Source organism: Streptomyces sp. 4F14, from assembly GCF_048159485.1.
Classification (GTDB): domain Bacteria; phylum Actinomycetota; class Actinomycetes; order Streptomycetales; family Streptomycetaceae; genus Streptomyces.
In genome coordinates this window covers 57,142-114,063 of the sequence record NZ_JBLRVY010000028.1, presented here as the reverse complement: position 1 = coordinate 114,063, position 56,922 = coordinate 57,142, and the positions used below count along the sequence as shown (strand labels likewise).

The 56,922-nt window shown below is 70.3% G+C and carries 46 protein-coding genes, 8 tRNA genes, 1 other RNA gene and 4 pseudogenes (2 of these 59 cut by a window edge); 30 read left to right on the top strand and 29 right to left on the bottom strand.

The annotated features are described in order from the left end of the window. On the top strand, positions 1-808 hold the end of the coding sequence (locus tag ACLZOT_RS37585; protein ID WP_416973634.1) for a copper resistance protein CopC. It extends 1,253 nt beyond the left edge of the window; only the last 808 of its 2,061 coding nucleotides appear in the window; its start codon lies beyond the left edge, outside the window; it ends in the stop codon at positions 806-808. 180 nt (positions 809-988) lie between these two features. Here ACLZOT_RS37585 and ACLZOT_RS37580 read toward each other — a convergent pair whose 3' ends face one another. The 4 genes from ACLZOT_RS37580 to ACLZOT_RS37565 form a co-directional block, all read right to left on the bottom strand. Further along, the gene (locus ACLZOT_RS37580; protein ID WP_416973633.1) at positions 989-1,861 is read right to left on the bottom strand and encodes a phosphorothioated DNA-binding restriction endonuclease; all 873 of its coding nucleotides are present in this window, start codon (positions 1,859-1,861) and stop codon (positions 989-991) included. A gap of 26 nt (positions 1,862-1,887) precedes the next feature. Beyond that, positions 1,888-2,367 carry a GtrA family protein gene (locus ACLZOT_RS37575; RefSeq protein ID WP_416973632.1) on the bottom strand — a complete coding sequence of 160 codons (480 nt, stop codon included), beginning with the start codon at positions 2,365-2,367 and terminating at the stop codon, positions 1,888-1,890. A 188-nt stretch (positions 2,368-2,555) separates the two neighbouring features. Further along, positions 2,556-4,034 carry an MFS transporter gene (locus ACLZOT_RS37570; protein ID WP_416973631.1) on the bottom strand — a complete coding sequence of 493 codons (1,479 nt, stop codon included), beginning with the start codon at positions 4,032-4,034 and terminating at the stop codon, positions 2,556-2,558. A gap of 124 nt (positions 4,035-4,158) precedes the next feature. After that, positions 4,159-5,352 carry a sensor histidine kinase gene (locus ACLZOT_RS37565; RefSeq protein WP_416973630.1) on the bottom strand — a complete coding sequence of 398 codons (1,194 nt, stop codon included), beginning with the start codon at positions 5,350-5,352 and terminating at the stop codon, positions 4,159-4,161. Between the two features lie 525 nt (positions 5,353-5,877). Between ACLZOT_RS37565 and ACLZOT_RS37560 the strand changes: the two genes are divergently transcribed. Beyond that, on the top strand, positions 5,878-6,417 hold the full coding sequence (locus tag ACLZOT_RS37560; RefSeq protein WP_416973629.1) for a MarR family winged helix-turn-helix transcriptional regulator: 540 nt from the start codon (positions 5,878-5,880) through the stop codon (positions 6,415-6,417). A 256-nt stretch (positions 6,418-6,673) separates the two neighbouring features. Beyond that, positions 6,674-7,822, top strand: coding sequence for a hypothetical protein (locus ACLZOT_RS37555; protein ID WP_416973628.1), 1,149 nt, complete (start codon positions 6,674-6,676; stop codon positions 7,820-7,822). A 333-nt stretch (positions 7,823-8,155) separates the two neighbouring features. On the opposite strand, the gene ACLZOT_RS37550 is transcribed toward ACLZOT_RS37555, so the two are convergent. Next, positions 8,156-9,139, bottom strand: coding sequence for a hypothetical protein (locus ACLZOT_RS37550; RefSeq protein ID WP_416973627.1), 984 nt, complete (start codon positions 9,137-9,139; stop codon positions 8,156-8,158). A gap of 147 nt (positions 9,140-9,286) precedes the next feature. Here ACLZOT_RS37550 and ACLZOT_RS37545 point away from each other — a divergent pair. Together ACLZOT_RS37545 and ACLZOT_RS37540 are read left to right on the top strand one after the other, a co-directional pair. Next, positions 9,287-9,394, top strand: a pseudogene (locus ACLZOT_RS37545) (IS5/IS1182 family transposase); the annotation flags it as partial. Between the two features lie 15 nt (positions 9,395-9,409). After that, positions 9,410-9,508: pseudogene (locus ACLZOT_RS37540) on the top strand (IS5/IS1182 family transposase); the annotation flags it as partial. A 296-nt stretch (positions 9,509-9,804) separates the two neighbouring features. Here the strand turns inward: ACLZOT_RS37540 and ACLZOT_RS37535 are convergent. Beyond that, a tRNA-Ser gene (locus ACLZOT_RS37535) sits at positions 9,805-9,892 on the bottom strand. Between the two features lie 98 nt (positions 9,893-9,990). Here ACLZOT_RS37535 and ffs point away from each other — a divergent pair. From ffs to ACLZOT_RS37505, 6 genes are all read left to right on the top strand, one after another. Then, positions 9,991-10,087: signal recognition particle sRNA small type (ffs, locus tag ACLZOT_RS37530), an RNA gene on the top strand. A 79-nt stretch (positions 10,088-10,166) separates the two neighbouring features. Next, positions 10,167-12,365, top strand: coding sequence for a DNA polymerase III subunit gamma and tau (locus ACLZOT_RS37525; RefSeq protein ID WP_416973626.1), 2,199 nt, complete (start codon positions 10,167-10,169; stop codon positions 12,363-12,365). A gap of 85 nt (positions 12,366-12,450) precedes the next feature. Beyond that, positions 12,451-13,704 carry a phosphoribosylamine--glycine ligase gene (purD, locus tag ACLZOT_RS37520; RefSeq protein WP_416973625.1) on the top strand — a complete coding sequence of 418 codons (1,254 nt, stop codon included), beginning with the start codon at positions 12,451-12,453 and terminating at the stop codon, positions 13,702-13,704. Between the two features lie 345 nt (positions 13,705-14,049). Further along, a complete protein-coding gene (locus ACLZOT_RS37515; protein ID WP_416973624.1) occupies positions 14,050-16,335 on the top strand; it encodes a hypothetical protein in 2,286 nt (761 codons plus the stop codon). 204 nt (positions 16,336-16,539) lie between these two features. Next, positions 16,540-18,258 carry a N,N-dimethylformamidase beta subunit family domain-containing protein gene (locus tag ACLZOT_RS37510; RefSeq protein WP_416973623.1) on the top strand — a complete coding sequence of 573 codons (1,719 nt, stop codon included), beginning with the start codon at positions 16,540-16,542 and terminating at the stop codon, positions 18,256-18,258. Between the two features lie 69 nt (positions 18,259-18,327). Then, on the top strand, positions 18,328-19,230 hold the full coding sequence (locus ACLZOT_RS37505; RefSeq protein ID WP_416973622.1) for a phosphoribosylaminoimidazolesuccinocarboxamide synthase: 903 nt from the start codon (positions 18,328-18,330) through the stop codon (positions 19,228-19,230). Positions 19,231-19,428: 198 nt separating this feature from the next. Here ACLZOT_RS37505 and ACLZOT_RS37500 read toward each other — a convergent pair. From ACLZOT_RS37500 to ACLZOT_RS37465, 8 genes are all read right to left on the bottom strand, one after another. Further along, positions 19,429-19,501, bottom strand: a tRNA-Gly gene (locus ACLZOT_RS37500). A 23-nt stretch (positions 19,502-19,524) separates the two neighbouring features. After that, positions 19,525-20,133: a response regulator gene (locus ACLZOT_RS37495; protein WP_416973621.1), complete on the bottom strand. Its 609-nt coding sequence runs from the start codon at positions 20,131-20,133 to the stop codon at positions 19,525-19,527. Then, on the bottom strand, positions 20,130-21,356 hold the full coding sequence (locus tag ACLZOT_RS37490; RefSeq protein WP_416973620.1) for a sensor histidine kinase: 1,227 nt from the start codon (positions 21,354-21,356) through the stop codon (positions 20,130-20,132). Before ACLZOT_RS37490 ends, ACLZOT_RS37495 begins: the two co-directional genes overlap by 4 nt. 13 nt (positions 21,357-21,369) lie before the next feature. Further along, entirely contained in the window at positions 21,370-22,149 is a 780-nt protein-coding gene (locus ACLZOT_RS37485; protein WP_416973619.1) for an ABC transporter permease, read from the bottom strand. Next, on the bottom strand, positions 22,146-23,093 hold the full coding sequence (locus ACLZOT_RS37480; RefSeq protein WP_416973618.1) for an ABC transporter ATP-binding protein: 948 nt from the start codon (positions 23,091-23,093) through the stop codon (positions 22,146-22,148). The genes ACLZOT_RS37485 and ACLZOT_RS37480 overlap by 4 nt, the downstream gene beginning before the upstream one ends. A 128-nt stretch (positions 23,094-23,221) precedes the next feature. Then, a tRNA-Gly gene (locus ACLZOT_RS37475) sits at positions 23,222-23,294 on the bottom strand. Positions 23,295-23,374: 80 nt separating this feature from the next. Further along, positions 23,375-23,446: transfer RNA gene (locus ACLZOT_RS37470), tRNA-Gly, on the bottom strand. A gap of 134 nt (positions 23,447-23,580) precedes the next feature. Next, complete coding sequence (locus ACLZOT_RS37465; RefSeq protein WP_055722735.1) at positions 23,581-23,898, bottom strand: histone-like nucleoid-structuring protein Lsr2; 318 nt, start codon at positions 23,896-23,898, stop codon at positions 23,581-23,583. 292 nt (positions 23,899-24,190) lie between these two features. Here ACLZOT_RS37465 and purS point away from each other — a divergent pair, with 292 nt between their 5' ends. The 3 genes from purS to purL are packed head-to-tail and all read left to right on the top strand — an operon-like array spanning position 24,191 to position 27,386. Then, the gene (gene purS, locus ACLZOT_RS37460; protein ID WP_015659417.1) at positions 24,191-24,454 is read left to right on the top strand and encodes a phosphoribosylformylglycinamidine synthase subunit PurS; all 264 of its coding nucleotides are present in this window, start codon (positions 24,191-24,193) and stop codon (positions 24,452-24,454) included. After that, positions 24,451-25,131, top strand: a complete 681-nt coding sequence (gene purQ, locus ACLZOT_RS37455) for a phosphoribosylformylglycinamidine synthase subunit PurQ (protein WP_416973617.1) — start codon at positions 24,451-24,453, stop codon at positions 25,129-25,131. Before purS ends, purQ begins: the two co-directional genes overlap by 4 nt. Further along, a complete protein-coding gene (gene purL / locus ACLZOT_RS37450) occupies positions 25,128-27,386 on the top strand; it encodes a phosphoribosylformylglycinamidine synthase subunit PurL (RefSeq protein ID WP_416973616.1) in 2,259 nt (752 codons plus the stop codon). The genes purQ and purL overlap by 4 nt, the downstream gene beginning before the upstream one ends. Positions 27,387-27,709: 323 nt before the next feature. On the opposite strand, the gene ACLZOT_RS37445 is transcribed toward purL, so the two are convergent. The 3 genes from ACLZOT_RS37445 to ACLZOT_RS37435 form a co-directional block, all read right to left on the bottom strand. After that, positions 27,710-28,162: a hypothetical protein gene (locus tag ACLZOT_RS37445; protein WP_416973615.1), complete on the bottom strand. Its 453-nt coding sequence runs from the start codon at positions 28,160-28,162 to the stop codon at positions 27,710-27,712. Between the two features lie 100 nt (positions 28,163-28,262). Further along, positions 28,263-28,595, bottom strand: coding sequence for a type II toxin-antitoxin system RelE family toxin (locus ACLZOT_RS37440; RefSeq protein ID WP_416973614.1), 333 nt, complete (start codon positions 28,593-28,595; stop codon positions 28,263-28,265). 5 nt (positions 28,596-28,600) lie between these two features. Further along, complete coding sequence (locus ACLZOT_RS37435) at positions 28,601-28,858, bottom strand: type II toxin-antitoxin system Phd/YefM family antitoxin (protein WP_416973613.1); 258 nt, start codon at positions 28,856-28,858, stop codon at positions 28,601-28,603. 182 nt (positions 28,859-29,040) lie between these two features. Between ACLZOT_RS37435 and ACLZOT_RS37430 the strand changes: the two genes are divergently transcribed. From ACLZOT_RS37430 to purM, 6 genes are all read left to right on the top strand, one after another. Further along, positions 29,041-30,183 (top strand): alpha/beta hydrolase family protein, encoded by a 1,143-nt coding sequence (locus ACLZOT_RS37430; RefSeq protein ID WP_416973612.1) that lies wholly within the window; start codon positions 29,041-29,043, stop codon positions 30,181-30,183. A 101-nt stretch (positions 30,184-30,284) separates the two neighbouring features. Continuing rightward, positions 30,285-31,226 (top strand): hypothetical protein, encoded by a 942-nt coding sequence (locus ACLZOT_RS37425; protein WP_416973611.1) that lies wholly within the window; start codon positions 30,285-30,287, stop codon positions 31,224-31,226. A 14-nt stretch (positions 31,227-31,240) separates the two neighbouring features. Then, the gene (locus tag ACLZOT_RS37420) at positions 31,241-31,528 is read left to right on the top strand and encodes a hypothetical protein (protein WP_416973610.1); all 288 of its coding nucleotides are present in this window, start codon (positions 31,241-31,243) and stop codon (positions 31,526-31,528) included. Between the two features lie 26 nt (positions 31,529-31,554). Further along, positions 31,555-32,337: a sterol carrier family protein gene (locus ACLZOT_RS37415; RefSeq protein ID WP_416973609.1), complete on the top strand. Its 783-nt coding sequence runs from the start codon at positions 31,555-31,557 to the stop codon at positions 32,335-32,337. 165 nt (positions 32,338-32,502) lie between these two features. Continuing rightward, on the top strand, positions 32,503-34,032 hold the full coding sequence (gene purF, locus ACLZOT_RS37410; protein WP_416973608.1) for an amidophosphoribosyltransferase: 1,530 nt from the start codon (positions 32,503-32,505) through the stop codon (positions 34,030-34,032). Positions 34,033-34,235: 203 nt separating this feature from the next. Beyond that, entirely contained in the window at positions 34,236-35,303 is a 1,068-nt protein-coding gene (purM, locus tag ACLZOT_RS37405; protein ID WP_416973607.1) for a phosphoribosylformylglycinamidine cyclo-ligase, read from the top strand. Between the two features lie 95 nt (positions 35,304-35,398). Here the strand turns inward: purM and ACLZOT_RS37400 are convergent, their stop codons facing one another. Next, the gene (locus tag ACLZOT_RS37400) at positions 35,399-35,662 is read right to left on the bottom strand and encodes a DUF3073 domain-containing protein (protein ID WP_416973606.1); all 264 of its coding nucleotides are present in this window, start codon (positions 35,660-35,662) and stop codon (positions 35,399-35,401) included. A gap of 293 nt (positions 35,663-35,955) precedes the next feature. Further along, complete coding sequence (locus tag ACLZOT_RS37395; protein ID WP_416973605.1) at positions 35,956-37,047, bottom strand: Leu/Phe/Val dehydrogenase; 1,092 nt, start codon at positions 37,045-37,047, stop codon at positions 35,956-35,958. A 219-nt stretch (positions 37,048-37,266) separates the two neighbouring features. Between ACLZOT_RS37395 and ACLZOT_RS37390 the strand changes: the two genes are divergently transcribed. Further along, on the top strand, positions 37,267-38,109 hold the full coding sequence (locus tag ACLZOT_RS37390) for a hypothetical protein (RefSeq protein WP_416973604.1): 843 nt from the start codon (positions 37,267-37,269) through the stop codon (positions 38,107-38,109). Between the two features lie 547 nt (positions 38,110-38,656). Continuing rightward, positions 38,657-38,863: a developmental transcriptional regulator BldC gene (bldC, locus tag ACLZOT_RS37385; RefSeq protein ID WP_003949541.1), complete on the top strand. Its 207-nt coding sequence runs from the start codon at positions 38,657-38,659 to the stop codon at positions 38,861-38,863. A 778-nt stretch (positions 38,864-39,641) separates the two neighbouring features. On the opposite strand, the gene ACLZOT_RS37380 is transcribed toward bldC, so the two are convergent. The 6 genes from ACLZOT_RS37380 to ACLZOT_RS37355 all read right to left on the bottom strand — a co-directional run bounded on the left by ACLZOT_RS37380 (position 39,642) and on the right by ACLZOT_RS37355 (position 45,952). Then, a tRNA-Asp gene (locus ACLZOT_RS37380) sits at positions 39,642-39,716 on the bottom strand. 99 nt (positions 39,717-39,815) lie between these two features. Then, positions 39,816-43,787, bottom strand: a complete 3,972-nt coding sequence (gene hrpA / locus ACLZOT_RS37375; protein ID WP_416973603.1) for an ATP-dependent RNA helicase HrpA — start codon at positions 43,785-43,787, stop codon at positions 39,816-39,818. A 321-nt stretch (positions 43,788-44,108) separates the two neighbouring features. Beyond that, positions 44,109-44,182: transfer RNA gene (locus ACLZOT_RS37370), tRNA-Phe, on the bottom strand. Between the two features lie 26 nt (positions 44,183-44,208). After that, positions 44,209-44,283, bottom strand: a tRNA-Asp gene (locus tag ACLZOT_RS37365). 36 nt (positions 44,284-44,319) lie between these two features. After that, a tRNA-Glu gene (locus tag ACLZOT_RS37360) sits at positions 44,320-44,392 on the bottom strand. Positions 44,393-44,473: 81 nt separating this feature from the next. Continuing rightward, entirely contained in the window at positions 44,474-45,952 is a 1,479-nt protein-coding gene (locus ACLZOT_RS37355; protein ID WP_416973694.1) for a metallophosphoesterase family protein, read from the bottom strand. 23 nt (positions 45,953-45,975) lie between these two features. On the opposite strand from ACLZOT_RS37355, the gene ACLZOT_RS37350 reads away from it, so the two are divergent. The 6 genes and pseudogenes from ACLZOT_RS37350 (at position 45,976) to ACLZOT_RS37325 (ending at position 51,005) form a co-directional block, all read left to right on the top strand. Further along, positions 45,976-46,326 (top strand): metallopeptidase family protein, encoded by a 351-nt coding sequence (locus ACLZOT_RS37350; RefSeq protein WP_416973602.1) that lies wholly within the window; start codon positions 45,976-45,978, stop codon positions 46,324-46,326. Between the two features lie 74 nt (positions 46,327-46,400). Then, entirely contained in the window at positions 46,401-46,877 is a 477-nt protein-coding gene (locus tag ACLZOT_RS37345; protein WP_416973601.1) for a hypothetical protein, read from the top strand. A 201-nt stretch (positions 46,878-47,078) separates the two neighbouring features. After that, entirely contained in the window at positions 47,079-49,163 is a 2,085-nt protein-coding gene (locus ACLZOT_RS37340) for a DEAD/DEAH box helicase (protein WP_416973600.1), read from the top strand. A gap of 185 nt (positions 49,164-49,348) precedes the next feature. Next, positions 49,349-49,654 (top strand): annotated as a pseudogene (locus ACLZOT_RS37335) (transcriptional regulator); the annotation flags it as partial. Next, complete coding sequence (locus ACLZOT_RS37330; protein WP_416973599.1) at positions 49,651-50,196, top strand: flavoprotein; 546 nt, start codon at positions 49,651-49,653, stop codon at positions 50,194-50,196. The pseudogene ACLZOT_RS37335 and the gene ACLZOT_RS37330, both read left to right, overlap by 4 nt. A gap of 251 nt (positions 50,197-50,447) precedes the next feature. Next, complete coding sequence (locus ACLZOT_RS37325; protein WP_416973598.1) at positions 50,448-51,005, top strand: DUF4232 domain-containing protein; 558 nt, start codon at positions 50,448-50,450, stop codon at positions 51,003-51,005. 705 nt (positions 51,006-51,710) lie between these two features. On the opposite strand, the gene ACLZOT_RS37320 is transcribed toward ACLZOT_RS37325, so the two are convergent. Next, positions 51,711-52,679, bottom strand: coding sequence for an Lrp/AsnC family transcriptional regulator (locus ACLZOT_RS37320; RefSeq protein ID WP_416973597.1), 969 nt, complete (start codon positions 52,677-52,679; stop codon positions 51,711-51,713). Between the two features lie 145 nt (positions 52,680-52,824). Between ACLZOT_RS37320 and ACLZOT_RS37315 the strand changes: the two genes are divergently transcribed. Both ACLZOT_RS37315 and ACLZOT_RS37310 read left to right on the top strand, forming a co-directional pair. Then, the gene (locus ACLZOT_RS37315) at positions 52,825-54,444 is read left to right on the top strand and encodes an amidohydrolase (RefSeq protein ID WP_416973596.1); all 1,620 of its coding nucleotides are present in this window, start codon (positions 52,825-52,827) and stop codon (positions 54,442-54,444) included. A 280-nt stretch (positions 54,445-54,724) separates the two neighbouring features. Next, positions 54,725-55,090 (top strand): annotated as a pseudogene (locus ACLZOT_RS37310) (DUF5937 family protein); the annotation flags it as partial. Positions 55,091-55,529: 439 nt separating this feature from the next. Here the strand turns inward: ACLZOT_RS37310 and ACLZOT_RS37305 are convergent. The 3 genes from ACLZOT_RS37305 to ACLZOT_RS37295 all read right to left on the bottom strand — a co-directional run. Next, entirely contained in the window at positions 55,530-55,880 is a 351-nt protein-coding gene (locus ACLZOT_RS37305; RefSeq protein ID WP_416973595.1) for a YybH family protein, read from the bottom strand. A 335-nt stretch (positions 55,881-56,215) separates the two neighbouring features. Next, positions 56,216-56,566 carry a YybH family protein gene (locus ACLZOT_RS37300; RefSeq protein ID WP_416973594.1) on the bottom strand — a complete coding sequence of 117 codons (351 nt, stop codon included), beginning with the start codon at positions 56,564-56,566 and terminating at the stop codon, positions 56,216-56,218. Between the two features lie 191 nt (positions 56,567-56,757). Continuing rightward, positions 56,758-56,922, bottom strand: partial view of an MBL fold metallo-hydrolase gene (locus tag ACLZOT_RS37295; protein ID WP_416973593.1) — the 3' portion only. 648 nt of this gene lie beyond the right edge of the window; the window shows 165 of its 813 coding nt (coding positions 649-813); the start codon falls outside the window, past its right edge; it ends in the stop codon at positions 56,758-56,760.

The window sequence follows — 56,922 nt, the reverse complement described above, 5'->3', positions numbered from 1 at the left end:
TTCTGCGGTGGCGGTGCGGGAGCGGGTGGCGGAGACGGTGGGGGCCGGTGGGTCTGGGGCGGACTCGGTGTCGAGGTCGGGCGGGGTGTCCGCGCTGGACTCGGGGTCGAGGTCCGGTGGGGTGACGGAGTTGGACAGGGGGTCCGGGGCGGGTGTGCCGGACGGGCTGGACACGGTGGCGGAGTCGGGTGGAGCGGCGGGGGCGGACACGGAGTCGGGTGCCGGGACGGATGGCGCGAAGGCGCTGCCGCTCTCGCCGGTGTCGTTCACGTCCCGCCTCGAACCCGAGGAGTTGACCCCGGCGGAGGACGCGCAGCGCCGGGCCCTGCGGCGGTCCGTCCTGCTGGAGGTCGTCGTCTCGGTGATCGTCCTGGTCATCACGACCGTCCTCACCGGCACGCTGCCCGGGCGGGCGGAGGCCGAGGCGGCGACGACGTCCAGCGCGGAGGCCGGTGTCCTCGCGACGTCCGTGACCCGCGTGCCCTTCAGCGTCACGTCCCCCGGCGTCAAGGCGCAGGGCACCGTCCAGGTCACCCTCAACCCCGGCAGGGTCGGCCCCAACTCCCTCGAAGCGGTCGTCTACGCGGCCGACGGCGGCTTCGCCACCGTCCCCGAACTCCGCATCTCCTTCAGCCTCGACGCCCAGGACATCGGCCCCCTCGACGCGAAACTCGTCAACCGCGGGGGTTACTGGGCCGCCGACTCCCTCGCCCTCCCCATCGCCGGGGAGTGGACGATGCGCGTCACCGTCCGGGTCTCGGAGGTCGACCAGGTGAGCGTGGAGGAGAAGGTGCGGATCGAGAGGTGAGGAAGCCGGGACAAGGCTGACGGGGTGGGCCCATTCGACTGAGCCGCGCTCCAACGGCCCTCCTCCGACGCCGGGTTCGGGGTCGGAGGAGGGCCGTTGGACACATCCGGCGCCGCCGAAACCGTACGGAGCCCGCACCTCACCACCTCTGGCGTTCGCCTGCCCCCTCAGTGCGCCCTCTCAAGCCGCCGTTCGGAACACCTGTGTCATGTGCCATTCGCGGTGCGGCGTCGAGATGTGGGGCGCGTCCGGGCGCGGCGTGCGGATGGGGTGGTCGGAGAGGGAGGTGACGTGGGTGTGGGAGGCGGGGGTCGTGCCGGTGTAGAGGGGGGAGACCAGGATGCGGTGGGTGGGGGAGATGCCCAGGACGCCCTTGTCGAAGAGTTTGTGATGGAGGGCGCACAGGCACAGGGCGTTGTCGATCGTGTCGGGCCCGGCGAAGGCCCACCAGCGGACGTGGGCCGCCTCAAGCCCGACGGGACGGGAACCGAGGGCGCCGTCGTAGCCGCAGAACGCGCACTGGTGGTCGTACGCGGCGAGGACCGACTCCCGGATGCGGGGGTCTCGTTGCCGGCGTTTCGTGAGGGCGTAGGCGGCGAGGGGGTCGAGGTCCAGGCCCACCGCCTCGCACAACTCCGCGTGCAGCGACGGCGGAAAGTGCCGCTCCAGGATCAACCGGGTGAGCTGCCAGAGGAGTTCGGGCCGGCGCCGCAGGTCGGAGCGGAGTTCGAGCGCGAGCCGCCCCGTCGCGCCGGACTCCTTCAGCTTCCCGACCCCGCTGCCGGGACTGCCGTCCCCGAGGTCGGTGCTGACCTCCCAGACGCCGTCGCTGGTGAGGTGGTGGAAGGGGTAGGAGGGGGAGGTCGCGCGGGCGGGCCCGTACTCGGCGAGGAGGTTCTTCAAGTCCCCTTCCACGGCGGTGTACTTGAGCCCTTCCCCGGCGTCCCGCTGGTACCGCCCGAGCGCGTACAGCAGGAGGAGGGGCTTGTGCGGCGCCCGCACCCCTTGCCGCGTCCACTGCCGCAGCTCCGTCACCCGTTCGAGCCAGTCCATGAGCCCGAGGCTATGGCACCACGGGGCTACGACAGCGCCGGCAGCACACCCCCACCCGTCAGCGCCGGCACCTGCACCCGACCCCGCCGAGCCTCCCGCCCCGCGAAGACGAACAGCCGCAGTACGAGGAACCGCCCGATCCCGGCGAGCCCGGAGGCGCTGAGGTACACGACCTGCTCGGTCAGCATGCCCGGCGAGGACTGCACCGCGTGCAGCACCAGCACCGCGACGCTGGTCACGACGTACGCCGCGGCCGCCGACCCCGCCGACTGCCAGTGCTGCCGCCACCCCGCGCGCCGCCCCGTACCGAACGTGAACCGCGCGTGCAGCTCGGTGCACAGCACGGTCGACACGACGGTGATGACCGCGTTGGCGACGACCCACGGCATCGACATCGCGACCAGCGGCACGGCGAGGCTGGACAGGACGCCGATGCCACCACCGCAGAGCACGAAGCGGAGGAAGGAGGCGAGGGGGCCGGTGGTGGGGGCCTGGTTCCGCTCCATGACTGCGCTCCTCACGGTCGTACGAAGCCGTACGGGGTTCGTTGCTTGACTTACTCAAGCATATTAGATTGCTTGAGTTACGCAAGCAATCTAAGGGTCGGGGAGGTATGACGTGGGTCACCTCTCCCCTGTCCGGAAAACGCAGAAGAGCCCGGGACCGTGTGGTCCCGGGCTCTTCTGCGCAGGCGTTACGCCTTGGCCCCCGCGGTGGCCGGCTCCGCCGGACTGTCACCGGCGGGCTGCCCACCGGCCGTGGCCCGCGCCTTCGGGATGAACGTCGCGAGCAGGAAGGCGACCAGCGCCGCGCCCGCCCCAATGGCCATGACCACCTTGAAGCCGCTCTCGGAGGGCAGCGCGTGGCCGCCGAAGTCCGTGGTCATCTGGGCGAGGATGACGCCCGCGATGGCGCTGGCGAACGAGGTGCCCAGGGACCGCATCAGCGTGTTGAGGCTGTTCGCCGCGCCCGTCTGGGACGGGTCGACCGCGCCCATGATCAGCGCGGGCAGCGCGCCGTAGGTGAAGCCGACGCCGGCGCCGATGATGCAGGAGACCAGGACCAGGTGCCAGATCTCGGACATCAGCAGGATGTTGAGCGCGTACCCGCCGGACACGATCAGCGCGCCGATCATCAGCGTGACCTTGGGGCCCTTGGCCTTCGTGACCTTCGCGGACAGCGCGGACATCACCATCATGACGAAGCCCTGCGGTGCGAGCACCAGGCCGACGGTCATCATCGACTCGCCGAGGCCGTAGCCGGTCTGCTCGGGCAGCTGGAGGAGCTGAGGCAGCACCAGCGACATCGCGAACATCGAGAAACCGAGCGCGATCGAGGCGAGGTTGGTGAACAGGACCTGGGTCTTCGCGGTGGTGCGCAGGTCGACGAGCGGCTGCTTCGCCTTCAGCTCCCACCAGCCCCAGGCCAGCAGGATGACGACGGCGGCGGCGCCGAGCCCCAGCGTCGTACCGGAGGTCCAGCCCCAGTCGGCGCCCTTCGACACGGCGAGCAGCAGCGAGACGAGCCCGGCGGACAGCCCCAGCGAGCCGACGAGGTCGAAACGGCCCCCGGCGCGGTTCTTCGACTCCGGTACGAACGTCGTGACCAGCAGGAACGAGACGACACCCAGCGCGGCGGACGTCCAGAAGAGGATGTGCCAGTCCCAGTTCTCCGCGATGAACGCGGCGATCGGCAGCCCGAGCGCGCCGCCGACGCCGAGCGAGGCGCTCATGACGGCGGTGGAGCCGGCGAGCTTCTCCGCCGGGACGGTGTCACGCAGGATGCTGATCCCGAGCGGGACGACGGCGGCGGACAGCCCTTGCAGGCCGCGACCGATGATCATCGGTACGAGGGAGTCGGCGAGCGCGCAGACCACCGAGCCGCTGACCAGCAGGACGATGCTGACGAGCAGCATCCGGCGCTTGCCGAACATGTCCCCGAGCCGCCCGACGACCGGCGTCGCCACGGCGGCGGCGAGCAGGGTCGCGGTGACCGCCCAGGCGGTGTCGGAGGCGGGGGCGTCCAGCAGCCTCGGCAGCTCCGGGACGATCGGGATGACCAGGGTCTGCATCAGCGAGACGACGATCCCGGCCAGCGCCAGCACCGCCACCACGGCGTTCGGCTTCGGCGGGGCGGATCCCGCCGAGGCGGGGCGGGTGAGTGCGTCGGACATGGCGGGGCCTCCGGGGGGTGGCGGGAGAGGGGGGATCGGTCCGGCAACAGGAGGTTGCTTGACTTACGCAATCATAAACAGGATTGCTTGAGTCACGCAAGCTAATTCTTGGAAGGTGGGGGTACTACGACTTGAGAGGTAGCTCCGCCACCACCTCGAACCCACCCCGAGGCCGGTACCCCGTACGTACCCGTCCCCCCACGGCACGAGCCCGCTCCCGCATCCCGACGAGGCCGTACCCCCCGCCTCCACCCCCGCCTCCCTCGGAGGTACTACCCGGGTAGCCCCCCTCGTCGACGACGGAGAGATCCAGCCGCCCGGGCAGATACGCGAGACGTACCCGCGCACTACCGGTAGCCGCGTGCTTCGTCACGTTCGTCAGCGCCTCCTGCACGATCCGGTACGCGGTGACGTCCGCGCCGGCCGGCAGGGGCCGCGGCTCCCCCTCGACGTCGACGGTCACCGCGAGCCCGGCGTCCCGGAACGACGCCGCGAGGTCGGGCAGACGGGCGACCCCGGGCACCTGCCCCGAGTCGGGACCGTCGTCCCCGGACTGCCTCAACAGCCCCACCGTCGCCTTGAGTTCACGCAGCGCCGACGCCGTCGTACCGGTCAGCGCGGCGACCGTCGCCGCCGCCTCCTCGGGCCGCGCCCGCATCGACCGCGCGACGGCGCCCGCCTGGAGGTTGGCGAGGACGAGGTGATGGGCGACGACGTCGTGCAGATCGCGCGCGATCCTGAGCCGCTCCTCGGTGACCCGCCGCCGCGCCTCCTCCTCCCGGGTCCGCTCGGCGTGCTCGGCGCGCTCCCGTTCGGCCGCCAGCCAGGCGCCGCGCAGCCGCGTCACCGTACCGAGGGAGGTGGGCAGCAGGAGCCACGCCGCGGGGCTGAGCACCTTGAGGACCAGGGGCTCGCCGGAGGGGCCGAGGAACAGTTCGGCGCAGGTGAGGACCCCGATGCCGGTGAACGCGAAGGTGTTCGCGGTCCGCCGGTCCGTGCGCACCGCCAGCGTGTGCAGCGCGACCATCAGCGGCGCCAGCAGCATCACCGAGAGCAGATAGCCGAGCGCCGACAGCACGGTCGTACACCCGAAGAGCACGGCGGTCGTCGCACGCGGCGCCCGCCGCCGACAGGGCAGCACGGCACACGCGACACCGGCCAGCAACAGGCCCGGCCAGAGCGGCAGTTCGGGATCCCGCCCGGGAAAGGCGACCTGGCTGCCGGGAAGGGCGCAGGCGAACAGGACGAGGGAGAGGGCGGCGTCGAGGAGCCGACGCCGCCGGGGCGGACCGGGCGGCTGTCTCAGGTGGTCGATCATGGAAGTGGGGTTCCTGTCGAACTGGGGCGGCCCCCCTACGGGAGTAGTACGCCCCCGGCGGAGCCGTGATGCGCCGCCGGACCCGGCGCGGAACGGGGGGTTGTTCCGCTGCCGGGTCCGACGTCTGCGCCGCTCCCCGTCCCCACGGGACACGGCGCTCCGGAACCGCGTTCCGCTGATCGCGGCTCCGGGGTCTCAGGGGTCTGAGGGATCTCAGGGGTCTCAGGACGACACGGCTAGGACTTTCGGCCCCACCCGTGCCAGGACGCCACGGACGCGGCGAACCCGGCGCCGAGCAGGGCGACGGTGAGTGCGCAGAGGAAGGCCGCACTGATGTCCGGCATGGGGGGTCACTCCTCAGGACGACGGGGGTCACATGAAGCCCGGGGAAGACCCCGGGAGGCTTCGTTGCTTGAGTTAGGCAACCACAATCGAGTTACTTAAGTCAAGCAACGATTGGATCTTGCTTGAGTTACGCAAGCATCTGTACGCTGAACGGATGACTCGACGACGTGGACGGTGCACATGACGCAGACAGCCGAGATGGCCGAGACGGCCGAGACAGCCGGACCGGCGCCCGCGATCCCCCTCGCGACGGACTCCCTCCCGCACGTGATGGACATCGAACAGGCCCTCAACCGCGTCACCTACCTGGCCGGCCGGGCCCGCCAGCACGAGCGCCTGATGGAACGCGCCGGCCTCACCCTCGACCGCGCCTCCGTGGCGATCCTGCGCTTCATCTCCGAGAGCGACCCGCTGCGGCCCGGCGTCCTCGCGGTGCGCCTCTCGGTCGAGGCGTCCCATGTGACGCGCCAGCTGCGCCAGTTGGAGGCGGCCGGCTTCGTCGTCCGAATCCCCGACCCCGACGACCGCCGGGCGCAGCGCGTCCAGCTCACCGAGGCCGGCCTCGCCGCCGTACGGCGTATCCGCGAGGTGAGCCGGCAGGGCATGGAGGTCGCGCTGACCCGCTGGACGCCCGGTGATCTGGAGCGGCTCGCGGACCTCTTCGACCGGCTGGTCTCCGACTTCGTCACGTACGCGGAGGCGGAGCTGCCGGGGGAGTGAGCGCGCCGGGCCGCGGCGTCGCCGTACCTCCGGTGTGCCACAGCGCGGCATGCTCATCGCGGGATCCTCTCGGGGGGCTCCACCCGCATGGGGGTCGGGTGGAGCACGTCACAGGCTACTTGCACTTTCAAGATCTGGTGGGGCGGTGTGACGCCCGCCATGAACCCCCACCCCTTTTCGGCCATCTCTAGTAGGGGCCCCTGCCGTACTCCTCGTACGAGCCGGGGCGAGAGGGCCGAGAAGGAAGAGACGACACGTGCCGGTCATCGGTCAGCGGACGCACCTCGTGCTGCTCGCCGCCTGGACGCTGCTGTGGTTCGCCGTCGTCGAACCGCACGGCGGGTTCTCCTGGCACTACCTGCGCACCGGCGGCGAACTGATCTACGGCGGCGCGGGCGGCGGCCTCAACCTCTACGCCCACCACCCCGAACTCCAGATGGGCCCGGTCAGCTTCCTCGTCGCGGGCCTGTTCAACCCCTTCCCCGAAGGCACCGGCCAGTTCCTCGCCGCCGCGCTGATGTCCCTGCTCGGCCTCGTCATCCTCGTCCTCGTCGGCCGCAGCGCCGCCTGGCACCTCCTCGGCACCGGCACCAACCACCAGCGCCTGCGCCAACGCGTCCTCGTCGCCGGGCTCGCCTTCATCCCCATGTGGATCGAGGTCGCGGTCCGGTTCGGGCACCTCGACGACGTCCTCGCCCTCTTCTTCACCACCCTCGCCGTACGCGCCCTCACCCGCGGCAACGCGGCCCTGACCGGCGCGTTCCTCGCGCTCGCCCTCGACTCCAAACCCACGGCCCTCGCCTTCCTCCCCCTCCTGCTCGCCCTCCCCCGCCGTGACTGGCTGCGCGCGTTCCTGTGGTGCGCGGCCCTCGTCGCGGTGGCCTGGCTCCCCTTCTTCGTCGGCGCACCCCACTCGTACGCGGCGGCCCAGTTCACGATCCCCGTCCAGCCGGCCTCCCCCCTGCGCTGGCTCGGCGTGGGCGCCCCCGACACACCCCCCTGGGGCCGCCCCGCCCAGGCCGCCCTCGGCCTCGCGCTCGGCTGCCTCGCGGTCGCCCGCGGGCGCTGGCCCGCCGTCGTCCTCCTCGGCGCGAACGCCCGCATCGCCCTCGACCCCAGCGTCTACACGTACTACACCGCCTCGGTCCTCCTGGGCACCCTCCTCTGGGACACCATCGGCCAACGCCGCCTCATCCCCTGGTGGACCTGGATCGGCCTCCTCACCCTGTACGTCCCGGTCCTCACCACCCTGGACGACCCGGCCCGGGGGCTGCTGCGGCTGGGGTTCGTGGTGGTGTCGACGGTGTACGTCCTCTTCCGGCCGGTACGCGACCGGCGGCGCGGACGCCGGAGGTCAGCGCTGGGCCAGGAAAGCGGACCTGTTCCTGGACCCCCGCCGACGTAGGGTGAGGAGACCTTGCGGGCGAGGTGACCCCGCATCGGCCGTTGTCACGGGGAGCCGGAGGCCAGTCGAGTTGGCCCTCGACACCCCGTAGGGTCGGGGTCTGCGCAGGAGCACCAGTACACATGCAGCAGCATTTTTCATGCGGTTCACGTACTCCTTGTGTGCCTGAACGGCCGTCCATGTCTGGGCGGAATCCCTGATAGCGCGCCGTCTCAGTCTGCGGTCGGGCCGCAAGAACCTGTTTTCCATTGCTTGCCGTGGCCCACAGCGGTACTGGCGACGCCGTCCCTCCAGGATCTCACGAAGAGCAGAATGCGGGACCGACTCCGCTCACTAATTGTCGCCGACATGGGAAGCGCCATTTTCCACGTCGTCCGGGTGCACGATGGAGTCCTGAATACCCAAGACATGCATCAGAGACTTGACCGACACGACTCGGCTGTTGCCGATCCATAGTACCCTGAAAGGGAGGGAGCCGTCCTTGGCCATTTTTGATGCTTTCGACGTCGAAAAGTCGACGATGGCGGCAGCCTCGTTGAAGCCGATGTGTTGCGGCAGGAGATCGGAGATTCGGTAATAAAGATTCCTTCCGTCGACCCACGATCGACCCATCTGTGCGGGAGTGATGGCGGGTGAATCCTCCTCCCTCCGGCAGCCGCTACGGAGTTTTACGTGAAAGACCACGACGTGGTCCATGATTCCCATCCGCTTGAACAAGGCCCCCGCCCGCTCCCCACGGATCCGCTCATCTGCGTCTGGATCCCGCACCGTGCGGGCATTGATGATTGACGAGGCCCGCATTCCGGAATCGCCCTCATGTGTGATTTCGGTGGTGAAAAACTCGGTGCATGTTTCCGAACTTCCGACTGTCACCAGGTCGCGAGCGGCGGTGAACGCACTTCTCATCATGATGTCCAGAATTTTCCTGGAAGGTGTTCCGCCCTCCATGGAAAACCATGTCTCCAGGGCTCCTTTCATCATCGCCGACCTGATGTCAGAGACCTCGTAGTGCCATTTAGTTGCCAACTCTTTCGACCATCCATAAAAATATGGAGTCAGTAGATCCAGCAGGACCATCAGCCATTTTTCTCGATCCTTCCGATTGCCCTCTCGCGCCAAAGTGCTAACCGATTCCCAGATGCGCAGGCTTGCTACAGTTTTCGATCGACCGAGATGGATTTTTTTCTGCAGGGCATGATATGTGGGATGGCGCTTTACTGCGCACGCCTGAACGTCGCCGACATGTGCGCAGATGGGTTCCCCTCCGCAGTCGCGCAGAACTTGTTCGGAGATGAGGCTGAAGACATCATGCTGCATGGTTTTCCTCTCGTGCCGCCGTATCGGCTTGTGGAAAATCATGAGCCGAAGCGGTTGCACTTCGGGATCTTTATTGGGATCTAGCCCTTAACGAGTGAAATATGTTTGACAGTGCAGTGCCCTTTCGCAGGGGGCCCCGCCGGCCATCTGCCGAGCGCGCTCGACCTGCCCCATGCCCTTGTGGAGTGCGTCACCATGCCCGTCGTCGCCAGGGAGGACGATCGCTGCTGCAAGCTCCGTGCGTCTCGACGTGCGTGATCACTGATCTGGCGCGGCGTTGTCCACTTGAGGTCCTGGTGCAGCTTCCGTAGATCCCGCATCAGTTCCGATCGCATGACCGTCATCGACGCCACCCTGGAGCGGCAACGGGGCAGAGTGTCAGCAGTGAAAGCCCCAGCGCGAACGCCTGGCACCCAAGCTCTTGTGTGGCGAGCTCTGCCGGGTCAGGCGCCCCACCAACTTGGATGAGTGGGAGCCTGGGGCAGTCGCCCGCGTGCGCGCTCGGTACATGCACGTGACGGGGACCATGCTCCGCAAGGTCGCGCAGCAAGTCCGCGACGGTCTTGGGGAGCTTCCGAAAAGGACTCAGAGGCGAACTGAGACGGACAACGTCGAAGGGCCCCACCTCGCGGTGGGGCCCTTCGACATCGTGCCCGGTGAGGCACTGGCGGAGGATACGAGATTCGAACTCGTGAGGGGTTGCCCCCAACACGCTTTCCAAGCGTGCGCCCTAGGCCACTAGGCGAATCCTCCGGTCGGAACATTACACGACGTCGGAGGGTGGTTGCGAACCCGTTCGGGGGAGGGGAGAGAGGGGGGAAGGAGGGGGTGGGGGATCGGGTAGGCTGGGGGACAGCCCCTCACGCGGCGCTATCTGACTGAACTCCCCCAGGGCCGGAAGGCAGCAAGGGTAGGTCGGCTCTGGCGGGTGCGTGGGGGGTCTTCGCGTTGGTGTGCGGGACCGCTGTGAGCGGTCGTTCCCGCCGCGCGGCCCGGTTTGTCAGTGGGCGCCTATAACCTCGTAGGCGTGTCGTCTCTCGCGCTGTACCGCCGTTATCGCCCGGAGTCGTTCGCCGAGGTCATCGGGCAGGAGCATGTGACAGACCCGTTGCAGCAGGCGCTGCGCAACAACCGGGTCAATCACGCGTACCTGTTCAGTGGCCCGCGCGGCTGCGGGAAGACGACGAGCGCGCGGATCCTGGCGCGGTGCCTGAACTGCGAGCAGGGGCCGACGCCGACGCCGTGCGGGGAGTGCGAGTCGTGCAAGGACCTGGCGAGGAACGGCCCGGGCTCGATCGACGTGATCGAGATCGACGCGGCGTCCCACGGCGGTGTGGACGACGCCCGTGACCTGCGCGAGAAGGCGTTCTTCGGCCCCGCGCGCAGCCGCTACAAGATCTACATCATCGACGAGGCCCACATGGTCACGTCGGCGGGGTTCAACGCGCTGCTGAAGGTCGTCGAGGAGCCCCCGGAGCACCTCAAGTTCATCTTCGCGACGACGGAGCCCGAGAAGGTCATCGGCACGATCCGCTCGCGCACGCACCACTACCCCTTCCGCCTGGTCCCGCCGGGCACGCTGCGCGACTACCTCGGGCAGGTGTGCCAGAAGGAGGCGATCCCGGTCGAGGACGGCGTCCTGCCGCTCGTCGTGCGCGCGGGCGCGGGTTCCGTACGTGACTCGATGTCCGTCATGGACCAGCTCCTCGCGGGCGCGACGGCCGAGGGCGTGACGTACGGCATGGCGACGTCCCTGCTGGGGTACACGGACGGCTCGCTGCTCGACTCGGTCGTGGAGTCGTTCGCGACGGGCGACGGCGCGGCGGCCTTCGAGGTCGTCGACCGCGTCATCGAGGGCGGCAACGACCCGCGCCGCTTCGTCGCCGACCTCCTGGAGCGCCTGCGCGACCTGGTCATCCTCGCGGCCGTGCCGGACGCCGCGGAGAAGGGCCTCATCGACGCCCCCGCGGACGTCGTCGAGCGCATGCAGGCGCAGGCCGGCGTCTTCGGCGCCGCCGAACTCAGCCGCGCCGCCGACCTGGTCAACGAGGGCCTGACGGAGATGCGCGGAGCGACGTCCCCGCGCCTCCAGCTGGAGCTGATCTGCGCGCGCGTCCTCCTCCCCGCCGCGTACGCCGACGAACGTTCCCTGATCGCCCGCCTCGACCGCATCGAACGAGGCGCGAGCTTCGCGACACCCCCCGCCGGACTCCCGGTGAGCTACGAGCCGGCCTCCGACGCCCACATGCCGGCCCCCCAGGGCGGCGGCGCGGCCGCGGCGAGGGCGGCGGTCCGGGGCGGCCCGACACCGGGTACGGCACCCCAGGCGCCCCAAGCACCCCAGATGCCCCCGGCACCCCAGATGCCCCCGGCACCTCCGGCGCCCCCGATGCCGACGCCCCCCGCACAACCCCAGACCCCCGCCGCGTACGCCCCTCCGGCGCCACCCCAGCCCCCGGCCCCGTACGCCGCTCCCGCCCAGGCCCCCGCCCCCGAGCCCACCGCCCCCGGCGGCTGGCCCACCCCCGCCCCCACCGGCGCGGGCCGCAAGCCCGGCGGCTGGCCCACCGCCGCGAACCCCGGCAGCGCAGCGCAGCGCCCCGCGCAGACGCCCGCCGCCTCGGCGCCCCCCGCCGACCAGGGCCCCGGCTACACCCCTCCCACCGGCGGCCTCGACCCCCGCATGCTCTGGCCGAACATCCTCGAAGCCGTCAAGACCCGCCGCCGCTTCGCCTGGATCCTCCTCAGCCAGAACGCCCAGGTCACCGGCTTCGACGGCACGACCCTCCAGCTCGGCTTCATCAACGCGCCCGCGCGCGACAAGTTCACGAGCAGCGGCAGCGAGGAGGCGCTGAAGCAGGCGCTGGCGGAGCAGTTCAACGCGCAGTGGAAGATCGACGCGGTGGTGGACGCGGGCGGGGCCGGAACCCAGGGCGCCCCCTTCGGCGCCCCCCAAGCCCCCCCGGCGGGATACGCGGCCCAGCCCGCCCCGGCGTACCAGCCCCCGCCCCCCCAGCAGACCCCGCCCCCGGCCCCGGAATACCACCCCCCGGCCCAGCCGGCCCCCGCCGCAGCCCCCCCGCCCCCGGTCCACGACATCGTCGCCCCCGAGGACGACGTCCCCGAGGACGACGACCCGGACCTGAACGAGTCGGCGCTGTCGGGCCACGAGCTGATCGTGCGGGAGCTCGGGGCGACGGTGATGGAGGAGTTCACGAACGAATAAGAGGGGACGGCCACCCCCGGGCCCAGGCCCTTGGAGGAACGCACAGCCCCCCGAGCCCCCCACGTTCAGCGGTTACGCTGACTCCGTGAACGTCCTAGTCATCGGAACCGGCGCCCGCGAACACGCCCTGTGCCGCTCCCTCTCCCTCGACCCCGCCGTGACGCACCTGGCCTGCGCCCCCGGCAACGCCGGCATCGCGGAGGTGGCCGAGCTGCACCAGGTCGACGCCCTGGACGGCGAGGCGGTGGCGGCGCTGGCGCGGAAGCTGGACGCGGACCTGGTCGTCGTGGGCCCGGAGGCCCCCCTCGTCGCGGGCGTCGCGGACGCCGTACGCGCCGCGGGCATCCCGGTGTTCGGCCCCTCGAAGGAGGCGGCCCAGCTGGAGGGCTCGAAGGCGTTCGCGAAGGAGATCATGGCGGGCGCGGGCGTCCCGACGGCCCGCTCCTACGTGTGCACGACCCCGGAGGAGGCCGCCGAGGCGCTGGACGCGTTCGGTGCTCCGTACGTCGTGAAGGACGACGGACTCGCGGCGGGCAAGGGCGTCGTCGTCACGAGCGACCTGGCCGTGGCGAAGGAGCACGCGGCGGCCTGCGAGCGGGTGGTGATCGAGGAGTTCCTGGACGGCCCGGAGGTCTCCCTCTTCGCGATCACGGACGGCGAGACGGTCGTCCCCCTCCAGCCCGCGCAGGACTTCAAGCGCGCGCTGGACGGCGACGAGGGCCCGAACACGGGCGGCATGGGCGCGTACTCCCCGCTGCCGTGGGCGGACCCGAAGCTCGTCCAAGAGGTCCTCGACACCGTCCTCCAGCCGACGGTGGACGAACTGCGCCGCCGTGGCACCCCCTTCTCGGGCCTGCTGTACGCGGGCCTCGCGATCACCGGCAGGGGCGTACGGGTCATCGAGTTCAACGCCCGTTTCGGCGACCCGGAGACGCAGGTCGTCCTGGCCCGCCTGAAGACCCCGCTGGCCGGCGTCCTGCTCGCCGCCGCCAACGGCACCCTCGCCGACCTGCCCCCCCTGCGCTGGAGCGAGGACGCGGCGGTCACGGTGGTGATCGCCTCCCACAACTACCCCGGCACCCCCCGCACGGGCGACCCGATCACCGGCCTCGACGAGGTCACCGCCGAGGACGCCCCCCACGCGTACGTCCTCCACGCGGGCACCCGGCGTGAAGGCGCCGACATCCTCAGCGCCGGCGGCCGGGTCCTCTCGGTCACCGCCACCGGCGACACCCTCACGCACGCGCGCGACCGCGCGTACCGGGCCATCTCCCGCATCATCCTGGACGGCTCCCAGCACCGCACGGACATCGCGGCGAAGGCGGCGGCCCAAGCCTGAGCATCGGCTGAACCTCGGCTGAACCCTCGACTGAACCCGAAGGGCCCCGCATCCGTCTGCTTGGATGCGGGGCCCTTCTCCTGCTCCACGGCCCCGGAAATCCGTCAGCCGATCCCGTGTTCCCGTCAGCCACCTCTCCCCAAAGCCATTCCATCGAGTGACCGTCGAGCCATCCGGCTGACGGGGCTGCCCGCCCCAACTAGGGTGCGGCCCATGTGTTCAGGCGCCTGCCGAGGTTCCGGCACTTGGCCCACCGGCATTGCGATGTCAGTGGCGGGTGCCACAGTGGGGGAGTGAGCAGAGGCAGGCGGAAGCGAGCGAGCCGGGAGGGGGAGTGATGCGGGCATGAGCGGCGGTTCGGTCGGTACGGAGGCGGGTGTGCGGGCCGCGCGAGCCCGGGCCCTCGCGGTCCTGCGGATGCGCGGGCGCGCGCTGGGCGCGGCCCTGCTCCCGGCCGCGGCGGCGGTGATCCTGCTGGCCGGGAAAGGCACCGGCCACCTGGCCGGCCCCGGCTGGGACTCGGCCCGCTGGATCGTCTCCGGCGTCGCCGTCGTCGTCCTCCTCGCCACCGCCGCGATCGCCCTCCTCGTCGCCCGCGCGCGCCCGGCCCTCAGCCCGACGGTCCCGATCCCCGAGTCCGCCGCGCCCGACCTCTACCGCCTGGTCCGCGACCTCGCCGACCGGCTCGACGTCCCCGCGCCCTCCGCGATAGCCCTGACGCCGGACTGCGACAGCTGGCTGGAGGACCGCACGCACCGGGCGCACGGCACACCGCAGCCGCCCCGGCGCGACGAGGTCGCGGACACCCGCGGGCCTGGGCGTACGGCGGCGGCGCCCGTCCTCGTCATCGGCTCCCCCTTCCTGTGGTGGATGCGCGTCGGCGAACTCCGCGCGGTCCTCGCCCCCGTCGTCGCGGGTACGGGCCCCTCCGCGCACCCCGACATAGCCGCCGCCCGCCGCTTCGTGCGCGGGCTGGACGCGGCGGTCGCGGTCGCCGCCGGCCGCTCCCCCCGCCTGCTCTTCGCGGGCGCCGGATACGTCGTACGACTCCTGCTGCGCGGCTGCCGGGTGCACGCGGCGGAGATGGAGCGGGGCGTCGCCGCTGCCGCCGCCGAGCGCGCGCAGGCCGTCGACTACGGGCTGCGGATCGTCGCCCAGGAACAGGTAGGCCTCGCGTACGCGGGCTGGGACCGCCTGCTGACCCGGGTCGCGCTCCCCGCGTGGCGCATGGGCCGCTGGCCCTCCCGTCTCGACGCGGGCGTGGTCGCCGCCCTGACGGAACTCTCCCGCCGCGACCGTCTCGCCGAGGGCTTCGCCTCCCGCCTCGGCGAACGCCCCGCCTGCGACCTCCTCGAAGAACCCGGCACCATCGACGAGGCCACCTCCCTCCTCGCCGCCCGCCTCTTCCACGGCGGCCCCGCCGAACCCGGCCCCGACTGGTCCCCCGTGACCTGGCAGGACTACCCGGACGAGGTCGTGGACCGCAAATGGCGCACCGACGCGGCCCGCCTGCACCGCACCCTGGACGCACTGGGCGTCCGCCGCACACCGGGGACGAACAGCGACGCGCACGCGCCGACACTGGCGCGGGTGCTGGAGCACCTCACGGAAGGGGAGCCGGGAGCGGAGTACGGAGGGCGGGCCACCGTCGAGCGGGACGGCGAGGACCAGGGGGCTGACGAGCACGACGCCGGGGCGGGCCTGGAGGTTGAGGCGAGGCAGGGGGCTGGTGAGCGGGGTATCGGCGCGGGCCGGGATGCCGCCGGGCGGGACGCTGATGCCGGGCTGGACGCCGGGGAGCAAGGCGTCGGAGAGAGAGATGCCGACCTGGACGCTGATGCGGGTTGGGCGGCCGGCGAAGGGAATGCCGGTGTGCGAGACGTCGGCGCGGGCCGGGATGCCGCCGGGCGGGACGCTGATGCCGGGCTGGACACCGAGGCGGGCCGGGCGGGCGGCCAAGGCGATGCCGGTGCGCGGGACTCCGATGCAGGTCCTGGCGCTGGCGAGCGAGATGCCGGTGCACGGTCCGGCGCCGGTCAGCATGATGCCGGTGCACCTGTCGGCGCCGGTGAGCTACGCGTCGATGCAGGGCTGGACGCCGGTGCGCCCGACCCCGCCCAGTCCCCCCGTACCGCCCCCGACCAGGACCCGCCCACCCCCGACCCCTACACCGACGACGACCTCCGGTACCTCGACGACGCCGACCTCTACCCCGAGGACCCGCCCGCCCTCTCCCCCCGTACCTCCGCCCTCGCCGCCCGTCTCAGCGCGGAGCTCGCGCGTGACGAAGCCGCCGCCCCCCGCCCGGCGCCCGGCGCCACCCCGGGCCCGGACACGGCGCTCTGGGACGACGCGGCGCTCCCCCTCTTCCCGCTCCAACCGCCGCGCACGGAGCGGGAGTTGCTGGCCGATCACGTCACGGCGATGGTCTGCTGCGCGGCGATGGACACGGCGGGTGCGGCGCCGGGCCTGGACTGGCTGGACGGCCCGGTCCTCCTGATCGCGGGCGAGCGTGCCCCTGACCTGACGCCCCGGGTGCTGAGCCTGGTGGAGGACGGCGACCCCGACCCCCTCCGCGTCTGGCTCGTGGAGCTGGGCATACGCCCGGAGAAACCCCTCCGCCTGGTCTGAACCACTGGCACGCACCGGGCAGCAGGGCCTCACCTGTTCCGGAGGTGCGGATTCCTCTTCACGTCAATCCGCAACGAATAGTGACTATCTGCGCGCGTTATGTGATGTGCTGGGACCGATCGGCCCCTCGGGCAAGGGCAAGTGACATAGGACAAGCGGACCGCGCGAGGCACGACCACGGGGGCAAGCGGGAGGGGAGCGACGATGAGCAGGGAAGCGGAAGAGGGCCGCGCACTCGACCACGGGAACCCGCCACCCGACCACCACGAACCGGCACCCACCCACGGGGACCCCGGCCCCGACCCCGCCCTCGGCCACGAGGTCCCGGCACCGGGCCGCCCCGCCCTCGACCTCGGCCACGAGGATCCGGCACTTGGCCACCCCACTCCCACCCCAGACGACCCCACCCCCGAAGAGCTCCCCGCCCCGCCCCCGCCCGGCACCCCCACCCCCCGCTGGCAGTCCGGTGCCCTCGCGCACGCCGTCTCCGACCCCTTCGCCCTGGGCCCCCTCCCCTGGCTGCGCGGCAGCGAGACGTACTTCGAGGACGGCCGCATCGTCCCCTGGTACGTGGACCCGACCCCCCAGCACACCCCCCGCGTCCCACCCCCCAGGGACAAGGAGTTCCCCACCGGCGCCCCCCGCTCGGCGGACGACGTACACCGTCAGATCAAGGGTTTCACCTCCCCCGGCGCGGTCACCCCCGGCGAGGCGATCGACTTCCACATCACGGTCGACCCGCCCCAGCGGTTCACGGTCGACGTCTACAGGATCGGCCACTACAACGGCGAGGGCGCGGCGAAGATCACCACGAGCCCCCGCCTCTCCGGCATCGTCCAGCCCCCACCGCTGACGGCGGACCGCACGGTCTCCTGCCACCACTGGTGGCTCAGCTGGCGCCTCCAGGTCCCGACGTACTGGAACGTGGGCGCGTACGTGGCGGTCCTGACGACGGCGGACGGCTACCGCTCGCACATCCCCTTCACGGTGCGGGACACCCGCCCCGCGGACCTCCTCCTGCTCCTCCCGGACGTCACGTGGCAGGCGTACAACCTCTACCCGGAGGACGGCAGCACCGGCGCGAGCCTCTACCACGCGTGGGACGACAAGGGCCGCCTCCTCGGCGAGGCAGACGCGGCGACGACGGTCTCCTTCGACCGCCCGTACGCGGGCGCGGGCTTACCCCTGCACGTCGGCCACGCGTACGACGTCATCCGCTGGGCGGAGCGCTACGGCTACGACCTCGCGTACGCGGACGCACGCGACCTGCACGCGGGCAACGTCGACCCCACCCGCTACCGGGGCCTCCTCTTCCCGGGCCACGACGAGTACTGGTCGGCCAACATGCGCCGCACGGCGGAACTCGCCCGCGACAGCGGCACCTCCCTCGTCTTCCTCTCCGCGAACACCATGTACTGGCAGGTGGAGCTGGGCCCGTCCCCCTCCGGCGCCCCCGCCCGCCTGCTGACCTGCCGCAAGAGAAAAGGCCCCGGCAAGTCTCTGCTGTGGCGCGAGATCGACCGCCCGGAACAGCAGCTCCTCGGCATCCAGTACGCGGGCCGCGTCCCCACCCCCCGCCCGATGATCGTCCGCAACGCCCACCACTGGCTGTGGGAGGCGACCGGCGCGCACGAGGGCGACGAGATCGAGCACCTGGTCGCGGGCGAGGCGGACCGCTACTTCCCGCGCACCCCGCTCCCCCTCCACGAGGAGCGCGTCCTGCTGGCCCACTCCCCGTACGACAACACCGCCGGCACCCGGCGCCACCAGGAGACGTCCCTGTACCGCGCCCCCTCCGGCGCCCTCGTCTTCGCGTCGGGCACCTTCGCCTGGTCCCCGGCGCTGGACCGCCCCGGCCATGTGGACGCCCGGATCCAGCGGGCCACGGCGAACCTCCTGGACCGCATCTGCAAGCGCGACTGACCCGCCGACCGGGCCGAAGACCGTATACGGGAGAATCGAGGCACCTGTACAGATCCACGGGGAGGAACCGTGCCCGGATTCGTAGTAAAGCCCGAACCCGTCGAGGTCCCGGGCCTGGTGCACCTGCACACCGGAAAGGTGCGCGAGCTGTACCGGACCGAGGCGGGCGACCTCGTGATGGTCGCCAGCGACCGCCTCTCGGCGTACGACTGGGTCCTGCCCAGCGAGATCCCCGACAAGGGCCGCGTCCTCACGCAGCTCTCCCTGTGGTGGTTCGACCAGCTCGCCGACCTGGTCCCCAACCACGTGATCAGCACGGACGTCCCCGAGGGCGCCCCCGCGGACTGGCAGGGCCGCACCCTGATCTGCACGTCCCTCGACATGCTCCCCGTCGAGTGCGTGGCCCGCGGCTACCTCACGGGCTCCGGCCTCGTCGAGTACAACGCGACCCGCACGGTCTGCGGCCTCGCCCTCCCCGAGGGCCTCGTCGACGGCAGCGAACTCCCGGCCCCGATCTTCACCCCGGCGACGAAGGCGGCCGTCGGCGACCACGACGAGAACGTCTCGTACGAGGAGGTGGCCCGCCAGGTCGGCGCGGACACCGCCGCCCAACTCCGCCAGACAACCCTCGCGGTCTACAACCGCGCCCGCGACATCGCCCGCGACCGAGGCATCATCCTCGCGGACACGAAGTTCGAGTTCGGCCACGACAAGACCGGCGCCCTGATCATCGCGGACGAGGTCCTCACCCCCGACTCCTCCCGCTTCTGGCCGGCCTCCGACTGGCACCCGGGCCGAGCCCAGCAGCCGTACGACAAACAATTCGTACGCGACTGGCTGACGTCGGACGCATCAGGCTGGGACCGCAAGAGCGAGCAGCCCCCGCCCCCGCTGCCGCCGGAGATCATCGAGGCGACGAGGACGAAGTACGTAGAGGCATACGAAAGGCTCACGGGCCAGACCTGGGCATAACGCGTCACAGAGAAGCGCCCCGGCATCGGGGAAACCCCGGGGCGCCTTTCGACGCCGGGCGGGCGCATGTCTTTTAGGGGCGCGGGGCTGTGTCAATTTGCGGCTCCGCCGCGCGGGCGCGACCAGCCCCCACCGGCCCGCACTCGAATCACAACGCGAGAAAACCCCGACCCAATCCCGGGCCGGGGTTTTCAACTGAGCGGACGACGAGGCTCGAACTCGCGACCTCAACCTTGGCAAGGTTGCGCTCTACCAACTGAGCTACGTCCGCATCGCGCCGAAGCGCAGAGCCAACTATACCCAACCCCGCTCCCGAGCGATCCGCACAGCCGCATGCCGGTTCTCCACCCCCAACTTCGACACCGCGGACGACAGATAGTTCCGCACGGTCCCCTGGGACAGCGAAGCCCGCTCGGCGATCTCGGCAACAGGCGCCCCATCGGCGGCAAGCTCCAGCACTTCCGCCTCCCGGGAGGTGAGCGGCGAATCCCCGGAGGAGATCGCGTCGGCCGCCAACTCCGGGTCCACGTACCGATTCCCGGCATGCACGGTACGGATGATCTCGGCGAGCCGCTGCGCACTGACGGTCTTGGGCACGAACCCCCGCACCCCGGCGGCGAGCGCCCGCTTGAGATGCCCCGGCCGCCCGTGACTGGTCACGATCAGCACCCGGCAGGACGGCAGCTCCGTACGGAGAGATGTGGCGACCTTCACACCGTCGGCCCCCGGCATCTGAAGATCGAGCACGGCGACGTCGGGCGCGTGGGCCAGCGCCATGGCCAGCGCCTCGGGCCCGCTCGCGGCCTCCGCGACGAGGACGAGGTCGTCCTCCAGGGACAGCAGCGCCGCCAACGCCCCCCGGATCAGATGCTCGTCGTCGGCGAGCAGCACCCGCACGCTCATGAAGTGACCTCATTCACAGAAGCAGAAGCAGAAGCAGAGACAGAAACCGGCACGGTGGCCACCACCCGGAACACCCCGCTCTTCACCAGCCCGGCCGTCAGCGTCCCGTCGACCGCGGCGAGCCGCTCCCGCAGCCCCGCGAGCCCGGACCCGCCCTCTCCGACGCCCCCGGACGCCCCGTCGTTCTCGACGGTCAGCACGACCCGCTCACCGCCCACGGAGAGCCGTACGCGGCACCGCTGGGCGTCCCCGTGCCGCAGCACGTTGGTGGTGGCCTCCCGCACCACCCAGCCCAGCACGGACTGCACCTCCCCGGGCAGCTCCCCGGCCTCCCCGCGCACCTCGCAGTCGATCCCGGCGGCGCTCAACACGCCCCGCGCGCCGAGGAGTTCGACGCCGAGGTCGATCTCCCGGTACCCCCGCACGACCTCCCGCACCTCCCGCTGCGACTCCTGCGCGATCCGCTGCACCTCGATCATCTGCTCCACGGCCTCCTCCCGCCCCCGCCGGGCGAGCTGGACGGCCAGCTCGCTCTTGAGGGCGATGACGGCGAGGTTGCGGCCCATCACGTCGTGCAGGTCCCGCCCGAACCTGAGCCGCTCCTCGGCGACGGCGAGCCGCGCCTGCGCCTCGCGGGCCTCGTCGAGTTCGTACACGGCCTTGGTGATCCAGATGGAGAAGACGCCGATGACGGCGCAGAGGGACGAGGACACGAACACGGCCAGGGGGACGAGCAGCGCGGCGGCCCAGGGAGCGCCGAACGCGAGCATCGCCGGCGCCGTACCGAGACTGAACCCGCCGACGACCGCGTACATCTGCCGCCGTTCCCGCAGGCCGAAGCAGATGACGCCGGGGCCGAAGACCATGATGACGCCGTAGATCACACCGGCCGTGTTGCCGACGCGCTCACCGTCCGGGCCGTACCGGTCGAGCGCGAGCGCCGTGAGGCAGACGAGGGCGGTGAGCGCGCCGAACGCGTACAGCAGTCGTACGGGCTGCTCGCGTATCCCCCGATGCCAGTCCATGGCCCGTGAGACGACCACCATGATGCCCGCCGCGTGCAGCAGGACCAGCGCCCCCACCAGCCCGCCGAATCCCGCCCCCAGCGACCCGAGCGCCGGCACGATCGCGGACACCTCGATCACCCCGAACGAGCCGAACGACCACCGCGTGTACGTGTCGAACTTCTCCGGCGTGCTCTTCTTCCCCCACCAGCCCCGCATGTTCTTCCGTCCCTCAGCGCCGGGGTTCCCACTTGAACCACCGCTGCACAGCAAACACGGCGGCGACGGTCCAGGCCACTCCGACACCGACCGCCTGAAGCACCTCGACACCGGACATCTCGCCGGTCCAGGCACCCCGGATCAGCGTGATCGCGGGCGACAGCGGCAGCAGCTCCATGACGGACCCGGCGCGGTCGGGGAAGACCTCCAGCGGTACGGCGACCCCGGAGCAGATCATCGAGAGGAACAGGAACGGCATCGGCGTGACCTGGGCGCTCTCCGCGGTCTTCGTCACCCCGGACGTCACGGCGGCCAGCGCCGCACACACGGCGATGCCCAACAGCAGGCCCAGCACGGCGAGTTGGGGCGCCTCGGGGGCGTCCATGTCGAGCAGGACCGTGCACCCGGCGATCAGGACGAGACACTGTACGAGCCCCGTCGTGACCATCGGCAGCGCCGCCCCGACGAGGATCTCCCCGTCCCGCAGCTCGCCCGTGCGCAGCCGCTTCAGGACGAGTTCCTCGCGCCGCATCGTGTAGATCCCGGCCAGCGTCGAGTACACGCCGAACAGCAGCGCGAACCCGATCCCGGCCGGCAGCAGCACCTGCCCGATGTCGAGGCCAGTCTCCTTGAGCATCTTGTCGTCGGTGAACGCCTTGAGGCTGAACGGCAGCATCAACGGCACCATCACCGCCGTCACGAGCATGCTCTTGCTGCGCCCCAGCAGCGTGAACTCGGCCCGCGCGAGCGCCTTCATCCGCCCGCCCGGCGTCGTCGTCGCGACCCCGCTCATACCGACACCCCTTCCTTGCGCTCCGAGGCGATCCCGAGGAACGCCTCCTCCAACGAGGCCGACCGCACGTCTAGCCGGCTCAGTTCGACCCCGGCGCTCCGCGCCCACACCAGCACCTCGGTGGCCGTGCGCTGGAGGTCGTGGGTCCGCAGCCGGACGAGGCCGCCCTCGACGGCGTGCCCGCTCACGCCGAGTTCGGCGAGCGGCGGCAGGTCCCCGACGAAGTACCCGGACGGCAACTCGAAGGAGATCTGCGAGGGTCGGGACGCGGTCACCTCGGCCGGCGTCCCCGTCACGGCGACGCTCCCGGCGTGCATGATCGCGAGCCGGTCGGCGAGCCCCTCGGCCTCCTCCAGATAGTGCGTGGTCAGCAGTACGGTCGTCCCCGCGTCGCGCAGCGCCCGCACCAACTCCCAGGTGTCGCGCCGCCCTTCGGCGTCGAGCCCGGTCGTCGGCTCGTCCAGGAACAGCACCTCCGGCTCGCCGAGCAGCGCGAGCGCGAGGTCCAGGCGCCGCCGCTCACCGCCGGACAACTGCTTGACGCGGACGCGGTGCTTGGCCCCGAGCCCCACCAACTCCAGTGCCTCGCCGATGGGCCGGGCCCCGCTGACGCACCCGGCCCACATCCGCGCGGTCTCCGCGACGGTCAACTCCGAGGGAAATCCGCCCTCTTGGAGCATCACCCCGGTCCGGGGCCGGACGGCGTCCCGCTCGGCGTACGGATCGTGCCCGAGCACGCGCACCCGCCCCCCGCTCGGCTGCGCGAGCCCCTCCAGCAGCTCGACCGTCGACGTCTTGCCGGCCCCGTTCGTGCCGAGCAGGGCGAAGACCTCGCCCCGTCCGACATGGAAGGTGACCCCGCGGACCGCCTCGAATCCGCCCCCGTACACACGCCGGAGGTCCTCGACCTCGATCACGTGTTCTTTCGTCCCCTTGGCGTTCATGCAATCAGCGTCCCGCGCGGGAAGTGGGGGAGCCAGTGCGCGTTGTCATGGCCCGGCATGACAAATGTCAGACGCGTGAACAGGGCACGAAAAAGCCCCGGTTCAGAAGAACCGGGGCTTTGACCCTGAGCGGACGACGAGGCTCGAACTCGCGACCTCAACCTTGGCAAGGTTGCGCTCTACCAACTGAGCTACGTCCGCAAAGCATCCGATCGGCTCCCACCGATCGGCGCAAGCACCACCGTACCTGATCCACAAGCATGATCAGTACCGCGTTGCAGAGCGGGTGACAGGAATTGCACACTGCGCCTTCCCCCTGGAAGGGGGATGTTCTGCTACTGAACTACACCCGCACAACCTGCCTGGCCTGGGTTTTTCTCCCGTGCCCGGCGGCGTGCTCCAGACATTAGCCGATCAGCAGGGGGGTAACGCAAGTCGGCTGCCGCCAGGCCCTCCTGAGGGAGCCCGGGGGCAGCCGACGGCCGGGCTACTGCGCCTCGGCGAACGCCTCGTACACCTTCTTGGGGATCCGGCCGCGGGCCGGTACGTCGAACTTGTTGGCCAGGGCCCAGGCCCGGACGGCGGACGGGTCGGGGGCGACCTCCGTCTGCTTGTACGCCTTGCCGGAACGCGACCGCTTGCGGCCGGCCTCCACGTACGGCGCGAGCGCGGTACGCAGTTTCTCGGCATTGGCTTCATTCAGGTCGATCTCGTACGACTTGCCGTCGAGCCCGAACGCGATCGTTTCCGCCGCTTCCGAGCCGTCGATGTCGTCAAAGAGAGTGACCACGACCTTCTGCGCCACGAATATCGGTCCCTTCGGCTGAAAATGCCAATTTTTATGTACGGTACAGCGCCCAGTAATAAAAAGTGAAGCCGACTAAATCTCCCCGCGTGTCAGCTGCGCAATACCTGCCGGGGGTCGATCGGGGATCTTTCCCGTAACTTTTCCCGAACGCCCTCTTCCGATACCGGATCGTGATGGCGATCACGTAGCTTCCTACAACTCTACCCGCGTAGAAATTTCGTACGGGTAGTCTGAAGCCACCTGCCGGAACAGCCGCAGGAACCCAAGCACCACACCACCGGGAGTGCCCGTGGCACGCGTCGTAGTCGACGTCATGCTCAAGCCGGAGATCCTCGACCCCCAGGGCCAGGCGGTGCAGCGCGCACTGCCGCGACTGGGTTTCGAAGGCATCTCGGATGTCCGCCAGGGAAAGCGATTCGAACTGGAAGTTGACGGACCCGTGGACGAGGCCGCCCTCGCCCGGATCCACGATCTCGCGGAATCCTTCCTCGCCAACACCGTGATCGAGGACTTCACGGTCAAGGTCGAAGAAGTCGCGGAGGCGGCCAAGTGACCGCTCGTATTGGCGTCGTCACTTTCCCCGGGAGTCTCGACGACCGCGACACCCAGCGCGCGATCCGTCTCGCCGGCGCCGAACCGGTCGCTCTCTGGCACAAGGACAAGGACCTCCACCAGGTCGACGCGGTCGTCCTTCCCGGCGGTTTCTCCTACGGCGACTATCTCCGGGCCGGCGCGATCTCCCGTTTCTCCCCGGTGATGGAGACGGTCACCGAGCAGGCGAAGGCCGGTATGCCGGTCCTCGGCATCTGCAACGGCTTCCAGATCCTCACCGAGGCCCATCTGCTGCCCGGCGCGATGCTCGGCAACAACCACCTGCACTTCATCTGCCGCGACCAGAAGCTGCGCGTCGAGAACGCGGCCACGGCGTGGACGGCCGACTACCAGGCGGGCCAGGAGATCCACATCCCGCTGAAGAACATGGACGGCCGGTACGTCGCGGACGAGTACACGCTCGACCAGCTGGAGGCCGAGGGCCGGGTCGCGTTCCGCTACCTGGACCTGAACCCCAACGGCTCGCTGCGCGACATCGCGGGCATCACCAACGAGGCCGGCAACGTCGTGGGCCTCATGCCGCACCCCGAGCACGCGGTCGAGCCCCTCGTCGGCACCGGCCGCACCGACGGCCTCCCCTTCTTCACCTCGATCCTCAAGAAGCTGGTCAACGCATGAGCCGCACGCCTCTGGACACGGTCGAGCATGCGACCGCGACCCCCGACGTCGAGCTGCCCTGGGCCGAACTCGGCCTGAAGAAGGACGAGTACGAGCGCGTCGTCGAGATCCTCGGCCGCCGCCCGACCGGCGCCGAGCTCGCCATGTACTCCGTCATGTGGTCCGAGCACTGCTCGTACAAGTCCTCCAAGGTCCACCTCCGCCAGTTCGGCGAGAAGGCCCCCCAGTCCGACGCCCTCCTCGTCGGCATCGGCGAGAACGCGGGCGTCGTCGACGTCGGCCAGGGCTACGCGGTCACCTTCAAGGTCGAGTCCCACAACCACCCCTCGTACGTCGAGCCCTACCAGGGCGCGGCCACGGGCGTCGGCGGCATCGTCCGCGACATCATCGCGATGGGCGCGCGGCCGGTGGCGGTCGTCGACCCGCTGCGGTTCGGCGCGGCCGACCACCCGGACACCAAGCGCGTCCTGCCCGGCGTCGTCGCCGGCATCGGCGGCTACGGCAACTGCCTGGGCCTGCCCAACATCGGCGGCGAGGTCGTCTTCGACGCCTGCTACCAGGGCAACCCGCTGGTCAACGCCGGTGCCATCGGCGTCATGCGGCACGAGGACATCCACCTCGCGAAGGCGTCCGGCGCGGGCAACAAGGTCATCCTGTACGGGGCCCGCACCGGCGGCGACGGCATCGGCGGCGCGTCGATCCTCGCGTCCGAGACCTTCGACGACGCGAAGCCCTCGAAGCGCCCCGCCGTCCAGGTCGGCGACCCCTTCCAGGAGAAGCTGCTCATCGAGTGCACGCTCGAAGCGTTCCAGGAGAAGCTGGTCGTCGGCATCCAGGACCTCGGCGCGGCCGGACTCTCCTGCGCCACCAGCGAGTTGGCGTCCAACGGCTCCGGCGGCATGCGGGTCACCCTGGACGACGTACCGCTGCGCGACTCGACGCTCTCGCCTGAGGAAATCCTCATGAGCGAGTCGCAGGAGCGTATGTGCGCGGTGGTGGAGCCGTCGAAGGTCGACCGCTTCCTCGCGATCTGCGAGAAGTGGGACGTCATCGCCACCGTCATCGGTGAGGTGACCGACGGCGACCGCCTCGAAATCTTCTGGCACGGCGGCAAGATCGTCGACGTCGACCCGCGGACGGTCGCGCACGACGGCCCGGTGTACGAGCGCCCCTACGCCCGCCCCTCCTGGCAGGACGCGCTCCAGGCGGACGGCGCGGAGAAGCTGTCACGTCCGTCGACCGGTGACGAACTCCGCGCCCAGGTAGTCCAGTTGGTGTCCTCTCCCAACCAGGCGTCCAAGAGCTGGATCACCTCCCAGTACGACCACTTCGTGCAGGGCAACACGGTGCTGGCCCAGCCCGAGGACTCGGGCATGATCCGCATCGACGAGGAGACCGGCCTCGGCGTGGCCATCGCGACGGACGGCAACGGCCGCTTCGCGAAGCTGGACCCGTACGCGGGCGCCCAGTTGGCGCTGGCGGAGGCGTACCGCAACGTCGCGACGACCGGCGCGAAGCCGCTCGCCGTCTCCGACTGCCTCAACTTCGGTTCGCCCGAAGACCCCGCTGTCATGTGGCAGTTCGCGGAGGCGGTGCGCGGACTGGCCGACGCCTGCCAGCAGTTGGGGACGCCGGTCACGGGCGGCAACGTCTCCCTGTACAACCAGACGGGCGAGGCGGCGATCCACCCGACGCCGGTGGTCGCGGTGTTGGGCGTGATCGACGACGTCGCTCGCCGCACGCCGGTCGCCTTCCAGGAGGAGGGCCAGCTCCTGTACCTCCTCGGCGACACCCGCGAGGAGTTCAGCGGCTCGGCGTGGAGCCAGGTCGTCCACGACCACCTGGGCGGGCTGCCTCCCAAGGTCGACCTGGAGCGTGAGCGTCTGCTGGGCGAGATCCTGATCTCGGCTTCCCGCGACGGCATGATCGACGCCGCGCACGACCTCTCCGACGGCGGCCTCATCCAGGCGGTCGTGGAGTCGGCGCTCCTCGGCGGGCTCGGCGCGCGTCTCGTCGTCCCGGACGGGCTGGACGCGTTCACGTTCCTGTTCTCCGAGTCGGCGGGCCGCGCGGTCGTCGCCGTCCCCCGCTCCGAGGAACTCCGCTTCAACGACATGTGCGGCGCGCGGGGCCTCCCGGTGACCCGCATCGGCGTCGTCGACGGTGAATCGGTGGAACTCCAGGGCGAGTTCACGCTGCCGCTGACCGAGCTGCGCGAGGCGCACGAGGGGACGATCCCGGCGCTGCTGGCGTAGTCCTTCGGTACGACGATGAGGTCCCGTCCGGTTTCCGGGCGGGACCTCGTTGCGTATCACGGGTTCCCCGGTCGCGGCCCGCAGAGCAACTCCGTGCCGGCGCCGAGGGATTCACGTCGACGCGCGCGCCACGGAGTTCGTCGAGCGGAACATCGAGCCCAGGATGCGCCGCAAGGAGGTCATCACTCGCAGCGAGCGTCCGGCCGAGGTCCACGCGGACAAGGACACGGAAATCTGGGCCTACAAGCGCCGGTTCGACGCGATGAGCGACGAGACGGGCGGCAGCTGCGTCGAGGTCGCCCACCTCCCCACCGGCCCCGCCCTCACGTCCGGTCCAAGCTCTCGCGGGCCCACCGCCGCAGATCCCCGCACGTGGGATCAGCAGCCGACGTACGCCCGGTGATCACCCGAAGCGCCTCCGGCAGATGCCGCGCCAGGTAGTACAACTGAAAGGCCGCCCGCCCTCCGGAGTGGATGCACAGCCGGATCGTCAGGACGGCCTTCTCCTCGGCCTCGTCCTCGAATCGGGTCGGCGCCCCCGCGAGGAACGCCCAGTCGGGCCGGTCGTGCACCGCGTCGGAGACGACCCGCAGCGAAATCCCGTGAAGCGTCTCGACGGAACAGGGCGCCCCCTGCGCAACGGCATCCCGCAGCACCGCGTGAAAAACCATCCCGGCGAACACTCCGAACACGAACTCCCCGCGCTCCACCCCGATCCCCTTCCCCGCGAACCCCTCCCACCGCCGCTCCCTCCGCCACCCGTCCACATCCACCAACGGCAACAAGCACCGCCCCAACCCCAGACACTCCCGCCAAACCCCCTCCGCTCCCATCCACTTCACCCCCTCCCCCCACCCATTCTCCGGCCCTCACCCCTCACCTCAAGGCCACTTCGCGCCGCACCTCCGACGGAAACCGGGCTCGTTCCCACGGCAGCCGCCGGTTCACCTCGCGACGACTGCCGACAGCCAGAACCCACACCACGAGCTGCCCGTCCTCGACGGTGTAGACGACGCGGTAGTCACCGACCCTGAGGCGCCATTGGCAGTCGTATCCCTGAAGAGGCTTGATGTCGAACGTACTGGTGGCTCCCGCGTCCATCGCCTTCTGGAGTTCGGCCAGGCGGTACAGGATGCGCAACGCGTCCGGTCGCGGGATCTTGGCCATGTCCCGCCGAGCGTGGGGAGTGAAGCGAGTTACGTACCCCACGGCGGTCAGTCCTCCCGGGCGAGGAGTTCGGCGGCCATCTCTTCGAGGGTGATCGAGCCTTCCGTACCTTCCGCTCGGGCTTCGTCGGCCAGGCGGCTGAGCCACGCGTCCTCGGCGTCCTCGGCGAGTTGCCGCAGGCGTTGGTACTCCTGGATGTCGATCACCACGGCTTCCTGCTTGCCGCGCCGCGTGATGATCGTGGGCGTTCCCTCCCGGCGGGCTCGATCGATGACATCGGCGAGGTGGCCGCGCACTTCGGCCATGGACTCAATCACAGGCTCACTCATGTCAGTGATGTAGCAGATATACATGAAGGGTCCCTGTCGAGCGCTCCGCCTTCGCGGCCCCGGCAACGGCGTCCCGGTACACCCGTTCGGCAAACCCCACCCCCACCCTCCAGCTACCCCCATTCCCACCCCCGCCGAACGCCCCCTACCGTCCACCCATGCCCACAACCCCAACTCTCCTACGCCGCCTGGCCGTTACCGCCCTGCTCCTCCTCCCCCTCGCCCTGACAACGGCACCGGCGACCGCAGCGACACCAACCGCCGTACAGCTCGAACTCCCGCCCCCGACAGGCCCGTACGCGGTGGGTCGGAACACCGTCCACATGGTCGACCCGAGCCGCCAGGACCCGTGGGTCCCGGAAGCGGGCGCGCGGGAGCTGATGGTGTCGCTGTACTACCCGGCCCGCGAGGGGACCGGCACCCCGGCGCCGTACATGACCACCCCGGAAGCCGACCGCCTCCTGAAAACCCAGGGATACGACGGTGTCGTGGCCCCCGAGACGGTCAGCGCCACCCGCACCAACACGCGCCGGCACGCCCGCCCCGCCCCCGGCCGCCACCCCCTCCTCATCCTCTCCCCGGGTTTCACCCTCCCCCGCACGACCCTGACGGTCCTCTCGGAGGAACTCGCCAGCAGGGGCTACCTCGTCGCCGCGGTCGACCACGCGTACGAGTCCGCCGCGGCCACCTTCCCCGGCGGCCGGCTCCTGCCGTGCGTCGCGTGCGAGAAGTACAAGGAGACGGGGATGCCGGCGGTCGCCGAGGGCCGCGCCCGGGACCTCTCCTTCGCGACGGACGAACTGACGGCCCCGACAAGCCCGTACGCCGCACTGATCGACGCGGGCCGTATCGGCGTCGCGGGCCACTCCGTCGGCGGCGCCACAGCCGTACCCGCGATGGCGGCGGACCCCCGCTTCCGCGCGGGCGCGAACCTGGACGGCGGTTTCTTCGTGGACGTACCCGCTTCGGGCCTCGACGGCCGCCCGTTCCTGATGCTGGGCACGCAGACCACCCACAGCCCCGGCAACGAGACGTGGGACCGGACCTGGCGCAACCTCACCGGCTGGAAACGCTGGCTGACGGTCACGGACGCGGGCCACTTCACGTTCACCGACCTCCCCGTCCTGGCGTCCCAGTTGGGCATCACGGACCCGATGGCACCCCTCTCGGGCCGACGCTCCGGAGAGATCACCCGCACGTACCTGTCCGCGTTCTTCGACCTCCACCTACGCCACATCCCGCAACCCGTCCTCACCGGCCCCACCCCGGCGAACCCGGAAGTGACGTTCCAGCACGCCTGAACCTCACTCGAACGGGTGATCATCGCCCGTTCGGGGGACGGGGTGTAGGAGGCCGCTCATACGCTCACGGCGTTCATATCAGGTACCCACCGAAGGACGCCGTGGCCAGTTCCCCGCGCGACGCACTGCACCGGACCATCCGGGAGGACCCCGGCGTCTTCGCCCGTGCCGCCCGCGTGATCGGCATCCCGTTCGCCGACGTCACGAACAGCCGCGACCTGTCGAACGACCCCACCGCCTTCTACCACCCCAGGAGACAGCGAGTCGACGCGCTCCTGAGCCTCGGCACCGCCGAACACGAGGACTACCTGCTCGCCGTGGTGGCCATGACGGCCGTGACGGAAGAGGACAAGAGCAACCCGGTCAGCTGGACCTACTACCTCAGCTACCTCCATGCCTACTACCGGATGCCCCCGGTCCTGCTCATCGTCTGCGGCGACCGGCACACCGCCTACTGGGCCGCCCGGCACCTCGACGTGGGCCCGAAGGCGTGGACCTCCCTGACCATGCGCCCCATCGTCCTGGGCCCGGACACCGTTCCGCTCCTCAAGACCCGCGACGAAGTGGCCGGCGACATCCCGATGGCCGTCCTCTCCGCGATCCTCCACCAGTCCGAACCGGACGTCCCGGACACGCTGGAGGCGCTGTCGGCAACCCTGCGGGACCTCCACGAGCGGGACGAGACTGCCGCCGACCGCTACATCGAACTCACCGCCCAGGGTCTGGCCACCAGCCCGCACGCCGCTTACTGGAGGGCCCTCGTGCACACCGACACCTCGTTCTTCGTGTCCCCCTTGGCAGAGGAACTCCGCGAGGAAGGCCGCGTACAGGGCAGGGAGGAAGGCCACGGCAGAGGCCGCGAGGCAGGAAAAGCGGCAGGCATCGCCATGGCCGTCCTCCGCATCCTGCACCGCCGGGAGATCCCCTTCACCAACACCGAACGCGGAAAGGTCCTCTGCTGCACCGACCTACGCGTCCTGGAGCAGTGGTTCGACCGAGCCATCACCGCCACCACCACAGCCGACGTCTTCGATGAAGCCTGACCGCCCGCCCGCCCGTGGACGAGGACGCCGCAGAATCCCAGTCCGCCATCACCCACATCCCCACCCCCCTCCCCAACGGCCCCCGCCTCCGAGGCTTCCTCTTCAGGTCGCCCGACCTTCTCCGCCTGTACGTCGACAGAGAGCGGGACGGCACGAGGGGGACCGCGGCGGACGTACGCCCGACCGGGGCGATGACCGCTCTCCTCGCCGCCCTCGACGGCCTCCTGGACGAGGACGAGCACAGGCGGGTCCCCACCGACGACCCCCACGGCACCCGTCTCCTGGACTTCACGGACTGGTGACCCGGCGCCTCCTTTAACCTCACCCCATGCCGCCCAAGAAACGCCCCCGCGCGTACGACCCCACCAAGACCCGCACGGCGATCCTCGCGCAGCTCGCGCACCTCGACACGGCCACCCGATCCCTCACGGACGGAGACCTCGCCAGCCCCACGAGGCTCGGCGACTGGACCGTACGGGAGCTGGTCGCGCACATCGGCATGGCGGTCACGGCGGTGGGCAGGGCGCTCGCCCTCCCGGAACCCCCCAAGCAGGACGCCACCCTCCTGGACTGGCCCTTCGCGACGGCCGGGAACGCGGCGGCGATCGACGAGTTCACCAAGAACCTGGCGCAGCGGAAGACCGACCTCGCGGCAACAGCCCGCACCCTCGCCGAGCAGCTCGACACCCACCCCGCGACAAGGCTCGTGCAGACGAACGCCGGCGCCATGCCCCTCGCCGACTACCTGGTGACCCGTACCGTCGAGCTGATCGTGCACACGGACGACCTGGACCACGCCCTGGGGAATCGGGGCATTCCGTACGACAGGCAGGCCCTGGCCACAGCCACCCGCCTCCTCACGGACGCCCTCGCGGAGAAGGCCCCCGGCGGTTCGACGGAGGTCCGGGTGCCCCCGTTCGCGGTGGTCCAGTGCGTAGAAGGCCCGAGGCACACGCGAGGCACCCCGCCGAACGTCGTGGAGACGGACCCGCTGACCTGGATCAGACTGGCGACAGGGCGTCTGACCTGGGAAGACGCGCTGGACCAAGCCGCCCTCACCGCCAGCGGCGAACGCGCCGACCTCACCCCCTACCTCCCCGTGATGTCGTAGGCCAGAGAGTCCCGAATGATGTGCGACACCTCACTCACCAGTACGGCAAACCGGACCCCCTGACAACGAGTGCACCTCGCTGACCAGCGGAAACGCGGAAGTAACCGGCTACTGGCCGGTATCCCCAATTCGGACCAGTGCTCGGCCTCGCCTACACTCGGAGCCGTGCCACGTGGTGACGGTCGACTCAGTCATGATCTGCTCCCCGGTGAGAAGGGTCCCCAGGACGCCTGCGGCGTCTTCGGGGTCTGGGCTCCCGGCGAAGAGGTCGCCAAGCTCACTTACTTCGGGCTCTACGCCCTCCAGCATCGGGGCCAGGAATCCGCGGGAATCGCGGTCAGCAACGGCTCCCAGATCCTCGTCTTCAAGGACATGGGGCTCGTCTCCCAGGTCTTCGACGAGACCTCTCTCGGCTCGCTCCAGGGCCATATCGCGGTCGGTCACGCCCGCTACTCGACGACAGGTGCCTCCACCTGGGAGAACGCCCAGCCGACGTTCCGCGCCACCGCGCACGGCTCGATCGCGCTCGGCCACAACGGCAACCTCGTCAACACCGCGCAGCTCGCGGAGATGGTCGCCGACCTCCCCAAGAAGGAGGGCGGCCGGACCCCCCGCGTCGCCGCCACCAACGACACGGACCTGCTGACGGCGCTCCTCGCCGCGCAGACCGACGACGAGGGACAGCCCCTCACCATCGAGGAGGCCGCCCACGCGGTCCTCCCGAAGGTCCGCGGCGCCTTCAGCCTCGTCTTCATGGATCAGCAGACGCTGTACGCCGCCCGCGACCCGCAGGGCATCCGCCCGCTGGTCCTCGGCCGCCTGGAGCGCGGCTGGGTCGTCGCCTCGGAGTCCGCCGCGCTGGACATCTGCGGCGCGAGCTTCGTCCGCGAGATCGAGCCCGGCGAGTTCATCGCGATCGACGAGAACGGTCTGCGCACCTCCCGATTCGCGGATGCGAAGCCCAAGGGCTGTGTCTTCGAGTACGTCTACCTCGCCCGCCCCGACACCGACATCGCCGGCCGGAACGTCTACGCGTCCCGCGTCGAGATGGGCCGGAAACTGGCCAAGGAAGCCCCCGTCGAGGCTGACCTCGTCATAGCGACCCCGGAGTCCGGCACCCCCGCCGCGATCGGGTACGCGGAGGCGTCCGGCATCCCCTTCGGCAACGGCCTCGTCAAGAACGCGTACGTCGGCCGGACCTTCATCCAGCCCTCGCAGACCATCCGCCAGCTCGGCATCCGGCTCAAGCTGAACCCGCTGAAGGACGTCATCAAGGGCAAGCGCCTGGTCGTCGTGGACGACTCGATCGTCCGCGGCAACACCCAGCGCGCCCTGGTCCGCATGCTCCGCGAGGCGGGCGCCGCCGAGGTCCACATCCGGATCTCCTCCCCGCCGGTGAAGTGGCCCTGCTTCTTCGGCATCGACTTCGCGACCCGCGCCGAACTCATCGCCAACGGCATGACCGTCGACGAGATCGGCACCAGCCTCGGCGCCGACTCCCTGGCGTACATCTCCATCGACGGCATGATCGAGGCGACCACCATCGCCAAGCCGAACCTCTGCCGCGCCTGCTTCGACGGCGAGTACCCGATGGAGCTCCCGGATCCGGAACTGCTCGGCAAGCAGCTCCTGGAGACCGAGCTGGCGGCAGGCACTGCGGCCCCGGCCGCCGTCGACGCGATCCGTCGCCCGTGAGACCGACCGGCACATGGGGGGTGGGAGAAGGAGCGGGGCTGGGTGCGTGCAGCTGCAAGGCGGAGGAGGGAGTCATGGCGGAGCCATGGGGACCGACGACAACGCGGCAGATGCGCGTGCCCAGGTCCGCGACGCCGCCCCCCATGTGCCGGTCGGTCTAAAGCCTCCGCAGTACGACGCAGGACGAAACGAAAGTCACAGCCATGTCTGAGAGCACCGGTGCCAGCTACGCCTCCGCCGGCGTCGACATCGAGGCGGGCGACCGCGCCGTAGAACTCATGAAGGAGTGGGTGAAGAAGACGCAGCGTCCCGAGGTCCTCGGCGGCCTCGGCGGCTTCGCCGGTCTCTTCGACGCCTCCGCCCTCAAGGGCTACGACCGTCCCCTCCTCGCCTCCGCCACGGACGGCGTGGGTACGAAGGTCGACGTCGCCCGCCGCCTCGGCGTGTACGACACGATCGGCCACGACCTGGTCGCGATGGTCATGGACGACATCGTGGTCTGCGGCGCCGAGCCCCTCTTCATGACCGACTACATCTGCGTCGGCAAGGTCCACCCCGAGCGCGTCGCCGCGATCGTCAAGGGCATCGCGGAGGGCTGTGTCCTGGCGGGCTGCGCCCTGGTCGGCGGCGAGACGGCCGAACACCCCGGGCTCCTGGGCCCGGACGACTTCGACGTCGCCGGCGCGGGCACGGGTGTCGTGGAGGCCGACCGCCTGCTGGGCGCGGAGCGCATCCGCGAGGGCGACACGGTCATCGCGATGGCCGCGTCCGGCCTGCACTCCAACGGCTACTCCCTGGTCCGCCACGTCCTCCTGGACCAGGCGAAGCTGTCGCTGGACGCGGAGATCGCCGACCTCGGCCGCACCCTGGGCGCCGAACTCCTGGAGCCGACCAAGATCTACTCGCTGGACTGCCTGGCGCTCACCCGCACCACGGACGTCCACGCCTACTCCCACATCACGGGAGGCGGCCTGGCGGCCAACCTGGCCCGCGTGATCCCGGACACCCTGCACGCGGTGGTGGACCGCTCCACCTGGACCCCGGCCCCGATCTTCGACCTCGTCGGCCGGACCGGCAAGGTGGAGCGCCTGGAGCTGGAGAAGACCCTCAACATGGGCGTGGGCATGATCGCCATCGTCCCCGAGGAGTCGACGGACGTGGCCCTGACGACCCTGGCGGACCGGGGCGTGGAGGCGTGGGTGGCGGGCGAGATCACGGCGCGTGGCGCGCACACGACAGGCGCTGAGCTGGTGGGCGACTACGCGAGCTGATCCGGCCCGCGCCGTCGGTCAGAAGGCAGCACAAAACCCGGTCCGATGATCCCCGGACCGGGTCGGGTGCGGCCAAACCGCCGGACGCCTACTGCTTACGCGCCACGACGATGTTGGTGTTGGGACGAGGGCGAGTCATCCTCGTCCTCATCGTCCCCGTACAGCTCGGCGTACCGTGCGTACGGGTCGTCCTGCCCATCATCATCGTCGTCGTCCTCGAACGGCTCAGCGTTCGGCGGAACACTCGATGACGATGCGCCCAGCTCATTGGCCAGGCGTGAGAGATCCGTCCCGCCGCTGTTGTACTTCAGCTGGCGGGCGACCTTCGCTTGCTTGGCCTTGGCCCGGCCGCGCCCCATGGCTCGACCCCCTCAATGACGGGGCTCGACGGCCCCAGAGTCTTGACACGCGTTCATGATCCAGAACGGACTCTCCGTGGAGAGGCCGTCCGTAGGGCTCCCACGGTACCTGAGCCCGCACCCATACGGTACGTCGCCCGCGGCGAGCGCGTGCGCCCGGCCTCCGTGAGACATGCCGTCGTGGCTGGTCAGTGGCGATTTTAACCACTTATTGGCGGCCGACCCGCCGGGAAGAGTGAGAGTTCTCTCCAACTTTCCCCCCGGCGGTACCGCGAGCCGGCCCCGCGGGGGGTTCACCACCCGCGCGCGAGAGCCCCTTCATGCATCCGCTGCTCGGCGATCCGGTCGGCCGCGGCGGCCGGCGGAATCCCATCGGACTTCGCACGAGCAAATATGGCGAGCGTCGTGTCGTAGATACCGGCCGCCTTCGCCTTGCACCGCTCGAAGTCGAACCCGTGCAGCTCGTCGGCGACCTGGATGACCCCGCCCGCGTTCACGACGTAGTCGGGCGCGTAGAGGATCCCCCGGTCCGCGAGGTCCTTCTCGACGCCGGGGTGCGCGAGCTGGTTGTTGGCGGCGCCGCAGACGACGGACGCGGTCAGCACCGGCACGGAGTCGTCGTCCAGGGCCCCGCCCAGCGCACAGGGCGCGTACACGTCGAGCCCCTCGACCCGGATCAGCGCCTCGGTGTCCTCGACGGCCCGCACCGAAGGATGCCGGTCCAGGACCTGCCGTACGGCGTCCGCGCGGACGTCCGTGACGACGACCTCGGCGCCCTCCGCGAGGAGGTGGCCGACGAGGTGGTGGCCGACCTTGCCGACCCCGGCGATGCCGACGCGGCGGCCGGCCAGCGAGGGGTCGCCCCACAGGTGCTCGGCGGAGGCGCGCATGCCCTGGTAGACCCCGAACGCGGTGAGGATCGAGGAGTCCCCGGCGCCGCCGTTCTCGGGTGAACGCCCGGTCGTCCAGCGGCAGGTGCGCGCGACGACGTCCATGTCCGCGACGTACGTGCCGACATCGCACGCCGTCACGTACCGCCCGCCGAGCGAGTCCACGAACCGGCCGTAGGCGAGCAGGAGTTCCTCGGTCTTGTCGCGCAGCGGGTCGCCGATGACGACGGCCTTGCCGCCGCCGTGGTCGAGCCCGGCCATGGCGTTCTTGTACGACATCCCGCGCGAGAGGTTCAGCGCGTCGGCGACGGCCGCCTCCTCGGAGGCGTACGGATAGAACCGGGTCCCGCCCAGGCCGGGGCCCAGGGCGGTGGAGTGCAGGGCGATGACGGCCTTGAGGCCGGTCTTGCGGTCCTGGCAGAGCACGACTTGCTCATGACCACCCTGGTCGGAGTGGAACAGGGTGTGCAGGACGCCGTTGGATACGTCGGTCACGGTAGTGACTCCCAGGTAACTGGCGGCGGTTGGGGCCGGGCCCCGTACAGGTGGCGGGGCCTGTTGGCATGAGCGTAGGGCTTTTCCGGCCACCGGACGCCCTGTGCGGGGGATCACCCTCGTGAGGAGTACGCACGTGCGACGATTTGCACGGCTTTCGGGTTCATTCGTGACCGGTCAGGCAGGTTTTCCGATCGGCCGGCTGGGGAGGGAGCAGGCGTGCCCAAGGTGTCCTCGGTGACCGTCCCGTACGCGGCCTACCTGCGCGTGTACGAACCCCTGGCCGCCTTCCCCGAGCCGGAGCGCGACCACTGGGCGCGCTACGCCCGGCGCCCGCGCAGACCCTCGTACCAGGACGAGCTGCGCCGCTCCCTCGCCGACCTGCTGCCCACCCCGCCCGTCGCCGTGCCGGTGCACGAGAGCACCGACGCGTTCGTCATCGAGGCGAACGGCGTGCTGTGCGTGTGCCCCTGGCGGACCCGGCTGCGCGGCTGGCAGGCCCTCGCCGAACTCGACGAGCACCTGCCCCGCCCGGTCCTCGACGCGGCCGTCCCCGAGGTCGTCCGGCTCCAGGCCGCCCAGGACTACGACCGCTGGCGCGAACGCAATCCGGACGCCCGGCCCTGGATCCGTACGGCGACCTGGCAGGTGCCGCTGAACTGGTTCCTGCTGGTCTCCGACGAGGAGCGGCGCTACGACAAGGGCACCGCCGACGAGCCGCCGACCCTGCGCTACCGCACCCCGATGGTGCAGGCCAGGCGCCGGGTCGCCCGGGGCCTTCGGGCCCTCAAGGACGCGATCGAGGAAGGGCCGCTGATCGACGGGCTGGTGGACGTCGGGCGCTGGCTGGAGGAGTTCCACCCCCGCTCGCTCGTCGAGGTCGACTACGGCGGGCTCGTGCACGTCCTGCCCGCCGGCGAGCTGGAGGTCGACCACTCCGCGGCCGACGTCACCGAGGGGATCGAGGCGCTCAGGCGGGGGGACGGGGAGGCCGCCGGAGAGGCGTACGGGCGGCTCGTCGAGCGGTGGCGCGCGGTGCGTGACCTGCGGTCCGCGAACTGAGCGGTCGGTTAACAGGACGTTGCAGGTAACTGATCCGTCATCAAAAGTGACGTAGGTCACGGCTCGAACGTTGTCGAACAGCGTACGGTCTGCCGTACTTCGTCCTGAGGTTCGGAAACTGATGGGACGTTGGTCCCGATCCGGGCTTTTGTATCAAGCGTGACAGATCGCACGTAACTGGGCCTTGCGTCCCTTACCGCTCCTCGTGCCAAAATAGGACAAGGAGCCCGGGGGAGGCTCTGTCTCAGCATTACATGCTTTGGGGGGTCTTGTGACTCCTGATCACCGCAGTGACTGATCGTCACAGTGGTGTGACTGTCCGCTATGGCATGGTCCATCGGCTTCCGCGGCTGATGACTACCTGGGAGGGCAATTCCATCGGTTTGGCCGACGAGGCTGGACAGATGGTGTAGTTGTAGTGCCGAGGACAAGCCGTTCGTCCTATAACCGACTCGACCCTCGTCCGCCCATTTCGGGCAACGCGGGTCAAGGTGCAGAATTTAGAGGAAAGAACCGAGAAGGTTCGGTTCTCCCGAGGAGGCCGCTCATGACCGCTCGCACCCCTGATGCTGAGCCGCTGCTGACCCCGGCTGAGGTCGCCACCATGTTCCGCGTCGACCCCAAGACGGTCACGCGGTGGGCGAAGGCCGGGAAGCTCACGTCCATCCGTACGCTCGGCGGGCACCGCCGTTACCGCGAGGCCGAGGTTCGCGCACTGCTTGCGGGGATTCCGCAGCAGCGTAGCGAAGCCTGACCGCCGACTGAGCGGGCATCCCGGCGGTCCCCCCGTCTGCCGTGATGTCCAACTGTTTCACCGCATGACCTGTTTGACCGCAGTACCGCTCGACCGTAGTACCGCACCACAGCTCCATACGGCATGGGCCCTGCCCCAACAGGCCCTCGCCCCTCACCGGGTATGTCGTCGATCGCGCTGGGCTCCGCCGAGTCCAGCGCGATCTTTTTTGTGCGCCTGAGCCTGTCTACCGGCTCTCCCTGTGAGCGACCTTGTCGTCCCCTGGGCGTCTCTGTCGGAGTGGTGCAATTGCACATATTAAATTGACCCCTTGTAGGAGACGGGTAAGAACCCTCCTCCCGGAAACAATCCCGGTGACACCCATCACACCCCCACCCTCTTGCCCCCAACCCCCTCGTCCCCTAAGGGACTTCACCCTCCCCTGATACCTACCCCCGGACACCCCGCTACCCACCTCGACTTCAGGCCGAGGCTGCCTCAAGGCGGGGGACCGAAGGAGACCCCGGACGCCCACGAAGGCCCTCAACGGGCCTGTGAGGGCGCGATCTTGACGGGGAGGCAGAAGTCCGACCACGGGGCCCTGCCGGGGGCTTGGGAGGCGGGCATGAAGAAGGCCCGCGACCCTGGGTGGGTGCGGGCCTCTCGGCTATGCGGTCCTGACGGGATTTGCTGTGCCTGATGGCGGCTTCGCCGCGGGCGCGGCCTCCGCCTTGGCGGGGTGGCGAGTGGGTATGGAGAAGGCCCGCGCCCCTGGGTGGGTGCGGGCCTCTCGGCTATGCGGTCCTGACGGGATTTGAACCCGCGGCCTCCACCTTGACAGGGTGGCGAGCACTCCAAACTGCTCCACAGGACCTTGCGTTGTGCGGCTGGGGGTTGGTGTTTCCCTGGCTGCGAGAAGGACTGTACAGGAGGCGGGGTGGTCAGGTCGAACTCACTGTGGGTGGTGCTGTGATCACGGGGCTTCGGCGTCGATGGCCTTCACGATGCGCTTGTCGGAGATGGGGTACGCGGTGCCCAGCGCGTGGGCGAAATAGCTGACGCGGAGCTCCTCGATCATCCAGCGGATGTCGAGGACCGAGGCGGGGACCGGGCGGCCCTGGGGGAGCTGCTCCAGGAGCCAGGCGTACTCGTCCCGCATCTCGTGGACCTTCTCCATGCGGGTGGTGTCCCGCTGGACGTTGGCCGGCATCTGCTGGAGCCGGCGGTCCACCGCGACGAGGTAGCGCATGAGGTCGGAGAGGCGCCGGATACCGGCCCGCGTGACGAACCCGGGCCGCACGAGCGCGTCCAGCTGCGCCCGCACGTCGGCGAGGTTCGCGAGCAGCGCCGGGCTGCGGACGGACTTCAGGCGCCGCTCGGCGGCCTGCCAGGCGGCGAGGACCTGCTGCACCGCCCCGACCGTCCGCACGGTCGTGTCGACGATCTCCGCCCGCACCTTGTCGTACAGCTTCCGGTACGACGACTCGTCCCAGGCCGGCCCCCCGAAGTCCCCGATCAGCTTGTCGGCGGCGGCCATCGCGCAGTCGTCGAACAGCGCCTGGATCGACCCGTGGGGATTCGCCGACAGCGCAAGCTTCTGCGCGTTGGTCAGCTTCTCGGAAGCGAACTTTGCGGGGTTGACCGGAATGTTGCGCAGGATCAGCCGCCGCGTCCCCTTCCACATCGCCGCCTGCTGCTCGGCCTCCGTGTCGAAGAGCCGTACGGAGACGGTGTCCCCGTCGTCGACGAGCGCCGGGTACGCCTTGACGGGCTGGCCCGCGCGCCGGGTCTCGAAGACGCGGGTGAGGGAGCCGATCGTCCAGTCGGTGAGGCCCTTGCGTTCGAGGGACTCGCCGCCCTCGCGTTCGGCGGTGGCCGCGGCGACCTTGGACAGCGCCTGCCGTGCCTTCGGCTTGAGCTGGAGGCGCAGCGCCTCAAGGTCCTTGTCCTCGGCGAGCTTCCGGCGCCGCTCGTCGACGATGCGGAACGTGATGCGCAGGTGCTCGGGGACGCGGGCCCAGTCGAAGTCGTCCGCCTCGAAGGGGACGCCGACCATGCGCTTCAACTCCCGCGCCATGGCCGTCGTCAGCGGCTCCTGGAGAGGCACCGAGGCATCCAGGAAGCGTTTCGCGAAGTTCGGCGCCGGCACGTAGTTCCGGCGGATCGGCTTGGGGAGGGAACGGATCAGCTCCGTCACCAACTCCTCGCGCAGGCCCGGGATCTGCCAGTCGAAGCCGTCGTCCGTGACCTGGTTCAGGACCTGGAGCGGGACATGGACCGTCACCCCGTCCGCGTCCGCGCCCGGCTCGAACTGGTACGTGACACGGAACTTGAGCTGACCCTGCCGCCAACTGTCGGGATAGTCCGCCTTGGTGACCGCCTCCGCGGACTCCCGGATGAGCATCTCCCGCTCGAAGTCGAGGAACTCGGGCTGCTCGTGCCGCTTGTGCTTCCACCAGGAGTCGAAGTGGGCGCCGGACACGACGTGTTCGGGCACCCGCTGGTCGTAGAAGTCGAAGAGCGTGTCGTCGTCGACGACGATGTCCCGCCGCCGGGCGCGGTGCTCCAACTCCTCGACCTCGCTGAGGAGTTTCCGGTTGTCGGCGAAGAACTTGTGGTGGGTGCGCCAGTCGCCCTCGACGAGCGCGTTGCGGATGAACAGCTCGCGGCTGATCTCGGCGTCCACCCGCCCGTAGTTGACCTTGCGCTGCGCGACGATCGGTACGCCGTACAGCGTGACCTTCTCGTACGCCATCACCGCGGCCTGGTCCTTCTCCCAGTGCGGTTCGGAGTACGTCCGCTTCAACAGGTGCTCGGCGAGGGGCTCGACCCACTCGGGCTGGATGCGGGCGTTGACGCGGGCCCAGAGGCGGGACGTCTCCACCAGCTCCGCCGACATCACGAACTGCGGCGGCTTCCTGAAGAGGGCCGACCCCGGGAAGATCGCGAACTTCGCGTTGCGGGCGCCGAGATACTCGTTCCGGCCGCCGTCCTTCCTGGGGGACTGCTCCTTGTTCTCCTTCACGTCCTTCATCCCGACGTGGGAGAGGAGGCCGGCGAGGAGGGAGACGTGGATGCGGTCGGCGTCGGCGTCCTGCTCGTTCAGATGGATGCCCATCTGCTTGGCCACCGTACGGAGTTGGGTGTAGATGTCCTGCCACTCGCGGATGCGCAGGAAGTTCAGGTACTCCTGCTTGCACATCCGGCGGAAGGAGCTGGAACCCCGCTCGCGCTGCTGCTCCCTGACGTACCGCCACAGGTTCAGGAACGCCAGGAAGTCGCTGGTCTCGTCCTTGAAGCGGGCGTGCTGCTGGTCGGCCTGCGCCTGCTTGTCCGAGGGGCGTTCGCGCGGGTCCTGGATGGACAGCGCGGCGGCTATCACCATGACCTCGCGGGCGCAGCCGTTCTTGTCGGCCTCCAGGACCATGCGGGCGAGCCGGGGGTCGACGGGGAGCTGGGCGAGTTTGCGGCCGACCTGCGTGAGCCGGTTGCGTGGGTCCTTCTGTGCCGGGTCCAACGCGTTGAGTTCTTGCAGGAGTTGGACGCCGTCGCGGATGTTGCGGTGGTCCGGCGGGTCGATGAACGGGAACTTCTCGATGTCCCCGAGACCGGCCGCCGTCATCTGGAGGATGACCGAGGCGAGGTTCGTCCGCAGGATCTCCGCGTCCGTGAACTCCGGGCGCGTGAGGAAGTCGTCCTCGCTGTACAGGCGGATGCAGACACCGTCGCTGGTCCGGCCGCAGCGGCCCTTGCGCTGGTTCGCGCTCGCCTGGCTGACCGGCTCGATCGGCAGGCGCTGCACCTTCGTACGGTGGCTGTAGCGGCTGATCCTCGCGAAGCCCGGGTCGATGACGTACTTGATGCCGGGGACCGTCAGCGAGGTCTCCGCGACGTTCGTCGCCAGAACGATCCTGCGGCCGGTGTGGGCCTGGAAGACGCGGTGCTGTTCGGCGTGGGAGAGGCGGGCGTAGAGGGGGAGGACCTCGGTGAACCGGTACTTCTTCTTCTCCAGCGCGTCCGCCGTGTCCCGGATCTCCCGCTCGCCGGAGAGGAAGACGAGGATGTCGCCCGGCCCTTCCCCCTGAAGCTCCTCCACGGCGTCGCAGATCGCGGTGATCTGGTCGCGGTCGGAGTCGTCCGAGTCGTCCTCCAGCAGAGGCCGGTAGCGGACCTCCACCGGGTACGTCCGCCCGCTCACCTCGATGATCGGGGCGTCGCCGAAGTGGCGGGAGAAGCGCTCCGGGTCGATCGTCGCGGAGGTGATGACGACCTTGAGGTCGGGGCGTCTGGGCAGGAGCTGGGCGAGGTAGCCGAGCAGGAAGTCGATGTTCAGGGACCGCTCGTGGGCCTCGTCGATGATGATCGTGTCGTAGGCGCGCAGCTCGCGGTCCGTCTGGATCTCCGCGAGCAGGATGCCGTCCGTCATCAGCTTCACGAACGTGCCGTCCGGGTCGACCTGGTCGGTGAACCGAACCTTCCAGCCGACGGCCTCGCCGAGCGGCGTACGCAGTTCCTCGGCGACGCGCTCCGCGACGGTCCGCGCGGCGATCCTCCTCGGCTGCGTGTGCCCGATCATCCCGCGTACGCCGCGCCCCAGCTCAAGGCAGATCTTGGGGATCTGGGTGGTCTTCCCCGACCCGGTCTCCCCCGCGACGATGACGACCTGGTGATCGCGGATCGCCTCCGCGATGTCGTCCTTCTTCTGGCTGACGGGAAGCTGCTCGGGGTACGAGACGGCGGGCACGCGCCCCGCTCGGACACTCATCCGCTCGGCGCACCGCTCCACCTCCGCCCCGATCTCGGCGAGCACCGCGGCCCGCGCCTCCGGTTTCCGGATCTTCCGCGCACCTTCGAGCCGCCGCCCGAGCCGCTGCGCATCACGCAACGACAGCTCGGTCAGACGGGAGGCGATGTTCCCAAGGGCGGGGGCAGGCTGCGTAGACATACGCTCCCCAGGATCTCATCCCGGGGAAAATACTGGCGAACGCTTTTGCCCCTGCGCGGGAGCGTGGACACGACAACACCCCCACCGGAATCCGGCGAGGGCGCGTGCTGGAGCGGGGGTACAGGCTGCGGCGGAGCCGCGATCAGGCGGGGCCAGGCGGTCGCTCGTACCGGCTGAGCTACCCGGCCGAGGAGGTCCACGAGGGGAACTCCAGCGGTCCTGACGGGATTTGCTGTGTCTGATTGCGGCTCCGCCGCGGGCGCGGCCTTCGGGTGTGGGTGCGACAACAAGGCCCCGATCCGGGGATCGGGGCCTGTGCTGTGGCTGGGGCCGGGGTCGAACCGGCGACCTACCGCTTTTCAGGCGGTCGCTCGTACCAACTGAGCTACCCAGCCGAGGAGGTCCACGAGGGGAACTCCAGCGGTCCTGACGGGATTTGAACCCGCGGCCTCCACCTTGACAGGGTGGCGAGCACTCCAAACTGCTCCACAGGACCTTGCGTTGTGCGAACAGTGTCGCACAGGGTGTTGCGTGCCCCCAACGGGATTCGAACCCGTGCTACCGCCTTGAAAGGGCGGCGTCCTAGGCCGCTAGACGATGAGGGCTATCGGCCCGCCTGGGCGCTTTGTCAGCGCGTCGGGGACGTCTGAAGCATAGGGGACGGCGGCGGGTATCGCCAAAACGGATTACGGGGTGGGGGACGAGGGGGAGGGGGAGGGGGGTGTGGCGGGCTTGTTCTCGGGGGCGAGGTGGCGGCTGACCTCCGCTGTTGTTTCGCCGAGGCCGCCGAGTCTGATCTCGTCCCACGCCTGGAGGCGGCGGCTGTCGCGGTCGAAGTAGAGGATCGACGCCTCGATGGGATCGGGGGTCTTGCCCTCGACGGCGCGCAGGCCACTGCCTCCCGTGGAGCCCTCGACGCGCAGCCGGGTGCCCTTCTTCATGACCTCGGTCTCCCGGTGGTGGAGGTGCCCGGCGAGGACGAGAGGGACGGTCCCGTCGACCTGCCGCGCGGCGGCGGGTTCGTGGACGACGGCGACGTCGGCCGGCGGCCCGAGCCGCAGCGCCCCCGCGAGCCGCCGCCCGGCGGCCTCCTGGACGCCCTTCTCGCGGGGCGCCGTCCGGTCGGGCGTGTACTCGGGGTCCCCCATGCCGGCGAACCGCAGCCCCGCGAGGGTGACCGCACGCCCGTTGTCGAGGACGTGCACGCCCCGCATCCGCTCCAGGTACCGCTGGGTGCCGAGGGAGTCGTGGTTGCCGCGGACCCAGACGTACGGCGCCCCGAGGTCGGGGATCGCGTCGAGGAAGGCGTTCTCGGCGGCCGACCCGTGGTCCATGGTGTCGCCGGAGTCGACGATGACGCCGACGTCGTACTGCTCGACGAGCGAGGCGACGATCTTCCAGCTCGCGGGGTTGAGGTGGATGTCGGAGACGTGCAGGACGCGGACGGTCGTGGGGTCGGGCCGGTACGCGGGGAGCGTCGAGGTGACGTCGTACAGCTTGGTCACGTTCGTCACGAGGCGGGCCAGTTCCTGCTGGTAGACGTCGAAGTCGGTGACGATGCCGCGGGCGTCGCCGACGAGGGAGGGGGCGGAGGACAGGAGCCCGGAGTAGCGGGGTTCGAGGACCGACTCGGGGTCGAAGGTGGCGTACGCGGTGGCGCCGGAGGCGGTCAGCAGGGACAGGGCGAGGCCGCCGGCCAGCAGGGCCCGGCGCGGGCGGCGGTAGACCGCGAGGCCCAGCGCCGTGGCCCCGGTGACGACGGCCGCGCAGGAGCGTACGGCGAGGTCGAGGGCGCCGTGGGAGACGTCGCCGGCGATCTCGTCCTGGAGGCCGGAGATCCGCTCGGGGTGGTCGACGAGGGCCTGGGAGCGGACGGGGTCGAGCTGGTCGACGTTGACGTCGAGGCGGACGGGCGCGGTGTGGGTGTCGAGGGAGAGGGCGCCCAGCGGGGAGACGTTGATCTTCGTGCCGCCGGTGAGGGACGGGCGCAGCGTCATCGTCGTGTCCATCGGGCCCACCGACGTACGGACGTTCCCGACGACCAGCAGGCCCAGCCAGGCGCCCGCGAGGACCACGGCGACCATGCCGAGGGCGCCGCGCCAGCGGGTCAGGGAGTCCTGGAGTCGGGCCATTGGTGCCGTATGCCCGGGGGCGTGTGCGGATATGTGCCGTGCCGGAGAATGGGGGTGTGCTGGAGATGACGCGCGAGGAGTTCGAGGAGCTGGTCGCCGAGTCGCTCGACCGGATCCCCCCGGAGCTGACGCGGCTCATGGACAACGTGGCGGTGTTCGTCGAGGACGAACCACCCGCGGACGACCCGGAGTTGCTCGGGCTGTACGAGGGGACGCCGCTGACCGACCGGGGGGAGTGGTACGCGGGCGTCCTGCCCGACCGGATCACGATCTACCGGGGGCCGACGCTGCGGATGTGCGAGACGCGGGAGGAGGTCGTCGCGGAGACGGAGGTGACGGTCGTGCACGAGATCGCGCACCACTTCGGCATCGACGACGAGCGGCTGCACGCGCTGGGGTACGGGTGAGGCGCCCGCGCGTGTCTTCTTACCGGCGGCGGGAGTTGAGGGGATGACTTCCCACTCCTCACCCGGAGGCTCCCGTGCGCTCCTGTTCCCTCTCCGTCCGGCTGGCCGCCTCGCTGCTGGCCGTCGCCGCCGCCTCGGGCTGCATGAGTGTCGGGGACGACGGTGAGGGCGCGGGCGCCGCGAAGCCGTCCCGGTCGGCGGGCGAGCGGGGCGGCGCGGCGCCGGACGGCGGGAAGGCGGGGTCGGGCCGGTACGTGAACGGCTCGCCGCACGAGAGCGGCGACGCCAAGGGCGGGCACGACGGCACCGCCGCCCCCTCCGCGACGCCGTCCGCGTCGGTCCCGGCCCCCTCCGCGACGCCGTCCGCGCCCGCCCCGAGGCCGGGGAAGCCGGGTCCTGGCAAGCCGACGCCGACCCGGTCGGCCGTACCGGAGCCGCCGCAGCAGTCGCCGGAGCCGTCCCCGGTGGAACCGTCGCCGTCGGTGCCCGCGCCGGAGCCGTCTCCGGTGGAGCCGTCGCCGTCCGCTCAGGACCCGGCATCCGGGGGCTGACCTGCGGGATTTGCCTAGTGGGGGGTGAGGTGCGTATGGTGGTAGATCGTTTGATCCCATTTGCCCGGCGCCAACGCAGAGCGCGCCGTGTGGCGCGTAATCCTTTCTAGCCGTGGCGGACCGCATAGAGGCGGTCGTATTGCAGAAATCACGGAGTTGACGGGCGCGTGCCGACGAGACTCCGGAAGGTTTCGCATACGCATGTCCATTTCCAGTTCTGATCAGGTCGCCGAGTCGGTCGTCGTCGAGTCCGAGGAGATCGCCGAGGCCGTCGAGGCCGCCGTCTCCGAAGAGGCTCCCGAGACCACCTTCGCCGACCTCGGTCTCCCCGAGGGTGTCGTGCGCAAGCTCGCGCAGAACGGCGTCACGACCCCCTTCCCGATCCAGGCCGCGACCATCCCGGACGCGCTCGACGGCAAGGACATCCTCGGCCGCGGCCGCACCGGCTCCGGCAAGACCCTCTCCTTCGGCCTCCCGACGCTCGCGCGCCTGGCCGGCGGCCGCACGGAGAAGAAGCGCCCCCGCGCCGTCATCCTCACCCCGACCCGCGAGCTCGCGATGCAGGTCGCGGACGCGCTCCAGCCGTACGGCGACGTCGTCGGCCTGAAGATGAAGGTCGTCTGCGGCGGTACGTCGATGGGCAACCAGATCTACGCCCTGGAGCGCGGCGTCGACATCCTCGTCGCCACCCCGGGCCGCCTGCGCGACATCATCAACCGCGGCGCCTGCTCCCTGGAGGACGTCGAGGTCGCCGTCCTCGACGAGGCCGACCAGATGTCCGACCTGGGCTTCCTGCCCGAGGTCACCGAGCTCCTCGACCAGGTCCCGGCGGGCGGCCAGCGCATGCTGTTCTCCGCGACGATGGAGAACGAGATCTCCACCCTGGTCAAGCGCTACCTCGTCGACCCCGTCTCGCACGAGGTGGACGCGGCGCAGGGCGCGGTGACGACCATGTCGCACCACATCCTCATCGTGAAGCCCAAGGACAAGGCGCCGGTCACCGCCGCGATCGCCTCCCGCAAGGGCCGCACGATCATCTTCGTCCGCACCCAGCTCGGCGCCGACCGCGTCGCCGAGCAGCTGCGCGAGTCCGGCGTGAAGGCCGACGCGCTGCACGGCGGCATGACCCAGGGCGCCCGTACGCGCACCCTGGCCGACTTCAAGGACGGGTACGTCAACGTCCTGGTCGCCACCGACGTCGCCGCGCGCGGCATCCACGTCGACGGCATCGACCTCGTCCTGAACGTCGACCCCGCCGGAGATCACAAGGACTACCTGCACCGGGCCGGCCGTACCGCTCGCGCGGGCCGCACCGGCACGGTCGTATCGCTCTCCCTGCCGCACCAGCGGCGCCAGATCTTCCGGCTCATGGAGGACGCGGGCGTCGACGCCGGGCGGCACATCATCCAGGGCGGGTCGGCGTTCGAGCCCGAGGTCGCCGAGATCACCGGCGCGCGGTCGATGACCGAGGTGCAGGCCGAGTCCGCCGGGAACGCCGCCCAGCAGGCCGAGCGTGAAGTGGCCCAGCTCACCAAGCAGTTGGAGCGGGCGCAGAAGCGTGCCGCCGAGCTGCGGGACGAGGCCGACCGCCTCGTCGCGCGCGTCGCCCGTGACCGTGGCGAGGACCCCGAGGCCGCTGTCGCCGAGGCGCAGGAGCAGGCCGTCGCCGAGGTCGCGGCCGCCGTCGAGGAGGCCGCTGCCGCGGAGGCGCGTGAGGCGCGTCGGGACCGTGACCGGGACGATCGGGGCGGGCGTGGCTTCGAGCGCCGTGAGGGCGGTTTCAACCGTGACCGCCGCGATGACCGTCCGTTCAACCGTGACCGGCGTGACGACCGCGGTGGCCGGGGTTTCGAGCGCCGTGACGGTGAGCGTGGTGGCTTCGAGCGTCGGGACAACGACCGTGGCGGCTTCGAGCGCCGTGAGGGCGGTTTCAACCGTGACCGGCGTGACGACCGTCCGTTCAACCGTGACCGGCGTGACGACCGCGGTGGGCGTGGGTTCGAGCGTCGTGACGGTGAGCGTGGTGGGTTCGAGCGCCGCGACAACAACGACCGCGGTGGGTTCGAGCGCCGTGAGGGCGGCTTCCGCCGCGACCGCGACGACCGCTCCGGTCACCGTGGCAGCGACCGCCCCTTCAACCGTGACCGCCGCGACGACCGTCCGGGCTTCCGCGCCGGCGGCCACGACCGTCCGTACGGCCGCCGTGACGACCACCGGGGTTCGGGCACGGGTTCGTCCTCGTCCTTCCGCCGCGACGACAAGCCGCGCTGGAAGCGCAACGGCTGAGACTGAGTGATCCTGGAGGGCCCTCTGCTTCGGCAGGGGGCCTTCTGCCGTTCCGGCGACGCGAACCGACAGCCAATGGATTGAGGAGTCCTGGTCAGGCCGTGTCGGACGGTGGCGAACGGCGGGCGCCGATCCGAGTCCCTCAGGTCAGACAAATCGAAGCTGCCGCTCTATCCATTGCGTGCCTCAGCGCGGCCGTCTCCTTCGGCGACGCCGGCATCGCGCTGGAAACCGCATGGCCACTCGTGCGGCACCACATTCCCGTCCCAGAGCGCCGGGCCGCGCTCTGGGTGGAGACCGCCCACGCCTACAGTCAGCAGGGCCGACTCGCCGACGGCTACCAGGCCCTGCGCATCGCCGAGAGCTGTGCGGCCCAGGACGTCCGCCGCCCGGCCGTACGCGAACTGGTCGCCGACATGGCGGCCCGCGATCGCTGCCGTGCCCTGCCCGAACTGCACCACTTCAGTCGCCAACTGGGAGTGCCCGCGTGAGTGACCAGCCCGACAAGCCGTTCCTCCAGATCGTCGTCTGCGCGGCCGGGGTGGCCGCCGACGTCGGCAAACTGATCACCGCAGCGCAGGAACAGCATTGGGACGTCGGTGTCGTCGCCACCCCGCAGGGGCTCGGCTTCCTCGACGTGGAGGCGATCGAGGCGCAGACCGGTCACCCCATCCGCTCGGCCTGGCGGACACCGGACCAACCACGCCCGACCCGCCCCGCGGACGCGATCGCGGTCGCCCCGGCCAGCTTCGACACCGTCAACAAGTGGGCCGCCGGGATCTCCGACAACCTCGCCCTGGGCATCCTGTGCGAAGCACCCGCGATGGGCGTACCGGTGGCTGTGCTGCCGTACCTGAACTCCGCCCAGGCCGCTCACCCCGCATACCGGCAGAGCCTGGAACGGCTGCGCGAGATGGGCGTTCTGATCGGGTCGTTCGAGCCTCATCGGCCGAAGGCGGGGGGCGGGGCCGACCGGTATCACTGGGAGGAAGCGCTGGAGCTGCTCGCCCCGAGGCTGTCCGCGAGGTCGTGATCAGCGCCGCCTCACTTGCGGCGGTTGCGAGGCGGGGCGGAGGCTGCCGTGTGATCCTCGGTATCCGGACGCTGGGCCGCGCTTCTGTCTGCCCTGGTGGCCATCCGCACGGGTGCACCCTGTCGTCACCGTTCTGTCACAAGCGGTCGCCCCACGGAACGCCGCCGCTCCCCCGCCCTGTCTGCACTCACGTACCGCGGGGCGACAACCGACCGAAACCCGCGGACGATTCGACTCAGGGGGACGACAACATGCGGCACAGCAACGGCATTCGCAGGGCGGCTCTGGCGACGACGGCGGTCACGGCCCTCGCGGCGGCGGTGACCGGCGTCCTGCCCGGCACCGCCATGGCGGCGAGCACCGCCACCCCGCCGCCCGCCTGCGCGGCCTCGGCCCTCCAGGTCAGCGCCCGGCAGGCCGCCCACCCGCCCGTCGGGACCGGGACCGGGGCGGCGGTCGTGCAGTTCACCAACGTCTCCAAGAAGACGTGCGTCCTGAAGGGCCATCCGACGGTCGCGGGCGCCGGCAAGGGTTCCCAGACCACCCCGCTCAAGGTCACCGCCACCGGCAAGGCGTCCACCGTGACGCTCCGGCCGCGCGGCAAGGCATGGGTGAAGCTGACGTTCGTCCAGGTCCAGGGGGAGGGCGACGGCTACTGCAAGTCGGGCAAGAAGCCGTCGGTGTTCCAGAAGATGGTCATCGGCCTGCCGCGCTCCGGGAAGCACCAGGTCGCCCTGGACGACGGGTGGTGGGCCGAGTGCGACAACAAGGTGACCGCCACCCCGGTCACGTCGGTCAAGCCTTCCTGACCCCGCCGCCCTCACAGCCCCGGAAACGAGCCAGCGCCCGGGTCGGCCGAAGCCGACCCGGGCGCTGCCACCCGTAGGCCCTGTCGGACTCGAACCGACAACCAATGGATTAAAAGTCCTGGCCAAAGCTTGCTGGGTCGTTCCGGACGCTGGTTCGGTGTCCGGAACCACCAGGTCAGAGGAGTGCAGCCTTACGGCCAGTCCACGCCGACACGGCCTCTGCCGTGTCGTCCGCTCACGCATCGCTCACGCACAGTGGGCCGCCGAGCGGCAGCCCACACAGCGATTACGGCTTGGGACGTGCCATGACCGCAGGCTACCGATCACTTATGAATACGACCCCGGCTAGGGCGATGCCCCCGAGGGCAGTTGCCGACAGCCGCAGCTTCCACGTGACAGGGTGACTGATCGCCCGTTGCGCCACAGTCCAGTATCGATACGCAAGGTGGCCTGCGGCATCAAGGAGGACAGCGACACCTCCCGCCAGGCGGGGACTGCGTCCACCATGCCACCGTCGGGCAGAACGCCCAAACCAGCATGATCGCCATCCAGACCCGCGACGGTATCGACGGCTCGGAGGACGTCGATACAGGCGTCAGTGCCAACGGCCCGCTGCGAGGTCTCTGACGTGGATCCCTAGCTGGAAGTGGCCGATCGGGCGGTGAATTCACACCCACTCCGTATGCGTGGCCGTCGTTACTTTCGTCAGTGTCGTATCAGGCCCGTGCGTTTGACGGTCGCCAGCAGCGGGGTGGTGTCGATGGCGGTGACCGCTTCCAAGGGGCCGACGGCCTTGGTGAGGAAGGTGTACAGGGCGTCGAGGTTCGCGGCGGCGACGGCGACGACCAGGTTGGCGAGCCCGGTGGTGGCGGCGCAGAACCGGACGTGCGGGTGGGCGCTCAGGGGCCGCGCGGCCTCCTGCAGCGCACCCGGCCGCACCGAGATCCACAGCAGTGCCTCGGTCTGCGCGCCGAGCAGTGCGAGATCCATCTCGGTGGCCAGGCGCAGCGCCTGGCTCTCCAGGAGGGCTTCGAGCCGTCGGCGGGCCGTGAGCGCGGTGGTGCCGGCGCGGCGGGCCAGGTCCGTGTAGGTGGCCCGGCCGTCCTCGGTCAGCCCGGCGATCAGCGCGGTGTCGACGTCGACAGGCGCGTACGACGGTGCCGAGGCCGTCGGTTGCGCGGGGTCGGGGACGAGTTCGGCCAGTTCTGCGGGGGAGAGGAGGCCGGCGGTCCAGCGGAAGGCGGTGGGGAAGACACGCAGCAAGGTGTGGGCGGTCCAGGAGCCGACGGCGTCGGTGGCGGGCAGATCGCGCAACAGCAGGTTGTTGCGCGCTTCGGGACCTTCCAGGAAGAAGATCGTGGAGATCTCGTCGCCGCCGCCGAGGATGTCCACCCAGACGGTGTCGGGGCGGCGGGCCAGCGCCTGGGCGACCTGCCGGATCTTGTTGGGGCGGCAGCGGATGCGCAGGGCGACGGGGATCAGGTGCGGGAAGCGGGCCGGGTTGCGTACCACGGTCGCGCGCAGGGTGCCGTCGGCGTACAGCAGGGCGACCCGGCGTACGACGGTGCGCTCGGACAGCCCCAGACAGCGGGCCACCTCACGCCAGGAGGCACGCGGCGCGGCGACCAGGGCCGCCGCGATCCGCCGATCGGTTTCATCGAGCACCTGTCGCATGATCCGCATGCTAGGCCCAGGTGCTGGCGTACTTTCTGCGCATGAGCCATCAGCTTGGCGGTGAATTCCCGCATCCCTCCTACAACGGTCTCGTCACCGAACGACACGTTCGGGATCCGGCACGTGCGAGATGAGGGAGAAGACGATGACTGATCACGGAGCCGACCTGCTGATCCGCGCCGGGGCGGTGCACACCCTGGTGCCCGGTCAGGCGGTGCAGCGGGCAGTGGCCGTGCGCGGCGACCGTATCGCGGCCGTGTCCGCCGCCCCGAACGGTCTCGATCACCTGGTGAGCGCGGAGACACAGGTCCATGACCTGCCCGGTGCCACCGTACTGCCGGCCTTCGACGACACCCACACCCACCTGATCTTCGCAGCGCTCGGTGCCCATGACGTCCCCGTGCACCAGGCCCGCAACATCCCCGAGTTCCTCGACCTGATCCGGCAGCGGGCCGCCGTCACCCCCGAGGGCGAGTGGATCCGCACCACCACCAACTGGCAGGAACTCAACCTGGCCGAGCGCCGCATGCCCACCGCGGCCGAACTCGACCAAGCCACCGACCGGCACCCGGTCCTCGTCAAGCGCGGCGGCCACAACGACGTCGTCAACCACTACGCGCTGCGGCTGGCGGGCATCACCGAGGACACCCCCGCACCGCCGGGCGGCACCGTCGGCCGCGGCGCCGACGGCAAGCTCGACGGCCGGCTGATCGACAACGCCCTGCACCTGGTGGAGCACCTGGTCCCGGCCCCGGAGCGGGCCGAGCGCATCGACGGACTGCGCCTGGCCACCCGCGACTACGCCGCCACCGGCATCGGGACCGTACGCGACTGCGCGGTCACCCCCGAGGACTACGCGGTGCTGCTGGCCGCTCGCGAGGCGGGGGCGCTCAGCATCCGGGTGCGGGCGCTGATCTCGGCGCTCGGGCTGACCAGCGCCGCCCAGGTGGAGGATCTGCTCGACGTGATGGAGGAGTGGCGTGACACATCCGACCCGTGGCTGTCGGTGTGGGGTGTGAAGTTCGGCCTCGACGGCGGTCTGGAGGCGGGGGCCACCGAGGAGCCTTACGCCTGCGACCACGCCTTCTCCGGGATGCTGGTCTGGGAGCCGGACGCGCTGGTCGAGGCCGTCGAGGCTGTGGTCCGGCGCGGCCGGCGAGTCGGCACCCACGCCTACGGCGACCGCGCGGTGCGCACCCTGCTGGACGTCTACGAGCGCGTCCTCAAGCGCAACCCTGGGCTGCCCGCCGGCACGCTGGTGATGGAGCACGGCGGCCTGGCAGGACCCGAACAGCAGGCCCGCGCCGTCGCGTTGGGCATCCCGGTCACCATCCAGCAGCCGCTGCTGCACGACACCGCCGAGGTCGGGGAAGGCTTCTGGGGACCCGAACGCGTCGCCCGGCTGTTCCCCGCCCGCGGCTGGATCGACCTGGGCGCCGAGGTCAGCGCCGGATCCGACTTCCCCGTCGGCCGGTTCGGCGCGATGCGCTCCGTCTGGGGCATGACCACCCGGCAGACCGTCATCGGGGTCAAGGGCCCCGAGCACGCCATCACCTACGACGAAGCCCTCACCCTGCACACCGCGGGCGCCGCCCGCCTGACCGGCGAGGCGCACCTGCGCGGCACCCTCACTCCGGGCCGCCTCGCCGACCTCACCGTCTGGGACCAGGATCCCGCCCACTGCACGGGCGACGCGCTGCGTGATCTCCGCCCCACGCACACCTTCGTCGGCGGCCTCCTCGTCACCCCGACCGGCACGCGGTAATCAGTCCACTGAGCCGTGACTGGCTCTGTCCTGGTGGCATGAGCGGCCGTTTGAGATGGACCTCTCGGCGGCGGGGCGTGCAGAAAACCTTGTTGAAAACCCAGGGTGTGGATCTTCGACGAGGAGCACAAGCCCGCTGGTCAGACGTAGTGCAACGCTCACAACCTCGGGGTGGCCCGCGGTGAGAACGACGCACAGGTCATCGTCAGTCACCATCGCCGACCACCGTCTCGCGCGGCACGCTCCCTGCGGGGACGCCGGACGGCGAGGATGACGAGTCATGACGATCGTGTTCCGGGTGCCTGCCGGTGGTGCGGAGCGGGTGGGGTTCGCCTACTCGCCGGCCATGGAGGCCGTACTGAGTCTTCATGTGCTGGTGGAGCCCAAGCACCACCCCGTCCAGCACGGCTGGGTACGCGCGATGCGCAAGCTGTCGCCGGCGCTGAAGCGGGAGATCGAGGCGTTCTCCTACCCGGTGCGCTCGTACTTTCCCGAGTTCCTCTTTCCGCGGCCGACCGGTGGGCTGGCGGACTTCGGCAGCGAGCTGGCCGGCCTGCGCACGGCGGACCCGGAGCTGGTGCGGCTGGAGTTCGCCGTCCCCCTGCTTTCGCCGTGGCCGGGCGGCGGCGAGGGCAGGGATCCCCAGGCCCGGGCAGTTGCGCATCGGCGTCCCGCCTGGTTCCGAGGCCGAACAACCGGCAGTCGCGCCGGAGTCCACCCGGTGACTGGCCCCCTGCTGTCCTCCAGCCGGCCCCGATTCCGGACGGCCCACCGTGAGCGAGGCTCGCCGCACCAGTCGTGAGCCGTCCACACTGACCCCGACTTCCGCGCCGCCGCCTTTTCTTGTGCCCGCCTGGACTTCGCCGGCACCGGCCTGTTCACTGCCGGCAGCGGAGCTTTCACCGCACAATGCCACGTCGAAGACCTGCTCACCCTCCCCAGTCGACTGCGTCCGGACCGCAGCGGATCATGGCCGTGTCGCCGACGCCGGACAGCAGGCGGCGGCCGCATCGGGAAGGTCGATGCGGCCGCCGCCTGCTGTGACGGGGTTCCGTCGCCCGACGGTGGTGCCGGGATGACGAGAATCAGATGCCGTAGGGGTTTTCGATGATGTAGACCCAGTCTCCCTCGCTCGTCCTCTTCATCACCTCGACCGACTTTCCTTCCAGGGTGCCGTCCTCGCTCGTGATCCGCCAGGGCACCTGGACCATCGCCAGGTCGCCGTTCTGGTGGACCGACGCGGCTCCCATCTCGAAGGTGCCGGGCGCGGCGAGGTAGGGCTTCAGCGCTTCCTTGATGTCTTCTCTGCCGTAGACGGGCTCCTGTCCCGGTCCGGGTACGAACATGGCGTCTTCGGCGAACAGGGAACCCAGGCCGTCGAGGTCCTTGTCCTTGAGGTACTGGGCGAAGCGCTCGTGTACGACTTCCGGCTTCATGGTCTTTCCTTTTCTTTTCGGTTCTTCGTTGTGGAGGAGCGGGTCGACTACAGGCCGATCCGTGTGTGCCGTTGGCCGGTGGTGGGCGGCGTCAGCCCCAGAAGCTGCTGGGTGCTGTGGTGCGCGCTGGGGATCTTGTCCGGCACGGTGGCGAGGTCTGAAGGAGCGGGCCGGTGGCACCGGGTGGGGTGTCAGCGGGTGTGTGGGTCGGGCAGGGTGAGGGGTGGGCCCGGGGTGGGCCTGTGCGGCGGGGGGCCGTATCGAGAACGTCGATACGGCCGTTGCTGCCGTGGCGGGGTTTTGTTGCCCGACGGTTATGCGGGGATGACGAGAATTCAGACGCCGTAGGGGTTGTCGATGATGTAGAGCCAGTCCCCCTCGCTCGTCCTCCTCATCACCTCGACCGCCTTTCCTTCCACGACGCCGTCCTCGCTCGTGATCCGCCAGGACGGCTGGACCATCGCCAGGTCGCCGTTCTGGTGGACCGACGTGGCCACCACTTCCATGGTGCTGGGGGAGGCGAGGTAGGGCTTCAGCGCTTCCTTGATGCTTTCCCTGCCGTAGACCGGTTCCTGTCCCGGTCCCGGTACGAACATGGCGTCTTCGGCGAACAGGGAACCCAGTCCGTCGAGGTCCCGGTCCTTGAGGTACTGGGCGAAGCGCTCGTGCACGACTTCCGGCTTCATGGTCTTTCCTCTTCTTTTCGGTTCTTCGTTGCGGACGGGCGGGTCGGCTACAGGCCGATCCATGTGAGCCATTGGCCGGTGGTGCGCGGCGTCAGCCCCACAAGCTGCTGGGCGCTGTCGTGCGCGCTGAGGACCTTGTCCGGCACGGTGGCGAGGTCTGAAGGAGCGGGCCGGTGGCACCGGGTGGGGTGTCAGCGGGTGTGCGGGGCCGGCAGGGTGACGGGCTCGCCCGGGGCGGGCCAGTGCAGCGGGACGCCGGCGGCGTCGAAGGTCTGCTGGACGTGGCCGCGGTCTTCGGTGTAGTGCGCCCAGCCCTCGGCGTGCACGGCCACCACGAGGGGGTCGCCGAGCAGGCG

What these genes read in the sequence shown, in the direction of transcription:
- ACLZOT_RS37300 (WP_416973594.1), bottom strand. Translation starts at nt 56,566, where the DNA reads ATGAAGCCGGAAGTCGTGCACGAGCGCTTCGCCCAGTACCTCAAGGAC.
- purL (WP_416973616.1), top strand. Translation starts at nt 25,128, where the DNA reads ATGAGCCGCACGCCTCTGGACACGGTCGAGCATGCGACCGCGACCCCC.
- ACLZOT_RS37575 (WP_416973632.1), bottom strand. Translation starts at nt 2,367, where the DNA reads ATGGAGCGGAACCAGGCCCCCACCACCGGCCCCCTCGCCTCCTTCCTC.
- purM (WP_416973607.1), top strand. Translation starts at nt 34,236, where the DNA reads ATGTCTGAGAGCACCGGTGCCAGCTACGCCTCCGCCGGCGTCGACATC.
- ACLZOT_RS37550 (WP_416973627.1), bottom strand. Translation starts at nt 9,139, where the DNA reads ATGCAGCATGATGTCTTCAGCCTCATCTCCGAACAAGTTCTGCGCGAC.
- bldC (WP_003949541.1), top strand. Translation starts at nt 38,657, where the DNA reads ATGACCGCTCGCACCCCTGATGCTGAGCCGCTGCTGACCCCGGCTGAG.
- ACLZOT_RS37315 (WP_416973596.1), top strand. Translation starts at nt 52,825, where the DNA reads ATGACTGATCACGGAGCCGACCTGCTGATCCGCGCCGGGGCGGTGCAC.
- ACLZOT_RS37570 (WP_416973631.1), bottom strand. Translation starts at nt 4,034, where the DNA reads ATGTCCGACGCACTCACCCGCCCCGCCTCGGCGGGATCCGCCCCGCCG.
- ACLZOT_RS37495 (WP_416973621.1), bottom strand. Translation starts at nt 20,133, where the DNA reads ATGAGCGTGCGGGTGCTGCTCGCCGACGACGAGCATCTGATCCGGGGG.
- ACLZOT_RS37560 (WP_416973629.1), top strand. Translation starts at nt 5,878, where the DNA reads ATGACGCAGACAGCCGAGATGGCCGAGACGGCCGAGACAGCCGGACCG.
- ACLZOT_RS37580 (WP_416973633.1), bottom strand. Translation starts at nt 1,861, where the DNA reads ATGGACTGGCTCGAACGGGTGACGGAGCTGCGGCAGTGGACGCGGCAA.
- ACLZOT_RS37415 (WP_416973609.1), top strand. Translation starts at nt 31,555, where the DNA reads ATGCCGCCCAAGAAACGCCCCCGCGCGTACGACCCCACCAAGACCCGC.
- ACLZOT_RS37565 (WP_416973630.1), bottom strand. Translation starts at nt 5,352, where the DNA reads ATGATCGACCACCTGAGACAGCCGCCCGGTCCGCCCCGGCGGCGTCGG.
- ACLZOT_RS37340 (WP_416973600.1), top strand. Translation starts at nt 47,079, where the DNA reads ATGTCCATTTCCAGTTCTGATCAGGTCGCCGAGTCGGTCGTCGTCGAG.
- ACLZOT_RS37515 (WP_416973624.1), top strand. Translation starts at nt 14,050, where the DNA reads ATGAGCGGCGGTTCGGTCGGTACGGAGGCGGGTGTGCGGGCCGCGCGA.
- ACLZOT_RS37480 (WP_416973618.1), bottom strand. Translation starts at nt 23,093, where the DNA reads ATGAACGCCAAGGGGACGAAAGAACACGTGATCGAGGTCGAGGACCTC.
- ACLZOT_RS37400 (WP_416973606.1), bottom strand. Translation starts at nt 35,662, where the DNA reads ATGGGGCGCGGCCGGGCCAAGGCCAAGCAAGCGAAGGTCGCCCGCCAG.
- ACLZOT_RS37485 (WP_416973619.1), bottom strand. Translation starts at nt 22,149, where the DNA reads ATGAGCGGGGTCGCGACGACGACGCCGGGCGGGCGGATGAAGGCGCTC.
- ACLZOT_RS37320 (WP_416973597.1), bottom strand. Translation starts at nt 52,679, where the DNA reads ATGCGACAGGTGCTCGATGAAACCGATCGGCGGATCGCGGCGGCCCTG.
- ACLZOT_RS37490 (WP_416973620.1), bottom strand. Translation starts at nt 21,356, where the DNA reads ATGCGGGGCTGGTGGGGGAAGAAGAGCACGCCGGAGAAGTTCGACACG.
- hrpA (WP_416973603.1), bottom strand. Translation starts at nt 43,787, where the DNA reads ATGTCTACGCAGCCTGCCCCCGCCCTTGGGAACATCGCCTCCCGTCTG.
- ACLZOT_RS37305 (WP_416973595.1), bottom strand. Translation starts at nt 55,880, where the DNA reads ATGAAGCCGGAAGTCGTACACGAGCGCTTCGCCCAGTACCTCAAGGAC.
- ACLZOT_RS37435 (WP_416973613.1), bottom strand. Translation starts at nt 28,858, where the DNA reads ATGGCCGAAGTGCGCGGCCACCTCGCCGATGTCATCGATCGAGCCCGC.
- ACLZOT_RS37430 (WP_416973612.1), top strand. Translation starts at nt 29,041, where the DNA reads ATGCCCACAACCCCAACTCTCCTACGCCGCCTGGCCGTTACCGCCCTG.
- ACLZOT_RS37325 (WP_416973598.1), top strand. Translation starts at nt 50,448, where the DNA reads ATGCGGCACAGCAACGGCATTCGCAGGGCGGCTCTGGCGACGACGGCG.
- ACLZOT_RS37510 (WP_416973623.1), top strand. Translation starts at nt 16,540, where the DNA reads ATGAGCAGGGAAGCGGAAGAGGGCCGCGCACTCGACCACGGGAACCCG.